Source organism: Pseudomonas sp. P4_B3, from assembly GCF_056402295.1.
Genome location: NZ_JBFUHR010000025.1, coordinates 1 through 54,759, shown reverse-complemented (window position 1 = coordinate 54,759; position 54,759 = coordinate 1). Strand labels below are relative to the sequence as shown.

Genomic DNA, 54,759 nt, shown 5'->3' with positions numbered 1-54,759 from the left:
TCGAGCGGATTCTTGGCGGCGCCTTGCGTCTGATCCGGCATTCGCAATCGCCGATTCATACGGTGATTCTCAGTCTTGAGGAATCGCCCGATCTGGATGGCACCAGCATCGAGGCGTTGCAGGAGTTTTTTGTGCGGGTGCGTCAGGAAGGCAAACAGCTGATTCTGGCGCGTCTGAAGGACGACGCACAAACGGCGTTGGCGGCGTTGCCGCAGGTGGAGGTTAGCGGGGTGCTGCTGAGTGGGTTTAGCGTGGATGGAGCGGTGCAGCAAGCCCTAAGGCTGAACAAATGACTGTGCTGGCCTCATCGCGGGCAAGCCCCCCAGTGATTTATGTCGTTCACAAAAACCTGTGGGAGCGGGCTTGCCCGCGAAGGCGGTATGTCGGTCACATCGATGTTGGATGTGCCGCCGTCTTCGTCGGAACGCCGCCCGGAGCAGGCTCGTTCCCACCAAAAGCAGGCTGGCCAATTGCGATACCGCGTACCGTCGGCGCCAGAACATGGCCGGTTTGATGCCGACCAACAGTTGATCGGGCCTGTGGGACAGGCGTACCGGGTTGAAATGATTGTGTGATTCGGGATGGTCGTCTGTCGGGCGTATGGCTATGCTCAGCGAGTTTGCCAATCGCCGATGATAACAACCACAGTGAAACCATGAGCCAATCAGACACGCGTGCGACTGTTCTAGCGCTGTATCCGGAAGACTCCCGCGAGGCAGCGGCGTTGCTCAAGCAGGCAGTGCCGCTGATGGTTCGTCACAACATTGCTCCCAACCCGGTGCACTACGCGCTCTGGTACACCTACAGCAAAGGCCAGGAGCCGGAACTCAATCGGCACCTGGACCGGGTGGTCAGCGACTTCGACTATTTCCCGCCGGAGTCGGCCGCCAAACTGTTTCGCGAGTACATCATCCGCGATGAACTGACGGACGCCCGTTCCGGGCAACAGGAAGCGATCAACCTGGTCGACGACATGGAGCGCGATGTTTCGCGTAGCGTGAAGGGCAATCAGAATTTCCAGGCCAACCTTGGCCAATACCTGAAAATGCTCGAAGAGCCCGCCAGCGAGCACTTGCCGAGCATCCTGGTCCAGCTGCAACAGAGCACCCGGCTGATGCAAGGGCAGCAGGAACACTTCCTCGCCCAGTTACAGTCGGCGCAGCATGAAATCAAAAGCCTGCGCGACAAACTGGAGCGCGCCCAACTGGCCGCGACCCTCGATGGCCTGACCGAATTGCTCAACCGCACCACCTTCAATCGCAAGCTCGAGCAGGCGATGAACAACGCGGCGACCGGCGTGGCCCTGGTGATGCTGGATATCGACCACTTCAAGCACTTCAACGACCAGTACGGCCATCCCTTGGGTGACCGCGTGCTTCAGCATGTCGCCCAGGTGTTGCGAGACTCGCTGCCGGCCGAGGCCATTGCCGCGCGTTACGGTGGTGAAGAATTCTGTGTCGTGCTCAAGGATTGCCCGGATCTGGCGGCCGCCGGTGCTTTTGCCGAGCGCCTGCGCCTGAAAATCCAGGCGCTGCGGGTCAAGGCCCGAGGTACTGACACGGTGCTGGACACCATCACCGCGTCGTTCGGCGTGGCTCATGCTCAACCCGGTGACACGCCGGAAACCCTGCTGACCCGTGCCGACGATGCGCTGTATCAGGCCAAGCGCAGCGGGCGTAATCAGGTACGTTAGCCGAGGATGAAGTAGACCTTGCGCACCGGGGTGAGGTTTTCCCAGGTGCCATTGAACCCGCTGGCTACGACGAAAGAATCACCGGGGCCGAACGTGCGCGCAACGCCCTCGGCATCGGTCAGACGCACCGTGCCTTGCAGAATGTGACACAGCTCATCGTAATCGCACTGACAGCGCTCCCGATGCGGTCCCGCCTCCCAGATGCCGGCCACGGCGTTTTTCCCGGGTGCCACAAAGTGCCGCCAACTTTTGCTGCGATAAGGCGCGTCGACCACGGCCGGGTCGTTGATTTCAGTTTCACGGGGGGCAAGGTCGCTGGCGAAGTCGAGGACATGCCGGGGCAGGGCTGTGGACATGGTGGTCTCCGGATCAGGAATCGAAGCCGATGCCAAAGGCATCGAAGGACTTGAGCAGCCAGTCGCGGTGACCGTCGCGGTCTTCGCGCGCTAGTGAGCGTTGGGCCAGTTTCACCCCGACGTAACGCAAGGGTTCGGGCGGAAAGCGGAATGGCGCCTTGGAGGTCATCAGCAGCTCGGTGCGTTCGGTGCGCTTGCCGGCCAGCAGGTCGAGCATGTTCAGTGCGGCAAAGCGGCTGGCGGACACCCCTTGCCCGGTGAAGCCCAAGGCATAGGCGACGCGGCCCTGGTGCTCGCAACCGGTGAACATCGTGGTGCGTGCGGAGGTGTCGATGATGCCGCCCCAGGCATGGCTGAAACGCACATCGCCCATGGCCGGGAAGGTCTGTTGGAATTGTTCGGCGAGGCGCTGGAAGCTTTGCGGGCGCTGGGTCAGTGCCTCGTCGCGGCGTCCGCCGAAATGGTAGATGGCATCAAAGCCGGCCCAGAGAATGCGGTTGTCAGCGGTCTTGCGCAGGTAGTGGAACCGGTTGCCGGCGTCGGCGATGCCGTAGCGGCCGGTCCAGCCGATGGCTTGCAGCTGCGCATCGCTCAAGGGTTCGCTGACCAGGCTGTAGTCGTAGACCGGGATTACGCTGGATGCCAGATGGCCGAGCAGTGGTGGGGCTATGTTGGTGGCGAGGGCGATTTGCCCGGCGCTGACTTCGCCGTCGGCAGTGCGCAGGCGCAGGCTGTCGTTGCGGGCATCCAGTTGCAGGACCGGGCTGTTTTCGAACAGTTGAGTCCCTTGTTCAAGGCAGACGCGGCGCAGTTCGGTGGCCATTTTCGCCGGGTTGAGCAGGGCGTAATTGGGCTCGAACAGGCCCGCCGCATACGCCGGGGAGTCGAGTTTCTGTGCCAGATCGCTACCTTCCAGCCACTGGCAGTCAATACCGAACTGCGCATAGTTGCGCTGCATCGAGCGCAACCCGTCGATCTGCCACGGTTGGCTGGCGACGTTGAGTTTGCCCTGGCGTTCGAACTCGACGTGCATGCCAAAGCGTTGCAGGTCGGCGGCCAGTTCATCAAGGTTCTGCCGGCCGAGGCGGATCAGTTGCTGTGCTTCATCCGGCCAGCGCTTGAGCGCGTTGGACACCCCATGGGAAATGCTCGGTGCGCAGAAACCGCCATTGCGCCCGCTGGCCTCGCCGCCGCAGCGTCGCGCCTCGATGATCGCGATGCTCAGCCCGGGGTTGCGCTGGCGCGCCAGTAACGCCGTCCACAATCCAGTAAATCCACCACCGACCACTGCCAGGTCGCATTGCACCGTGCCGGTGACGGAAGGTGCAGCGGGCGGTGGGGTGACAGTGTCCTGCCAAAAGGGATGGGGCAGGACATGGTCGAGGGAATCGAGACGCGGTGGGGCATTCATGCTGAAACTCCGGCGGTGTGTCGGGCAGCGACGATTGCGTTCGGTTGCCCGACGGGTTTTTGTTGTTTTGGCTAGAGATCAAGAATGGCGCGCGCGGCAATGTCGGTGCCGCGGGTCGCCTGCATGCGTTCGCTGAACGCTATGAGGCGTTGTTTCATCGGTTTATCCGCCAGCAGCTGTTCGAGGGCGGCGGGCAGGGCGGCCAGGGGATCGGCAAAGCGCGGCAGATAGCGGCCGACACCGACTTCCTCGGCGCGGGCGGCATTGTCGTGGCCGTCCCAGCAATACGGAATGATCAGCGACGGCAAGCCGAAATACAGCGCCTCGCAGAAGCTGTTGTTGCCGCCGTGGTGGATGAACACATCGCATTCCTTGAGCACCGCCGGCTGGGCAAACCAGCTGTCGAGGTACACGTTGTCCGGCACGGTGGTGTACATGTCGCGGTAGGCACCGACGTTGACCAGGAAACGGTACGGCAAGGTTTCGATAGTGTTGATCAGGCGCTTCATCATCCCGGTGTCGGCCGCGCCGAGGCTGCCGAAGCTGAGGTAGATCAGCGGCGCGTCGTTGTGCCGTGGAAAGTCCGGGACGATGTACGGCGCTTCCCGTCGTACGCAGCCGTCGAGGTAGACGTAGCGCTGCGGATCGAGCGGTTGCTGGCGTTCATAGCGCACTGGCGTCGGCGACAGCAGCAGGTTCAGCCATGGCGAGTCAGTGAGGAACTGCCCTGCAGGACACGGCGCCGTATTGTTGCTCAGGAGAAACTGCGAAAAGCGTTCATGGGCCGGTGCGACGGCTTTGAGGTAATGCTCGGAGTAACGCTCGCAGGCCTTCGTGTCACTGGCCAGGCATCCGGACAGGTACGGCGGGACGGCCACATCCGGCAGCTCGGTTTCAGCGCAGGACACCATCCGCACCCACGGGCAACCGGCGTTGGCAATGGCCGGGAACATCACCACGTTGTCGAGCACGATCACGTCGGGCTTGAGGCGGCCGAGCAACTGCTGCAAGGGTTTTTCCGCTTCGATGGCGGTGTCGATGATGGCTTCCCAGGCCGGCGCCACGTAGCTGTCGATCTGCGCCAGCGGGGTCTGGTCGAAGTAGGGAATGCTGCGCTCGATGAAGCGCTCCCAGTAGTGCTGGTGTTCCGCCGCCGACAACGGGCTCGCTTGCGGAATCGGGTATTCATCGAAACCGTATTCGGCGAACAACCCCTGGAAATGTTCATGGCAGATGAACACCGGCCTGGCGCCCAGTTCGCGCAGCGACTGGGCGATACCAATGCAGTTCAGGGCCGCGCCGAAACTGGCTTCCGGAAACAGGGCGATCAGTTTTTGTTTTTGCATGGCGAGGGACTGTCCATGGCGGGTCAGCCCCGCCGCTCCTGAAGGTGTTTTGGATGCTGTCTTATTTTCAAAAAAAAATCATCATGTTTTTACATGATGATTAGCGACGCCCGAACAGATGACTTTGCGGGATGCCACGGTTGGCGGTTTGCGGGCGTTGCGCGGCGCTCAGGCGCAGGTGCAGGCGCAGCAGGTCGGCGGCGATCTCCATCTGCCCGCGCTCGATCTGCGCGATGATCTGCAGGTGTTCGCGCAGCGCCTCCTGCAGGCGGTGCACGCTCACCGATGGCAGCAGGTTCGGCAGGCGCCGCAGACCCTGGTGCTGGAGCAGGGCGTCGCTGATGAAGCGGTTGCCGCAGCTTTGGGCCAGCAGTTCGTGGAAGCTGATGTCCAGTTCGCGAAACTGCTGGATATCGAAATCTTCCACCGGGCTTGAGAGCAGGCTTTGCGTGGCGCTACGCAACAGCGCCAGGCGTTGCGGGTCGGCATTGAAGCTCGGGCTGAGCAAGGCTTCGGGCTCGAGAATCAGGCGGAACTTCAGGCTTTCTTCCAGAGCGGCGAGGCTGTTCAGCGACGGACGAAACAGCCAGGACTGGCCGGGGCCGCGCTCGATGGCCTGGCTTTCGCTCAATTGCTGCAGGGCCTTTTGTGCCGCTGGCCGGCCGATGTCGTAGCGGCGCATCAGTTCGCTGATGCTGATGCTGTCGCCCAGGCGCCCGGCCATGCGGTCGCGCAGTACCGAGGCGGCCAGTTCTTCTTCCTCGGCTTGCGGCAGGGCGGCGTTGAAGGCCTGGCCCGACGGCAAGGCCAGCAATCGGTAGCCCTTGCCGGCTTCATGGCTGAGCAGGTTTTCTTCCAGCAGCACTTTCAGTGCGCCGCGAATCAGCGTGCGCGAGACCTGGAAGGTCCGGGCCAGGGCCTGTTCGGCCACCGGGTCGCCGGCCATCAGGCCGCTTTCCTGAGTGTGCTCCAGAATTCGCCGGGCGAGTTCCAGGTGATTGGTGCGGGGTTTTTTCTCGGCTGTTGTGCTCAAGCGTCTTGTCTCGGTTCGGTCGCTGGCGAATCAGGTGCTCATCTTATGCCATGCGCCGCTCAATGGTCAGGTTGTCCATACCCAATGCTGTGGTCATGCGCTTTCCTCCGTAGGAGCTGCCGCAGGCTGCGATCTTTTGACGTTGATTTTTGAAAGCAAGATCAAAAGATCGCAGCCTGCGGCAGCTCCTGCAGGGCTTTGGGTGAAGAATCGGAAAAAGGCGTTGACATCTTTTGATACTGGTCCTAATTTCTAAAAAAAAACACAAGTAATCGTTTCTCGTTTTGCCGTACTGCCTTCGAACACAACAATAAACAATCGTCGGGTGAGTATTTATGAGCAAGCTGAATGATCTTCTGTGCGTGGGGTTGGCCGTTTCCCTGGCGATCGCTTCACAGGCTGCAAGTGCGAAAGACATGGTGATTTCCATCTGGGACGGCTACATGGCTCCGGATGCGCTGGAGAAGTTCAAGGCTGCCAGCGGTGTGGACGTCGACAAGGCGCTGCACGCCACCAACGAAGAAATCATGGGCAAGCTGATGGCGTCCGGTGGTGAGGGGTATGACGTGGTGTTCGTCTCCTCGCCTTTCGCCGAAGTCCTGCACAAACAGGGGCTGCTGGCGGACATCGATCCGGTCAAGGTCCCCAACCTGAAAAACCTCTACCCCGAAGCCACTCACCTGGAATATGACCAGGGCAACCAGTTCTCCGTGCCTTACACATGGGGCACCACAGGCATCTGCTATCGCGCAGACAAGGTGACGCCGGCGCCGCAGAGCTGGAACGAGCTGCTCAATCCGAGCGATGCCCTCAAGGGCAAGGTGACGATGCTCGCCACCGACCGCTGGATGCTCGGTGCCGGTTTCCTCGCCAAGGGCTGGTCGGTCAACGACAGTGACCCCGCGCAAATCGCCGCTGTTCGCGATCAACTGATCGCCACCAAAAAACGCATTCTCTCCTTCGACGACACCACCTTCTATTCCAAGCTGGCCTCCGGCGAATCGCTGATGGCCCACGCCTGGGACGGCTGGTGCAACTACGGCACCCAGGCCAACGCGGCGATCAGGTTCGTGGTGCCCAAGGAAGGTTCCGACCTGTGGGTGGACACCATGGTGGTGCTCAAGAATTCCAGGCACCAGGACGAAGCCTTCAAGTTCATCAACTTCATGCTGGCCAAGGACAACCACGCCTGGGTCGCTGAAAACATCCTCTACAAAGTCCCCAACCAGGCGGCCATGGCCGGGTTGTCCGCTGACTTGCTCAAGCAATACCCCAACCTGACCATCGCCCCCGCCGAGCTGCTGAAAATGGAGCAATTGCGCGACCTGGGCGGCACCACGCAAAAGGCCTACACCCGCGCCGTCACCGAAATCATGGCGGCGCAGAACTAACGCCACGTCGACCCGAGGCATGCCCGGCACGCCTCGCCACGCTCGCAAGCCGCCTCTGCCCTGAGGCGGGAGGATATGGGTAATGAGTGCTTTGCATGCTGACAGGCGTCTGTCGGCCTGGCTTCTTGCGCCCGGCTTCGGCTGGCTGCTGATGTTCCTGGTGATTCCGTGCCTGCTGGTGCTGGTCTACAGCTTTGTCGAACGCGGCGCGTATGGCGGCATCGACTGGTTGTTCACCTGGGAAAACTACCAGCGCGCGTTCGATCCGCTGTACCTCGGCATCCTGCTCAAGTCGGCGAAGATCGCCGGGCTGGCCACGGTGTTTGCGGTGTTGATCGGCTACCCGGCGGCCTATGCGATTGCCCGCGCGCCACGGCGGCGTCAGGCGGTGTATCTGTTTCTGGTGATGCTGCCGTTCTGGAGCAATTACCTGATCCGTACTTACGCCTGGATCGTCCTGCTCAACCGCGAAGGCCTGATCAACCGCCTGCTGCAAGTGTTCGGTTACAGCGGCGAACCCATCAGCCTGCTGTACACCGAATCGTCCGTGGTGCTGGGGCTGGTCTACAACTACATCCCCTTTGTGATCCTGGCGATTTTCTCATCGCTGTCGCGGATCAACAACGAACTGTGGGACGCCTCGAAAGACCTCGGCGCCTCGGGCTGGATGACCTTTCGCCGGATCATCCTGCCGCTGAGCGTGCCGGGTATCGCGGCGGGCGCGGTGTTTGTCTTCGTGCTGAGCATCGGCAACTTCATCACTGCCGACCTGCTGGGCGGCAAGCAGGTGCAGATGGTCGGCAACCTGATCTATTCGCAATTCCTCACGGCGCGGGACTGGCCGTTTGGCGCGGCGCTGAGCTTCTTTCTGATCGCGATCATGTTGATCCTGTTGTTCATCCAGGCACTGGTGGCCCGTCGTGCAGAAGGGGCGCGTTCATGAGTCAGTCTCGTTCTGTCAGCGGCACCGTGCTGGGTTCGCACCTGGGTCTGGTGTACGCCTTCCTTTATATACCGATCCTGGTGTTGATCCTGCTGTCGTTCAACAAGTCCGGATTGCCCACCGCCTGGGGCGGCGTATCGCTGAAGTGGTACGCGGCACTGGCGCACAACACAGCAATTCTGTCGGCGGCGCTCAACACCCTGATCGTTGCGTTGTCGGCGACCTTCATTGCCTGCGTGCTTGGCACATTCCTGGCGCTGGGCATCGAGTTGCGCTGCAAGGACAACCACAAAGGCCAAGTGGTCGACACCTTGCTGATGGCGCCGATGATCATTCCCGACATCGTGCTGGCGATTGCGCTGTTGAGTTTTTTCAACCTGCTCAAGGTCGGCCTGGGGCTGCACTCGATCATCATCAGCCACGCGGTGTTCAACATCGCCTTCGTCTGCGCGGTGGTGCGCACGCGGCTCAAGCACTTCGACTATTCGATTCTCGAAGCCTCGATCGATCTCGGCGCGAGCTGGTTCACCACGTTCCGTCGAGTGCTGTTGCCGGTGATCTTTCCCGGCGTGCTGGCGGGCGGTTTGCTGTCGTTCACCCTGTCGGTGGACGAATTCATCATCGCCTTTTTCAACTCCGGTTCCGGCCAGGCGTCCACCACCTTGCCCATGCAGATCTACGCCATGATCCGCTTCGGCGTCACCCCGGAAATCAACGCTCTGGCGACGCTGGTGATGCTGGTCAGCATCACCGCGCTGCTGGCTTCGCAGCGTCTCAACAAGGCTCCTCGCACCCATGAATAATTCATCTGCAGTATTGATCCTGGATAAGGTCAGCAAGTCTTATGGCAACGGCCTGGCGGTCAACGAGGTGTCGCTGAGCATCCGCGAGAACGAGTTCTTCGCGCTGCTGGGGCCGTCCGGCTGCGGCAAGACTACGCTGCTGCGCATGCTCGCCGGTTTCGAGACCCCCAGCGGTGGCTGCATCTACCTGGACGGCAATGACATCTCGCCGCTGCCGGCCAACAAGCGTCCGCTGAACCTGATGTTCCAGTCCTACGCGCTGTTTCCCAACATGACCGTGCGCAAGAACATTGCCTACGGCCTGGAAATGGAGCGCCTGCCGGAAAGCGAAATCCGTCGTCGGGTCGATGAAGTGCTGGGCACCGCGCAGCTCGGCGAACTGGCCGAGCGCAAGCCCGATCAGCTTTCCGGCGGCCAGCGCCAGCGAGTGGCATTGGCCCGGGCACTGGTCAAGCGTCCTCGGGTGTTGCTGCTCGACGAGCCCTTGGGCGCCCTCGACAAGAAGCTGCGGGAAAAGATGCAGCTGGAACTCAAGCGCCTGCAACACGAGAGTGGCATCACGTTCATCATCGTCACCCACGACCAGGAAGAAGCGCTGGTGATGTCCGACCGCATGGCGGTGCTCGACGGCGGCAAGGTCTGCCAGTGCGGCAGCCCGGCCGAACTCTACGAAAACCCCAACAGCCGTTTTGTCGCCAACTTCATCGGCGTCAGTAACTTGCTCGAAGGCGTGCGCTCGGGCCAGCACTCGGTGCGGGTCAATGGCCAGGAGCTGAGCGTCGAAACCGACGCGCCGCTGGTGACCGGCCAATCCGTCGCCGTGGTGGTGCGCCCCGAACGCCTGCAAGTGCTGACGGAGCAGGGCGGCGATTGCGCCAATCAGGTCAGCGGCAAGATCGTCGAAGTCGCCTACCACGGCCTCGACACCAACCTGCACGTGCAGACCCCCCTCAGCGACAAACCGCTGATCGTGCGCGTGCCGTCTTCACAGTTCGAATTCGCCCATTTTGCAATCGACACGACCATCCGGCTGGGCTGGCAGGCCCGGCATGCCCGCGTATTGACGCGCTGAACAATAAAAAGACCAGGCAGGAGCAGCACTCGATGAAACAGAAAGTGATCGCATTCTTCCCCGAAGCCGCCTACGGCCCGGCGCTGAACTCAGTCGGTATCGCCCAGGCGTGTGAAGCCCTGGGTCATAAAGCGGTGTTCCTCACCGACCCGGGCATGAGCGGTGTGTACGCCGGTTATGGTTTTGAAGAGCACATGGTCAACATGTCGGCGCCGATGCCGGCCGAAGAGATGGCCCGCTACTGGGTGGACTTCATCAACGGCCACATACCGAATTTCCGCAAGTCTCCGCTGGGCCAGATCGACAACTACGTCAAGGAATGCTGGGCGGCCATCGTCGAAACCGCCAAGTGGGCGCAAAAGGACCTGCCGGCGGTGCTGGACAAGGTCAAGCCTGACCTGATCTGCGTCGACAACGTGATCCTGTTCCCGGCGATCAAGCAATACGGCAAGCCGTGGGTGCGGATCATTTCCTGCTCGGAAAACGAGATCGAAGACCCGGATATCCCGCCGCACCTGTCGGGCATGAGCATCGACGACAAGGCGGGCCATGCGCAATTCCGCCAGCGTTTCGAGGAAGTGGTCGGGCCGATTCACGAGGACTTCAACCAGTTTCTGCAGGCCCATGGCGAGCAGCCCTATCCGCTGGGCACCTTCTTTGAAGCCTCACCGTACATGAACCTGTTGTTGTACCCGGATGCGGTCAAGTTCGACCGCCGCCATCCGTTGCCGGCCGAGCGTTTCCATTACCTGCAAGGTTGCGTGCGCCACGACACGCCGTACGAGATTCCGCCGTTCCGCGCCCACAACGACAAGCCGCTGCTGTACGCCAGCTTCGGCAGCCTCGGTTCCGGCGATGTCGAGTTGCTCAAGCGCCTGATCGATGCGGTGGGCAAGCTGCCGTATCGGGCACTGTTCAACGTCGGCGAACACCTGGATGAGTACCCGGACCTGCCGGACAACGTGCAGATTTCCAACTGGTTCCCGCAGCCGTCGGTGATTGCCCAGGTCGATGCGGTGATCCACCACGGCGGCAACAACAGCTTCACCGAGTGCCTGTTCTTCGGCAAACCGGCGATCGTCATGTCCTACGTCTGGGACGGCCACGACAACGCCATGCGCGCCGAAGAAAGCGGCCACGGCTTCAAGCTCGACCGCTATGAGTGGAGCGAAGAGCAGCTCGCGGAAAAACTCCACGCGTGCCTCAACGACGGGGCGATGCGCCAACGCCTGCAGCGCACCAGCGCGCAAATGCAATCTCGCAAGGGGCCGCAAGACGCGGCCGCGATTCTCGACAAGGTGCTTAACCATGCCTGATTCATCCACCACGGCGGGTATCACGCCGTACCTCGAAGCCGTCAGCAGCCGCACCGACCTGGTGGACTGGGGCGTGCAGAGCGACGCCGTCGAAGGCGTCTCGCATTCCAGCGGCCGCTTGTTGTTCAAGGGCCCGAACAACAGCCCGGAAACCGGATTGTGGGTGTGTACTCCCGGACGCTGGCGGCTGTCGATTCCCCGGGACGAGTTGTGCCACTTCATCGCGGGTCACGCCACGTACCGCAACGACAACGGTGAAGTGATCGAAGTGCGCCCCAACACCCTGGTGCTGTTCCCGGCCGGCTGGACTGGCGAATGCCACGTCCGGGAAACCCTGCGCAACGTTTACATGCTCGCCTGAGCCAGCAATTGCTGGCGAATGCGGTGCGCCGGGCGACATCTGTGTCGACTGTTCGTGGGTCTTCGCCGGCAAGCCGGCTCCTACAGGTTGGATACTGACTATTTATTGGAGAAAAAGAATGACAACCCCGTTTCTGTACGACCCGCTGAGCATCACTGACGTCAAGGATTGGGGCGTGATCCCGACCATGCTTGAAGGTGAATCCCGTGTCTCCGGCGTGGTGCTGCACAAAGGCCCCGAAGGCCAGTCCGAATGCGGCATCTGGATCTGCACCCCGGGCAAGTGGTTTTGCCATGTGACCAGCGACGAGTTCTGCCACTTTCTCGAAGGTCGCTGCACTTACGTCCACGAGTCCGGCGAAGTGGTCGAGATCAAGCCGGACACCGCCGCTTTCTTCGGCAAGGACTGGAAGGGTGTGTGCACCGTCCACGAGACCATCAAAAAGGTCTACATGATCCGGTGATTGCCATGACAGATGCACTGGCGTCATTGCCAACCCGTGAGGACCAGCGCGCCGCCTTTCTGGCTCGCGCCGGTTACGCCGGGACCTTGCTGGTCGCCTTGCCGGCGGATGCTTCGCCCCGGCGTTATTTCCGTCTGGACGGTGCCGGCCTGTTGCTGATGGATTCGCCGCCCGACAGTGAGCCCATCGGCCCGTTCGTGCGGATCGCCCGGCAGTTGCAGGGGCTGGGCCTGTCCGCGCCGGCCTTGCTGCAAGTGGACGAGGCGACGGGGCTGGCGTTGATCGAGGATTTCGGTCACGACACCTACACCCGCCTGCTGCTGGCCGGGCATTCGGAGTCGGCGTTGTATCACTTGGCGGTCGATACGCTGGTGGCGTTGCATCGCGCAACGCCAGCCACGGAACTGGCGCCATACGACGAGCATCGACTGGCGGACGAGTACGCGCTGTTTATCGACTGGTATGTGCCGTTGTTGATTGGCAAAGAGGCGGCACAGGCCTTGCGCGATGAGTATCTGGCGCTGTTCGCCGAGGCCTGCCGCGACGTTGCACAGTGTCGCGAAGCCTTGGTGCTGCGCGACTTTCACGTCGACAACCTGATGCTGCTGCAAGGCCGTGAAGGTGTCGCGGCCTGTGGCTTGCTGGATTTTCAGGACGCCTTGGTCGGGGCGGCGGCCTATGACCTGATGTCACTGCTCGAAGACGCCCGGCGCGATGTGCCCGAGGCGTTGCGCGAGGCACTGATCACCCATTACCTGTTGCAGCGCCCGGAGCTGGATGCGCTGCGTTTTCTCGAAGACTACCGGCGTCTGGCCGCCCAGCGTCACGCCAAGGTGCTGGGAATTTTCGTGCGCCTGGCCGGCCGTGACGGCAAGCACGGTTACCTGGCGCACTTGCCGCGCACCCTGGGTTTGTTTGTCCGCGCCCTGGGCGCCGAGGCCTTTGCGCCGCTGCGCCAGTGGCTCGACCGGCAGGTGCCGGGCTGGCGTGAAGAACTGCCCGCCGAGACCCTGGCGACGTTGCGCGAAACCCCTTATCGATTGGTTCAAGGATCATCCCATGGCCACGTTCAACACTGACACTGCATTGCGTTTCATCAACCCCGAGTTCCTGCCGCTGACCGCAGGTCGTGTGCGCGAGGTGCTCGACCCGGCGACCCTGCAACCGGTCGGGCAAGTCGGCGTGTGTGGCGAAGCCGATGTGCAAGCCGCCACCGATGCCGCCACGGCCGCGCAGCGCCAATGGCGCCTGGTCGACGCGAAAAGCCGCGCCGCGCGCCTGCATCAACTGGCCAACGCCATCGAACAGAACGTGGCCTGCAACCGTGAAGTCGCGCGCCTGATGACCCTGGAAATGGGCAAGCCGTTTCCCGAAGCCATGGGCGAGTTGGCCAACTGCGCGCCGATCTTTCGCTACTACGCGGAAATGGCCCGGGACGATGCCGGCAAGGTCGCCGGCACCACGCAGATCGGTTCCTTCCAGCATGTGCGTTATGAACCCTATGGCGTCAGCGTGCACATCATGCCGTTCAACTTTCCGATCCTGCTGATGTGCTGGACGGTCGCCGCGTCTTTGGCGGCGGGCAATGCCTGCATCATCAAGCCGGCGGAAGCCACGACCCTGTGCACCCTCAAGTTCATGGAGCATTTCACCGCGTTGTTGCCGGGGTTGGTGTCTTGCTTGCCGGGCGATGCAGCGACCGCACAGTTGCTGGTGCAGTCGGCGCAGACCCACGCGGTGGCGTTCACCGGCAGTGTGACGGCAGGCAAAGCGGTCGCCGTGGCCTGCGCCGAACGGATGAAGCCTTGCGTGATCGAGGCCGGTGGCAGCGATCCGCTGATCATCTCCAGGCATGCGCCGCTGGAAGTGGCAGCGGCGGGGGCGGTGACGGCGGCGTTCCACTTGAGCGGGCAAATCTGCACCTCGGCGGAACGCTTCTACGTCGTCGATGAAATCCATGACGAGTTTGTCGCGCAGTTCGCCGAGCGTACCCGTGCCTTGCGTATTGGCCATGGCCTGGAACGCTCGGAGATCGGGCCGATGGTCAGCGAGGCGGCGCGCAATAAAGTCATGCGCCTGGTCGATGACGCCGTGGCCAAGGGCGCGAAAGTGGTCTGTGGCGGACGGATTCCGCCGCAGCACGCGGTGGGCTGGTTCTATGAGCCGACCATTCTCACCGGGGTGACCGGCGACATGGCGATTCTGCAGGAAGAGTGCTTTGGCCCGGTGGCGGCGATCTGCCGGGTCAGCGATTTCGACGAGGCGGTGCGGTTGGCCAACGACTCGCCGTTCGGCCTTGGCGCCTCGCTGTTTTCCACGGACCTGGCCGAAGCCATGGAGGCTGCCGAGCGTCTGGAAGCGGGGATGGTCTGGGTCAACAATCCGCTGATCGACAACGATGCGCTGCCGTTCGGTGGCTGGAAGATGTCGGGTCTGGGGCGTGAACTCGGGCGTCAGGGGCTGGAAGCGTTCCGCCGCTCGAAAATGGTCATCATCGACCACCAGCCGAAGATTCAGGACTGGTGGTATCCGTACGCCGACGACGTGTTCTATCGCGATCCGGCCTGAACCCGGGATGCACACAGGAGGATGGTGATGAGTGACCAGCCCGCAGGAGCTGGACATCAATTTCTGCAACGGCGGCGAATGGATCGCCCCGGTTCAGTGCGGTGTTTTCGACACGCTCGATCCGAGTGACGAGTCGGTGCTGGCGCGGGTTGCCTCGGCAACTGCAGAGGACATCGATCTGGCCGTGGCGGCCGCGCGCAGGGCGTTTGACGAGGGTGACTGGCCACGTTGGCCGAACACCCGCAGGTCGACAAGATCGCCTTCACCGGCAGCGCACACTCAAGCGACGTAGCGAGTTTTCAAAGCTTACGTTGCTTCTTGGGCTTGGGTTAGCGACATACCAATCAGGGTGCAGAACAGCGCATCCCAGTGACACGCCAATCAACTCATAGCCAGTACTCCCAAAGTCGCGCCATCTGCTCCTTGGCTCTCACACCGAGCGAGCGGTGCTGCCACTTTTCCAGCTTGATTTCGCTCGACCTGGCCAGATCAGCCAGGAATGCCGCCTGCATTTTTTTTCCAAACCCGGTGCCCAGCACAACAACGTTGACTTCATCGTTGTGCAGGAAGCTACGCCAGTCGAGGTTGGTGGAGCCGACACTCGACCACACGCCATCGATTACTGCTGTTTTGACGTGGAGTAGCGCGTCGTTGCGTTCGTAAAGCTTGACGTTGGCTTTCAGCAGCTCGCTGTAGTAGGCGCGTCCAGCATTGAAAACCAGCCACGAATCGGTGCTGCTGGGCAGCACCAGCTTGACGTCGACTCCACGTGCTGCAGCCTCCTTGAGTGCCGCCAGTAACTGCGGGTCGGGAACAAAGTAGGCGTTAGTCAGCCATATCTCAGACTGCGCGCTACGCAGCGCCGAAATCAGCGTGGCATAGATCAGGCTGAACGGCTCATTTGGTGAGCTTCCGATGGCCCGCACCACCTCGGTGCCTTTGCGCTCAGGTGGCGGAAAGTAGTGGCGAGCCGCGAGCGGTTCGCCTTTCTGGGTAGTCCAGGTTCCTATGAACAGCTTCTGGAGTTCCGCGACCACAGGCCCCTCGATGCGCAAGTCGGTATCGCGCCAGGGCAAATCACCATTTGGGCGAATCTTCGAGTGAGAGTTGAACGAGCCCCCCGAATAGACGCTGCTGATGTTGATCCCGCCGAGAAAGGCAATACGGCCGTCCACTATCAGCAGCTTTCGGTGGTCGCGCTGGTTCACGTCCCAGCCCGCTTTGGCCGTCATCGGATTGACTGGGTTGTACTCCAGCACCTTGACGCCCGCTTCGGTCAATTGAGAGAAAAACGCTGATGGTGTTCCAAGGGTTCCGACGCTGTCACGGATCAGATTGACCTGTACGCCTTTCTGTTGCCGAGCGATCAGCGCGGTGGCGAAGCGCTGGCCGACTTCATCATCGTCGAGGATGTAGGTCTCCATGTTGATGTGGTCGCGCGCTGCTTCAACGGCTTTGATCATCGACTGGTAGGTGGTGGGGCCGTCCTGCAGCAAGTCGACCTTGTTTCCTTCCGTTAACGGGCTGCCGACGATGGACTCTTCGATTGCGAGGTGCACGTCGAAGATGTCGGTCTCTGCGCCGGTGGACTTGAGTCGCTCGAGAATGGCCTTGCTGCGCTCGGCTGACAGAGGTCCGTGTATCCCGTCGAGCTGCACTGGCACAGAGGGCGCGCGAGCCATATCGGGCACTATCCTCGGCAATGTACTGCAGGAAACCACAAATGCCAGGAGCACAGCCACGCACAGAACCAGAGGAATACATGCACCCTTACATGTGGCTAGTAGATTCATTAGACCCCCTCTTTGTGAGGCCGGTGATAGCGAGTCGCGACGCCAACACTTGTTTTGACTACGGCGTTAGGGCCGGGTTCGTCGCCAGAGAGTGCTTTTGACAGATTGTGTTGAAAAACTCGGTCTTGTTTTTCATGGCAGAAAAGTACGCGTCCGAGATTGAAATTCTGGATCTTCGCAAAGGAACCAGCCCGTAAGGACGCTGACGATCAACATGCATATACCACTGACAAGACTTAAAATGCCGAAGGCCCTACCCTTGAGTTCCGTGGGAGCCTTATCGACTACCTGCGAGACAAGAATGCACTGGCTAAATCCGATATGAAGCCCCCACAAGGCAAGCAACGCGTTTTTTCACCGGGTGCTTCACATTATGTAAGTAAAAAAGCCCAACGCCATCCTGACTGTTATTGGGCTTGAGACAAAATCAATGAAGTTGCCGTTGCCTCTGTAGTTCCCTCTTCAACCAGGTGCTTGCCGGCTCTACGCCTTCTGAACATCGCACCTCATAGGCGCGGCCATTCATACTGCTTTTAGTGGCAGCAAGATCGATGAAGTCTTCTGCGCTGTTCACCATGTTCTTGCCTTCGAGATAGTTCAGCTTCTTCTCCAGATGCGCCCGAGCGCGGGGACCTGGGTATTCGCTCCCGTTGCGCACAAACTGACACTCACTGTGTTCGACAAAGTCCAGCAAGCCCTTTATCTCTTGAGAGGCTTGAGGTGTGGCTTGAACCTGCCCATTAGTGACGATTGCGATAAGGCTAATACCCGCTGCCATCATCAATTGGCTGATGGGCCGCGCCGTGCCCCCCATCCACATCCGCATGATTGATTCTCGTCCTGAAAGTGAAATGAATGGAGCTATCTCCAACAGATACCATCGAGCACAACCACTAACACGCCTCTAGCCGCTTGATGCAGGGAAAATGGGATGACTGGAAAAGCAGCGGTCCAATGCCAGTCATGAACGCGATCAGTTCGGTCCGCTGAACCGGCAACTGACCCAATTCAAGGATTGAGCCAGTTGCCGTCGCTACCCGATCAGTGGAACGGAAAGATGTAGTTCATCCACGCGGCCATGCGCAGAAGGATCTTGCGCATCATCGCGATGTGATGGAAATGCTGGCTGTACAGCGCCGCCTGGCCGTAGGCGCCGCCGGGCATCTGGTCGGCGTACTGGGCATAGTCGGGATCGGTGATTTCAATGACCACCGGGACCCGGCCGGCCGGTGGTGAACCGGTGAAGCCGAGCAGCGTGCCCGAAGGTTGGACCTGGCCTTCGGCGATGACCGAAACCACGGTTTTGACCTTGCCTTCGAAAACCTTTCCGGGAATGCCGTCGAAAGCGACTTCGGCCTCGTCGCCCTCGGTCAGGCGCAACAGGCTGTTCTGGCGCATCCACGCCGCGAAGTAATGCCCTTCGGCGGGAATGAAGACCATCGACGGGCGCAGTGGCAACTTGGTGGCCATCATGCCCGGACGCAACGAAACGTGAGTGACGAAGCCTTTGCTCGGCGCACGGACCGTGGTGTTGTCGAGTTCGTACTGCGCGCTGTCCAGTTGTGCCTTCAGGTCATCACTGCGAGCGACCACCGCATCCAATTCCCGTTGGGTGCCGAAATTACGCTTGATCAGCTCGGTGATCCGGGCGCGATCAGCCTGGGCGGCAACCAGTTGTGCCTTGAGGGATTTCAGCCGGTATTCGAAAGGCGCGGGATCGATGCGAAACAGCACATCGCCTTTTTCCAGGGGCTGGTTGGTCTTCACCGGCACGTCGATCACCTGGCCGCTGACCACGGGTATTACCGGAACCGATACGAAATAGGAACGCGCCACCTCGGAGTAGGGGTGGTTGTAGTTCATCGTGAAAATCAGCGCGCCGATGATCACGATCCCGCCCAGCACCGCCGTGGGCACCGTCCATTTGTTCAGGGGAATGCGGAAGATCTTGAAGATGGCTACGCAGAGAGCGGCATACGTCAGAATGAGTAAGAGATCCATGGCTCAAATGCCCTCGCCGAGATTGTCCGTTGGCAGCCTGCTCTGTGTCGTGCCCGTCGCCGCTTCGAGGCGCTCGATCCGCCCTTGCAGTTCGGCGACCTGTTGTTCGAGGTGAACCACATGGCTTTTGGGTGAGTGTCCGTCACTGAAACCCCAGCCCCGGTCCTCTCGATAGGCCATCGCCCAGATCCACAGGAATGGCCAGAGCGCATGCAGGGTGAACAGGCTGACCCAGCCGGTGGCGTGGATCGCATCCTGGTGAGGGTGGTTGCGGTGGACGGCAATTTCATAGGGGATGTCGTGGAGCAGGATGACCCCGTAGAACAAGATGAGCCCGACAAAGATCAGCAGGCCCAGCGCGAAGTAATCAAGCATGAATCACTCCTCTTGAAACAGGTGACGTGTGCGCATGAGTGTAGCCGTTCAATCTACACTTGACGGGGACGCGGATATCCAGCTTGAGCACCCGCTGCCTGGGCGAAGCGTTGACCGATATCGTGCAGGTACCCCCGGGCGAGGTGAATTCATGCAAACCCAAGGTCAATTCGAAAGGGCGCCTGTACTTGACCCTGTCGAGCGCATTACCGAGGTGATCTTCGGCCTGCTGATGGCCATGACGTTCACCGGCACCATCAGCGTGGCCACGGCAGACCAGGCAGCCGAGCGCTCGATGATGATTGCCGCACTCGGTTGCAATCTCGCCTGGGGACTGGCCGATGCAGTCATGTACCTGTTGCGCGCACTGGTCGAGCGCACGCGCAGGATCAAGCTGTACCTCGCCCTGCGCAATGGCACGGACGCCGCGGCCGGTCAGGCACTCATTGCGCAAGTGTTGCCATTGCAATTGGCGGTGGCGGCCGGCAGCGAGGGCCTGGAGTTGTTGCGCCGTCGACTGCTCGAGCAGCCCCCCTTGCCGACCAGGGCGGGCCTGGGCTGGAACGACTTCAAGGGTGCGCTCGGTGTTTTCCTGTTGGTCGTGTGCTCGACATTTCCACTGGTGGTGCCGTTCATACTGCTCGATCAGACGGCACTCGCCATCCGCCTGTCCAACCTGATCGGCCTCGTGGTGCTGTTCATCGCCGGCTGGATGCTCGCCAGATACGCTGGCGCCACGCAATGGCAGGGTGGGGTGATCATGGCTGCCACGGGGGGCGTGCTGATCCTTGCAATCATTGCGTTGGGTGGCTGACAACTGGGCATAATTCAACACACTAAAGACTCATTCTCATTTACTATTGCCCTTCCATTTACGTCGGGCAGCCTGGTATGGATGTTCTTGCCGCAATCCATTTTCATTTATTCCAGTGGGTGATCGAGCCGGTCACCCGGCAGTTCCTGGGCATTTTCGACGTCAACGGTCGACTCGGTCTATCCTTTCTCTGCATGTCTTACGGCGCCGCTTATTGCCTGTTCCGCTGGCGCAAATCCCGGGGCTTGACCGACGCACGCTCGTTCGGCCAGTTCATCGGCGGCCGTCGGGTTTACCTGCACCGCTCGGCGCTGCTCGACTACCGCTATTACTTCGTACTCGCCATCCTCAAGGTTGCCCTGGTGTTGCCCATCGTCGGCCTGGTCGATCCGTATGTCTTGCGTTCAGCGGACTACATCGCGTTCTTCACCCACCTGTGGGGCGCGCGCACGCAAGTGGAGGAACACCTGGCGCTGACCCTGCTTTATGGGCTGGGCGTATTTCTGGTCAAGGATTTCAGCCATTACTGGGGCCACCGCGCTTTTCATTCGCGGTACCTGTGGGCGTTCCACAAAGTCCATCATTCGGCGCCCGTGCTGGTGCCGGCGACGGCCAGCCGCGTGCACTTTCTGGAAGAAGTGGTCGAAAAGCTCACGGACATCATCTGCGTCGGCGCCTTTGCCGGTGTCTTCTGGTACGCCTGCGGCGGGGAGATCAGCCGCTATACGCTGTTTGGCGTGACCTACATGGTTTTTATCTTCAATAGCCTGGCGGCCAACCTGCGCCACAGCCATGTCTGGTTTTCCTTCGGGCCGGTGTTTGAGCGGGTGCTGAGCAGCCCGGCGCAACACCAGATTCATCACAGCGATGCACCGAGACACTTCAACAAGAACTTCGGCATCAATTTGTCATTGTGGGACTGGATGTTCGGCACGCTGTACGTCACCCGGTCCACACCCGAGGCCATTCAATACGGCACCGGTGAGCAGGATCACGAGCGTTACCTGACGCTGCACGGTTTGATCGTCACGCCGTTTGTGGACATCGCGCGCAAACTTTTCTATGGGAAACGCGCGAAAGCACGGCCTGAAAACGGATCTGATCCGTATTTTTCAGCGCAATCTGCCTCTGTAACGGATACAGCCACCAGCCCACAATAAATTTCCGGTACGGCAGCGCTCGGCGCCTCCTGTACCGCCAATTCATAGTGTGGGAGGCCGCATGGCCAAGATGACGATTTTTCTCGGCGGTTTTCTGCTGTTGACCATCCTGATCGGTATGCTCGCGACGATTCCTCCGGCGTGATTACACCCGCTGTTGGTCGTCGACGGCCAGGCGCAGTTCGCGGTAGGCCGTCACCAGTTGCTCGAGGTTGAACCCGCGATTTCTGCCGCTGGGGTTGGGCAGGATCCAGACCGAGGCATTGCCGAAGGTTTTTGCTTGAAGGCCCCAGGCAATGTCGCGCTGACCGGACAGCGCGGCATACGCCGCCTTGCCCAGAAACGCCACGAAACGCGGCGCATGGCGTGCGATTTTCTGTTCGAAGGCCGCGGCCGCGGCGGTGAACTCGTCCACGGACAACTGATCCGCGCTGGCCGTCGGCCGTTCGACCACCGCGGTCAATCCGCATCGATAGCTCAAGATCGTTCGATCGTTTTCCGGCCGCACAAGCTCCGGGGTAAACCCGGCGAGATGCAGCGTGCGCCAGAAACGATTACCGCGCCCCGCAAAATGGTGACCTTGGCTGGCGGCAGTCATTCCGGGATTGATGCCGCAGAAGATCACGGCCAACTGCCCGGCAAGAATGTCTTCGAGTTTTTCACCCACCGCAGATGACTCTGATCGCATTGCGTGCCAGCTCCGTCAGCTCGGCTCGGGATTTACCGGCCCTGGCTCGTATCGAAATACTGTGCAGCAGAGACGAGGCGAGCACGGCAAGGGCCGCGGGGTTGACATCGCCTTTCAACTCGCCGGCATTTTTCGCCGCTTGCAGGCGAACTTCCAGGTCGGCATCCAGCCGGCTCAAGCGGTCGGACAGCACTTCACGAATTTCCGGGTCTTCGACGGCTTCGGTGGTTGCCGTGCCGATGGCGAAGCAACCGCGCGGCTGGCCGTCTCCCGAGAAGTAAATCGATAACTGCCCCTCGTAGAAACGCTGCAAGGCCTCGGCCAACGGCAGCTCCAGGTCCGTCAGCGCCTCGCGCATGGACGCCGCGGCAAACTCCCAATATTGCTCCAGCGCTTTGATATAGAGCGCGTGCTTGTCGCCGAATGCCGCATAGAGGCTGGGGCGATTCATGCCGGCGGCGGTGGCGATGCTATCGAGCGACGCGCCGGAATAGCCGGTGTTCCAGAACACACCGAGCGCCTGTTGCAACGCTGTCTGCGGGTCGTAGGCGCGAGGGCGGCCGCGGGCTTTGCCCTCTGTCGATTTATTTTGTGCCATGTCGTACAAAATCCTTGTAGGAGGGTGGGTCGAGGGATATTCTTACACCATCGCACAAAATTAAGGAATCAGAAATTCCTTGTTCCAGGGTTTGTGGTAGCCGAGCGCGAACTGAGTGTTGCGGCGACGAAACCGACGCGGTGGGAGCGATCCTCCTGACCGCGCACGGGCTTGTTTGTTTACAGCATTTATTGACCTGCGGGCCGCTGGCGCTTGTTGCCGATGCCGGCCCGATTACCCGGCTAAAGGTGAACTCGATCATGACCAAATCGTTCGATATCCCGGCTTCGCAGACCTTCGAGCACCCAGGCCCAATCCCGGCTGACTCGCGTATCAACAAACCACTGAAACAGAGGTTGCGCCCCTGGCTGATGGTGGGTGTTCCTATCCTGTTCGCGGCGCTGGGCTATGCCCACTACGTGTCGGGGCAGGCGTATGTTTCGACCGACAACGCTTACGCCCGAGTGGCGAAGGCATCGATCAATGCGCGGATCTCTGGACAAGTGGTGGAGATCGCCGTCGAGGACAATCAGCAGGTCCGCAAGGGCCAGGTGTTGTTCCGGATCGACCCGAAACCGTTCCAGATCGCCGTCGACCGCGCGCAAGCACAACTGGGCGTGGCGCGGCTGCGTATTGACGGGCTCAAGGCCAGCTATCGCCAGCAACAAGCTGAACTGCAATCGGCGAAAGAGTCGGCTGACTTCGACCAAAAGGATTTTGCCCGCAAGAAGGCCTTGGTTGCGACTGAGTTCGTTTCGAAGTCGATTTACGAACGTGCCGACACCGACGTGAAGGTGGCGCGGCAACGGATCGCGTCCATCGAACAACAGATCGCCAGCACCGTGGTTGCCTTGAACGGCAATCCGGACATCGATGCCGACAGTCACCCGACGGTGCGCGAGGCCCGGGCGCAGCTCGACGAGGCGCAGTTGTACCTCTCGTACACCACGGTGTATGCGCCGCAGGATGGCATCGTGGCCAAGGTTGACGACCTGCAGGTGGGCAACCATGTGAACAACGGCGCGCCGGCCTTTGCCTTGTTGTCCGGTCACGAGATCTGGATCGAGGCCAACTTCCGCGAGACCGACGTGACCCACATGCGCCCGGGGCAGGAAGCCACCATCCGCATCGATACCTACCCGGATCGCGTGTTCAAGGCCCACGTCACCAGCATGAGCCCGGGGGCCGGGTCGGATTTTGCGCTGCTGCCGCCGGAGAATGCGACCGGCAACTGGGTCAAGGTGACGCAGCGGGTACCGGTACGGCTTGAGCTCGACGAGGTGGACCCGGCACTGCCGCTGTTCTCCGGGACCAGCGCCACGGTGCGGATCAATACCCAGTTTCAAAGCCCCTGGTGGCACCCGCTCAAGGCATTGCTGACCGCAGGTAACTTCTGATGAACACCCAATCGGTGGTAAACCCCGGAGGGGAGGGTGGGCGCTCGCTCAGGTTCGCCGCCTTGCTGGCGACCTACATGCAGTCGGCGAACCTGCCGCTGCCGAACGCGGCACTCAGGTTGATTCAGGGCAGCCTGTCGATGAGCGACGATCAGGCGGGCTGGATTTTCACTTCGTACCTGGCCGCGAGTGCGATCAGCATGCCGCTCGCGCAATGGCTGGCCGGACGCTTTGGTTTGAAGCTCGTGTATCAGGCGGCGCTGGCGATGTTCGTCCTTGGCTTGTTGCTCGCCACGGTGGCGGCGACGCCGCTGGAGTTCGTGGGGGCGCGCATCATTCAAGGCATCGCCAGTGGCGTACTGGCGCCGCTGTCGATGGCGATTGCCATGGAAACCTTGCCGCAGGACAAGCGTGCAACGTTTGGCGCGAAGTGGACGGCGATTGTGCTGTTCGGCATCGTCAGCGGCCCGAGTATCGGCGGCTGGATCGCCGAACATTTTGGCTGGCGGCCGATGTTCTACCTCAGCGTGCCACTGTCGGCGTTTATCTTCCTGGTGGCGGCGCTGTTGCTGACCGAGAAGAAGGCCGAGAAAGCTCCTGCGTTCGATTTCTTCGGTTTCGGCACCTTCACCCTCGGCCTGATCAGCCTGCAAATGTTGCTCGACCGGGGTGAGCGCCTGGACTGGTTCGCTTCGCCCGAGATCTGGCTTGAAGCCGTGGCGTCTGCGTTGGGGGCCTATCTGTTCTTGGTGCATGTGCTGACCTCGAATGTGCATTTCCTCAACAAACGCCTGCTCAAGGACCGCAACTTCGTGTTGTCGACGGTGATCTTTTTCGCCCTCGGTTTCGTGCTGTTGTCGACCATGGCCCTGACCTCACCGATGCTGGACGAGATTCTCGGCTATCCGCCGGACACTACCGGCGCCTTGACGATTCCCCGTGGCATGGGCCTGGTTGGCGCCTTTGTGCTGATGGGGCGGCTGCCCGAGCGCTTTGACCGTCGTCCCTTCGTGGCGGCAGGCGTGGCGGTGGTGGTTTATGCCAACTGGCTGATGCTCGGCTATTCGCCGCTGATGGACGAGTGGCCCGTGGCCGTCGCCGGTGCGATCCAGGGCGTGGGCCTGGGCATCCTGATGCCGGCGGTGACCAAGGTCGCGTTCAGCACGCTCGACCCGACGCTGCGCCCCGAAGGCACAGGCCTGTTCAACCTGGCCCGTGTCTACGGCAGCACCCTGGGCGTGGCGATCGTGCAGTTGTTCTTCTTCAACAACACCCAGGCGATGCACATGGCGCTGGCCAGCAACCTGACGCCGTACCGCGCTGCTGCGCATTCGCTGGCCTCGGCGCCGTTGCAGGTGCTGGATGGGCTCAACGAAATGATCACCGGCCAGGCCGCGTTCATCGCCGTGATCGACCAGTTCAAGATCCTGATGGTGGTGATGCTGGTGGTGAGCCCGCTGGTGTTGTTGCTTCGCAAGCCCGTTGCGGCCAATTAGTGTTCGTGGAGAGTGCCAAATGAATTCTTATGCGCTGGTCATCAACCGCTATCTGCTGCAAACGAAATTCGCGGCGTTGTCGCTGCTTGCATTCCTGACGGCCTGCACCGTTGGTCCCGACTATCAAGCACCGGCGGCGAGTGCATCGCAGCACTATGACCCACAGGCCGAGCAGCGTCTGGCCCAGGGTGGCAACCCTCGCATCAACCTCGGCAAGAAGGTCAATGGCGATTGGTGGTCTGTCTTTGGCTCGCCGAAACTCGACCACGTGGTTCGTCGTGCCATCGACGGCAACCTGGATCTGGTGGCCGCCGATGCCACGATCCGGCAAGCAGCGTCTTCTGTGGCGGCGGCGCAGGGTGCGCTGTATCCGCAGGTCGATTTCGCTGGCGTGGCCGGTCGTCAACGGCTGCACAACACCAAGGAACCCTCCATCGCCAATTTCTACGCGATAGGACCGCGGGTGGGGTTCGACCTTGATGTGTTCGGCGGCAACAAGCGGCTGGTTGAACAACAGCAGGCGTTTACCGACCTGCAAAGGCACCGCTACGAAGCGGCGTACCTGACCCTGACCGGCAACGTCGCCAGCCAGGCGTTGCTGGTGGCTTCCGCCAACGCGCAGATACAAGCCGTGGAAAAGCTGTTGGCCAATGACGCAAGGAACCTTGAGCTGGTGCGCATGGCCCACCTCAATGGCAGCACCACGCAGATCGATGTATCGCTGGCCGAGACCCGTCTCGCCCAGGACCGCACGCTGTTGCCGCCTCTTGCTCAGCAACGCGATGCCGCACGCCATGCGCTGTCAATCCTGACGGGGAAGGGGCCGGCGGACTGGATCGCTCCCGACTTCGACTTGAGCGAGTTTGCCCTGCCGTCGAACATGCCGGTGAGCCTGCCTTCGGAAATGGCCCACGACCGGCCGGATGTGCTGCAAGCCGAGGCGCAACTGCACATGGCCAGCGCAGCGGTGGGCGTGGCGACGGCGAATCTCTATCCCCACGTCACGCTGTCCGCGTCCCTGGCGCAGGCGGCTTCCGGCAATGGCGGCGCGGCACTCTGGGGTTTCGCTGCCGGGTTGGCCGGACCGCTTTTCGATGGCGGCACGCTCAAGGCTGAACAACAAGCTGCCGTCGACGGCTACAAAGCGACACTCGCCGGTTACCAACAGACGGTCATTACCTCGTTCGGCCAGGTCGCCGACACCTTGCAGGCGATCAACCATGACGCCGAGGAACATCTGGCCCAGACCGACGCATTGCGCGCGGCCGAAACCAGTTTGCAGTTGAACCAGCAGGCCTTCGCGCAAGGCGAGAACAGCATTCTCCAGGTCCTGGAAGCGGAGCGTGCCTATGAGCAGGCACTGCTGGGACAGATCCGCGTGAAAACCGCGCAGTACCTCGACACCGTGCAACTGTTCGTTGCGCTGGGCGGCAACTCGGTCGGTGCCTTCGAGCAACGCGTTGCGTCGGGCGACGGGCAGAAACCTTCGTATCAATAATGGCTGCGGCCTGGAGTAATGACATGACTTATGAAGCCTTTCACGACGGACTGCGCGATACCGGATTCCTGCTCAACCATGGGGCGGTCGAGATGCCGGCGGTTGGGTTCGGTACGTTGTTGCGCGATCTCGCCACCACGACTGAAGCGGTGAAGGAGGCGCTGGCCGCCGGTTTCCGCCATTTCGATTGCGCCGAGCGTTATCGCAACGAAGCGCAGGTTGGCGTTGCATTGAAGGAAGTGCAGGAGGCCGGCAAAGTCCGGCGCGAGGAGCTGTTCATCACCACCAAACTGTGGAACACCAACCATCGTCCCGAGCGCGTAGAACCCGCGTTCGAAGCCAGTTGCCGACGCCTGCAAGTGGACTACATCGACTGCTACCTGATCCACACGCCGTTTGCCTTTCAACCCGGCGACAACCAGGACCCGAGGGATGAGCAGGGCAATGTCATCTACGACGACGGCGTGACGTTGATCGAGACGTGGCGGGCGCTTGAGCGGCTGGTGGATGAGGGGCGGGTGAGGTCCATCGGGGTGTCCGATATCACGCTGCAGGCGCTGAAGGCGCTGGTTGCCGACGCCCGGATAAAACCCGCCGTGGTGCAGGTCGAGTCTCACCCTTATTTGCCGGAGTGGGAGTTGCTGGAGTTCTGCAAGGCGCACGGGATTATCCTGCTGGCGTTTGCGCCATTGGGGCATGGCATGGAACCGAATGTGCTGCAGGACCCGGTGCTTGCCGGCATCGCCCGGCGTGTGCAGAAAACCCCGGCCCAGGTGGCGCTGGCCTGGTCGGTACAACGTGGGGTAGCGTTCCTGACCACCTCGGCAACGCCGAGCCATATCCGGGAAAATATCGATATCTCGACCTTGCCGCTCAGGGCCATGGTTGAAATCCAGCAAGACATCACAACCCGTATACGCTTCAACTCGGTGGTTGAAACCGGCGTCCCCGGGTTCATTCCGCGCAAGCAGTAGTTACTGACGCCAGGGCGGTCCGTCACGGGGCCGTCCTGCTTGCCTATCCCTTGAGGTGAAAACGATGGATGTTTTCCAGACCCTGCGCTGTTTCGCGGCGGTAGCCCAAAGCGGCAGCTTCACGGCAGCGGCCGCGATGCTGGACACCACCACGACCAACGTTTCAAAAGCCGTTTCCAGCCTGGAGGCCCGGCTGCAAACGCGGCTGATCAACCGCACCACCCGGCGCCTGGCACTGACCGAAGCCGGTGTGCGCTATTTGCAGCGCTGCGAGCGGATTCTGCAGGACATGCGCGAGGCCGACGAAGAGGCGGGTACGGCGCAGGTCATGCCCGCAGGCCGGCTGAAAATCCATGCCATGTCGGCCATCGGCAACCATTACGTGATCGGCGCCATTGCCCGCTACAGAGAAACCTATCCTTCGGTTCTGTTTGACCTGACCGTGACCAATCGGCTGCCGGATTTGCTGGAGGAAGGCTATGACATGTCGATTGTGCTGGCGCGGGACCTGCCCGATTCCGGGTTTGTCGCCCAGCGGCTGGGTATCACCTACAGCATTCTCTGCGCCTCGCCGGCTTACCTGAAAAAACGCGGGACGCCCGAATCGCCGGGTGATCTGGAAGGCCATGATTGCCTGCGAATCGTCAACACGGTCATGCCAGCCGAGAACTGGGTGTTTGAAGGCCCGCTTGGGATAGAAACGTTCAGCACGCCGGTGTCGCCCTTTCACGTCAACACAGCCGACGCCATGACTTTCGCGATCAAGAACGGGATGGGGATTGGTATTCAACCGATTGCTTCGGCCGTCGAGGGCCTGCGGGCGGGGACTTTGGTGCGGGTACTGCCAGGGTATCGGCTTGAAGAGCTGAACCTGTTTGCGATCTACCCGTCACGCAAGTTCGTGGATGCAAAAATAAAAACCTGGGTGGAATTTCTGAAGCATTCCATTCCGGGTTTGCTCGCGGCTGATGAAAAAATTGTCGGTGCATCTGTATAGCGTTGTGGTTGGCGCTGTATGCATGGAGTGTCGACCCTCCATCGTCCATAAAGTGCTCAACCGTTCGAGCAACCGCTGCCCATTACTTGGTACTCAATGGTGCGGCGTTGACCCCGGGAATCTTCATAGGTCATGCGCGCCGGGACCGGTCCGCATTCATCGGCGACTTCCGATACTTCGATGACGCGCTTGATATCGAGCCTGGTGCCGTATGTGTAGGTTTCAACCGGCGGTTGGCTGGTGGCGGCAGTTGAGTGGCTGTCCTCTGCAAAGGCCTGGGCACCGGCGGCGCCAAGGGCAACAAAGAGTGCGATGTTCAACAGTTTCATGATCTTCACCTCGTGGTTGAAGCGTTGTCCTGCAAGGGTGTTTAACCTTGTGAGCGGGTTGCATCTGACTGGGTTTGCTCACTTGGGTAGAGCCGATATTAGGCGTTTGGCGGGGGCGCAAAAATCGGTCGGCGGGATAAACACTGTTGCCGGATTGCTCATGAATCGAGGGGGCTTTGGCGGGGAGCCGGTCTCAAGACCTCTCCCCCAGGCAAATCAGGAACTCTGCCGATCAATATCGCGTCGCAGAACGACAGCGGTGGTGATGTCTTCAACGGATTCGTGACTGGCTACTGCATCTCTGACCCGGTTCAGATCATCAATGGTTCGCGATTCGACCTCAATGACCAGGTCGAGCTGGTCACTGACCGAGGAGACTCGTCGTACCTGCGAGTTTTGCGCAAGCAGGTCCAGCAAGCTGATTGCGGGTGTGCGTTTCAGGCATGAGGGGGCACCGCAAGAGATCCTGCAAAACCCTGTCCAGGAACGAACCCGGTCGTTCTTGAAAAAGCATCTGCACGATAGATAAGTTGCGCTTTCGCTTCTGAACGCCCGGGGCAGGCGCGATCAAACGTCGAAGTTACGACGCGGGCAATGGACTGAATCGCTTCTGGAGCTGCTGATCTTCATCGGCGTTACGGTTTGAGATCGCGGATGGTACGGAGTACGCGCCGGGGTTGCGCCAGCTATTGATTGCTCCTTGTCCGTCTTCCCATCGAAAATCACGGGCCCTTAACGACACAAGGTCAGTTGGGCAGACACATACGCTGAAGCTAGCGCGACCTGTCATTTTCCTTTCGCCTATAGCTACATTAGTCAGATTAGGCGACCCAGCGCATCACCTTCTCAAGGTGGCCAGTGTGCGCATCCAGTTGTTCATTGAGAACTACAAAGCCCTGGTTCTCATAGAAATGGATACTGGGCGCATTCGCCGAATACACAGTCAGCTGTAGAGTTGACTTGGATGCCATGACGTCCGCGAGAAGCTGCGTACCTATGCCGTCCCCCTGACGCTCAGGCGATACGAATAGCGCCGCAAGTGTGTCTCCATACACAGAGCAGAATCCTACTACCGTCCCGTCTGCCTCAAACACTCGGGACATGGCGCCGGGTAGGTAGACCTCACGCATGGCAGCAAGCTGGCTACGCCAGAATTCGGGGGCTATGAAGTGATGCGCCTGGATTGACGCTCGTAGCCAAATGTCCAATACGGGCTCCAGGTCAACGTTTCGAAAGTCGCGGATCATGAGACCTCAACGATTGAGTCAGGAAGAAAACATTGTGCCAAATGCGTGCTCCGCGCAACGGTCCTCCGTTTGCAGATCTACCTGGCACTGATTCTGATCGATCAGCCATACATGGGGCTGGAACTGTGACCGCCAACGCCAGCACCGGTTTGCTCTGGACGCTGACAGTCTATTTGGGCCGCTGGCATGAGTATCGCCCCGTACGGCCTGCCGATTCCGTTGATGGTCATGGTCGCACTGATCGTTTTTTTGCTCAGCACGCCACTATCGACTGATTAAGCCTGGGCCAGGCGTCCTACGCGTAACCAGCCAACGACCACTGCGCCAATCAGCAAAAAGCCCAGGTAGCCAAAGAGTGGATAGACCTGGCCCACCAGGTTGACAAACCCGACCAGGCTACCGACGAAAGCCAGTGCGCCAGCGGCCGCTGAGCCGACGCGGAATTTGCGAGTGCCTGCCGGCAGTAGCCGGGCCGAAAAGGAATACAAGGTACCGACGGCCGTGTTGACGATCATCAGGAAAATGATCACCGCCATCAGCAGACCGAGGACTGGCGAAACCTCCGTGGCGATGGACAGCATGGGCATTGGCAAATCCGCCACGCTGTCCAGGCGTGACAGCAATCCCAGGCTCATCACCAGCATCAGCAGCCCCAGCAACGCGCCACCGAAGATGCCACCCCAGATGGCTTGCTTCTCGGATTTCGCAGCGCCGCCCATGATCGCCAGAAACGGCACCCCGGCCACGATGTTGTAAGACACGTACAATAACGCTCCCAGCAGCCAATGGCTTGCGCCAGCGTCTTGCTGGCTGGCCAGTTGATTGAGTTCACCGAAACTCAAACCCCGGGTGGCGACGCCATACAGGGCCACCGCTACCGCCGTCAGGATCAACAGCGGAGTGACGGCGCCAATCATGCCAATCACTTTCTGTACATCCAGGCACACGATGGCGACCACGATCAGGGTCACCGCCACGCTGCCGAACATGGCGGGAATGCCGAACTGTTGTTCCAGCAAGGCGCCGCCGCCGGCCAACATGACCACGGTCACCGCAAACATGAAGAAGGTGATCATCAGGTCGACAAAGGTGCCCAGGTAGCGTCCGCACAGTGCATGGACTACGTCCTTGTGGGACTTTGCCTGCAGTCGGCTACCCATGCCCGCCAATGCCATCCCGAGAAAGGTGAAGAGCGCGGCGCTGACCACCGCCCCGAGCAGTCCCCATACGCCGAAATCCACGAACATCATCTGCAGTTCCCGACCGGAAGCGAATCCTGCACCGACAATCACACCGACAAATGCACCGGCTATTTTCAGACTTTCTTTCATGACGATTTCCCTCAAATTGTTTTTGTTATGGCTTATGGGGACGACCACTGTTCATGGCCGTCCCGGGGCATCGCACTGGCAAACGGCAGGGGTGGATCAGCGGGCGCCGACCCAGGCCTGGACTTCGATTTCCACGTCGACCCCCAGCGCCAACTGGGCGCCGCCGACCGTGGAACGCACCGGGAAACCATTCTCGAAGTGGCGCTTGTACACCTCGTTGAAACCGGCGAAATGTTGCATGTCCGTCAGCCACACTGTGGCCTTCACCACCTGATCAAAACCCACCCCGCATTCGGCCAGGGTCTCGCCGATGCGGGCCATGGCGGCCTCGGTTTGCTCGCGGATATCACCGAGCACCACCTCGCCCGCAGGGGTCATCGGTACTTGCCCTGAGAGGAACAAAAAATCGCCGACCCGAATGGCTTTGGAGAACGGATAGGGCAGGTGGCTGGGGTAACGCTGGAGATTGTCAGACATGGTATGGAACCTCATCGGGATGAATGATTAACGCAGGCGGCCAGGTGCCAGGCGTTGTGGCTCGACGCCCTGGCGGCGCAGTGTTTCGGGTAGGGGTTGATCGAGCAATTGGGCACAGGCCAATTGCGATACGCCGGCCGCGGACTGAATGCCATAACCGCCCTGTGCCGCCAGCCAGAAGAAGCCTTCGCAGTGATCGTCCCAGCCGACCACCAGATCACCGTCAGCGACGAACGAGCGCAGGCCGGCCCAGCTGTGGCGTGGGCGGCGGATGGTCAAGGAGGTGGCGGCTTCGATGTGGTAGATCCCGGTGGCGATGTCCAGCTCTTCGGGCATCACGTCCTGTGGCGGGACGGGATCGGCGTTGGCCGGCGAGCCCAGCAGTTGGCCGGCGTCCGGTTTGAAGTAAAAACTTTCGTCGATGCCGATTACCGCAGGCCAGCGTGAGAAGTCCATGCCCTCAGGGCCGTCGAAGGTAAAGGCGGTGCGTCGGCAGGGCTGCATCCCAATGGGCTTCACACCGCACTGCTGCGCCACCTGGTCGGCCCAGGCACCCGCGGCGTTCACCAGATTGCGTGCGCGCAACTGGCGGCCGTCGGCCAGTGTCAGGTGCCAGTGTCGACCTTCGCGGGTGGCGACGCTCAGTTGGGCGTCGCACTGCAGCACGCCACCGGCTCGGCGCATGGCCCGCAAAAAACCTTGGTGCAGCGCGTGGACGTCCAGGTCACGGGCGTCGGTTTCGAGCATCGCCCCGACAATCGCCTCTGGGCGCAGGCACGGCACTAACGCGAGGGCGTGCTCGGTATCAATCAATGAAACATTGCCAGCCTGTGCCCGGCCGACTTCGAAGGTTTGTTTCAGCAGGGATTGCTGCCCCTCGCCTGCGACATACAGACAGCCGCGAGGTTCCAGCAGCGCATGCTCGGTGAAGTCAGTTGGCGGTTGCTCATAGAAGTCCCGGCTGGCTCGGGTCAATGCCTGGATCTGCGGTGTGCCATAGCTTTCCATGAACATCGCGGCGGAGCGTCCGGTGGCGTGATAACCCGGCTGGCTCTCACGCTCGAGCACCACAACGCTGGCTTGCCCGGCCAAGCGATAGGCGAGGGAGGCCCCCGCAATACCACCGCCGATGATGGCGAAATCGAAACATACGCTGTCGTGCATACCGAAGTACCTCCTGTCTCTGGGGATGGGAAAGAAATGTTCTTCCCTTTATTTTTATAATTCTCAGATAAGAGAAATGTAAGATATGAGAATTCCCCGGTCAACCCATTACCTTGAGGTATTATTCCAGCCCCTGCCTTGGCTCAGTTCCGGGCACCGTTTTTTGTACGATAGAGAGTCTGCATGAGTTCCGATCGAGTCTCGTGTCCCACGGACCATCCCTTGATAGATCGCGCCCAGGTCGGTGCCCGCCTGCGTGTCATCCGCAAAAACCAGAAGTTGACGCTTAAGCAGCTGTCCGAGCGTTCAGGCGTGGCGCTGTCGACCTTGTCGAAAATGGAGCTGGCGCAAGTGTCGGTGAGTTACGAAAAACTAGCGGCCGCAGCTCGGGCCCTGAGTGTGGACATTGCCCAGCTTTTCAGTCCGGCCAAGGCGGGCGTCAGTGCTGTACAGCCCACGGTGGTCAGCACCGCCATCGACAGTGCGGCGGGTTACAGCACGGGCAATTACGAATATCACCCGATGGCGGGGGATTTCCCCGGACGCAGCATGACGCCCATGTACGCGCGGATCTGTGCGCGCGAACTGAATCAGTTCGAAGACTACATCCGTCACCCCGGACAAGAGTTCGCCGTCGTCCTTTCAGGTCGTGTGCGCATTCAATTCGAAACGGGTGAATCAATCAGCATCGGCTGTCGCGAAACAGCCTATTTCAACAGCTCGATTGGTCATATTTATCTGGCTGAAGGCGAGGATGGCGCCGATGCTGAAGTGATGGTGGTGATGTCGGAATACTGACGCTGAGGGGGCTGTCAGATCCAGGTCGTACTCACATTCCAGCTCGAGATAGGGCCTGCCATATTCCAAGGATGCCAGGAACTCCATTGCGCTCGTGCGGTGTGCTCAAGACCGAACGGGCGCAGGATGTGGCGCCGAAAGCCTGCCCCGTTTAAAGACACCAGCCGCTGCGACCTTGAGTAACCGATGAAATCTCGGGCATTCTGCGTGGCTAGGGGCTGGACATGCGGCCGCATGCCGCAATCCCCGACTCATCGCCTGTAGTTGCTTGACGGTCGCATCAATCTCATCCGCCTTGGCCAAAAGCACGTCTCTATCAACAACTGCCTTACCATTCGGGGAAAGCATGGCATGTATCTCGTCCAGCGAGAGACCGCCAGCCTGTCCGAGTGCGATAACAGCCAACTGCTCAACCACGGCAGACGCAAACTGGCGGCGAGCCCCGCGCGGGCTGACTGACGCGATCAAGCCTTTCTTCTCGTAGAAACGCAATGTGTGGGCAGGAATTCCCGTGCGTTTGACGACCTCAGTGATATCCATTTTCAGCCCATTGACTTGAAGTTGACTTCAACTTCTATCATGCATCGGCAAGATTAATTGGTCCATGAACAAGAGGTAGGTATGGCATCGCTGGAAGTGGTTGCACAGGTTTTTCTGTTGGGGGTTGGCGCTACCGTCGTCATGGATTTGTGGATGTTCCTCATGAAGGCCTTTGGCGTTCCAACGCTGAATTTCGCTTTCGTCGGGCGCTGGGTAGGTCATGTATGCCAAGGCAAATTCGCTCATGCCAGCATTGGACAAGCGATGCCGGTGCGAGGTGAAGTGGTCCTGGGCTGGGTGGCGCACTACGCCACGGGTGTTGCTTTCGCGGTGTTACTGGCGTGCATTCAAGGAGTCGCCTGGCTGCAGGAACCAACTTTCCTGCCAGCAATCGCTTTGGGCGTGGCAACAGTGGCAGTCCCGCTTTTTGTTATACAGCCCGCCATGGGGGCAGGATTTGTATCCTCCAAGACGCCGACGCCGGCCAAGAACTGCATGCGCAGTTCAATAAATCATGCCGTCTTTGGTGTTGGCCTCTACCTGTCCGCGGTGGTGATTGCCTTGGCTTCGAAGTGAGCAGGGTTTGAGTCTTGCTTGTCATGCAACCGACTGGCAGTAAATCCGCCAACACTTGAGTAAGTGACAGTATGTACATTCCTACCCAATGGTCCCAAACATTCAGTGGGGCGCCTATTGAACGACAAACTATCGGAGAGTCAGGAGCCGAGGTTTCTCGCATCCGCTGCATCAATGGGGAACACCTGTTCGTGAAGTCCGAGCCCATTGGCGCACACAGTGAGCTGCCGCAAGAGATTGAGCGTCTTCGTTGGATGAACCGGCTTGACCTGCCTGGGCCAACAGTTCTTGATGCTACGACAGAAAATAATCGCCATTGGTTACTCATGAGTGCCGTCCCTGGACATGATCTGGCCAGTGCCAACGATTTGTCTCCACCCCAAGTCATCAGCATCCTGGCGGCGGCACTACGTACTCTGCACCAGATGCCAATTGATACATGTCCCTTTGATCACCCCTTGGAGCAGCGCATAGCCGCCGCCAGGAGTCGAGTGAGTGCCGGGCTCGTTGACGAGGCAGACTTTGACGATGAGCGGCTGGGTCGGACCGCTGAGGGTGTTTTCGCAGAGATGCTGTCGACGCTCCCTGAAACCTATGATCTTGCGGTCACCCACGGCGATGCCTGCCTACCGAATTTCATGGTCGAAGGAAGCAGCTTTACCGGCTACATCGACTGCGGCCGGCTAGGCATCAGTGACATCTATCAAGATCTTGCACTGGCTGTCCGAAGCATAGAGCGCAACCTTGGACAGGCATGGGTAGCGCCATTTTTTCGCGCCTATGGTGTAGAGCCAGATCAGCAACGTATAGCGTTTTACTGTTTGCTAGACGAGTTCTACTGATGAGCTGACTTCTCCTTGTCGGATGCTGAGCCCGATCAAGGCATCATAGAGCTCTTGCTGCCCAGCTGGCAGAAAAGGGAGCAGCGTCGCGCGGCGTTTGTCGACATCGAACCAGGACTCGACCAGCCATCCCACAAGATAGAGCGCCGCAAGGCATCCGCCAGCGGTTGCAACGTTCCCCTGCCGTACCAGCGGCTGGTCCATGGGCTCCAGTCCCAGACCAAGCCTGCGTCGGTGGACAAACTGGCGGATGTCTTCATCGACGGTCAGTGACGCCGCTGGCGCTCACTGGTATTCATCATGCCGGCGCCACCAGGGCCCCGTTTCATTGCGCCCCTTGGGCGCGCGGTCGAGCCATTGGTACATGCCCCACAATCCGTCCAGGCCCCGGGCGTAGGTGGAGTAGGTGTGATAGATCTCGCCGTCTTCCAACACGAACGTACTCAACCCCGGCCGGTCGCGGGTGTAGGTCGGCGCATCGGTGCCACAGGTCGCGGCGAACTGTTTCACCGGTTCCGGTATTTCACTGGCGTCCATGGCATGGCCGCCGCGCTGATAGTTGTACTCGACCAGCCCTTCACGCTGCTGCGCTTCGGTGAAGTAAACGTTGAAGTCGGCGGTGAAATCGCTGTCGGCGGCCGAGGCCCAGGGAAAGGTCCAGCCCATCCGACGTTTGTAGGCCCGCAGTTTCGCCAACGGCGCGCGGGATATCGCCATCAGGGTCACGTCGTGGTTCGCCAGGTGGATGACGACGGGGTCGAAACTGTCGGCGATGGCTGAGCAGGACGGGCAACCGGCCGTGTAGTCGGGCCCGAACATGAAGTGGTAGACCAGCAGCTGCGAGCGCCCTTGAAAGAGCTCGGCCAGGGTTGCGCTGCCGTTGTCGGTATCGAAGCGATACGCCTTGTCGACACGAACCCATGGCAATGCCTGGCGTTGCCTGGCGACTTCATCGCTGCGTCGGGTCAGGGCCTTTTCCGCTTCGAGCAGTTGCAAGCGTGCTGCCAGCCATTGTTCCCGGGTCGCGGTATTGTGCGTGTTCATCGTTGTACGCTCCTGGTGAAAGGTCGTGATTTAGACTAAACCCGGGTATCGAATGAGGGGAGTGACAAGCGTGGCGGGATTTCGATGGACTCGATGATCATGGCAGCTGCCCATGCGCTGGCCGCAGGGAACCCGTTGGGCGCGCTGGACCGCGTGGCCTTGCGCGACGATGCGCCGGCGCTGGCCCTGCGCGGTATCGCCATGGCGCAACTGGGCGATCTGGTGCGGGCCAGGGCGCTGGTCAAGCGTGCGCAACGGGCCTTTGCGCCCAGGGAAGTGCTGGCCCGTGCCCGATGTGTGGTGGCCGAGGCCGAAATCGCTCTGGCTTCGCGGGAACTCGGCTGGCCGGTCAAGGCGCTCGAAACGGCGCGGGTCACCCTTGAACACCACGGTGACCGGGTCAATGCCGCCCATGCGCGGTATCTGCAAATCCGCCGGTTGCTGCTGATCGGTCAGCTCGACGAGGCGCAGCAGTTATTGGCCGAACTCGACCCCGACCCATTGCCGCCAGCCTTGCGGGCAACCCATGAACTGGTGCTGGCGGGGATCGCCATTCGCCGCCTGCAATCGCACGCGGCGCGGGAGGCGTTGAACAGGGCCGGGCAAGCTGCCAGTCAAGCGGGGATTGCCGCGCTGACGGCTGAGGTCGAACACGCTGCGCGCCTGCTCGATGCCCCGGCGGCGCGCCTGATTGCGCGGGGTGAAGTACGGCCGCTGTTGCTCGATGACGTTGAAGCGTTGTTCTGTTCAACGTCACTGGTGGTGGATGCCTGCCGGTACGTTGTGCACGGCTGTGGCATGTCGGTGTCGCTCGCTACAAGGCCGATCCTGTTCGTACTCGCCCGCACATTGGCCGAGGCGTGGCCCGCCGACGTTACGCGGGAAACGCTGATCGCCCGGGCGTTCCGCTTGAAACTCTCGGATGAATCCCATCGCGCACGGCTTCGCGTGGAAATCGGCAGGCTGCGTCAAGCACTCAAGCCCTTGGCCGGCATCACCGCGACGGCTCGCGGTTTTGCCCTGCAATCACCGGTGTGTACACAGGTGGTGACACTGGCGCCGCCGGTCGAGGAAAAATTTGCCGCGGTATTTGCCTGCCTCGCCGATGGCGAGTCGTGGTCGAGCTCCGCCCTGGCATTGGCGCTGGGTACCAGCCAGCGCACGGTACAGCGGACACTCGAGACACTGGCGGAGGAGGGCAAGGTGCAATGGTTTGGCCGTGGCCGCGCGCGGCGCTGGATGACGCCGCCCGTGCCGGGATTCACGACGACCTTGTTACTCCCGGCGCCGCTGCCCGGTGGCTAGGATGAACGCCACCAACCCCAATGAGGAATGCCGGAATGAAACACGCAACTGCTGAAATCATTCGTGAATATGGCCCGTTTGCCGATGTCGACCATGTGTGCGGCGTCACTTGGGACGGCGAAAAGGTCTGGTTCGCATGCAACAATAAAATCAACGCCCTGGACCCGGAAAGTGGCAAGGTGCTGGGCTCGATCGATGTCGCTGCCCATGCCGGCACCGCGTTTGATGGAGTACACCTGTTCCAGATCGCCGAAGACCGCATCCACAAGATAGACCCCCGCACCGGTCGTATCCTCTCGACCATTCCTGCCCCCGGCGCAGGCACCGATTCGGGGCTGACCTGGGCCGAAGGGACGTTGTGGGTGGGCCAGTATCGCGAACGCAAGATCCACCAGATCGACCCCGAGACCGGCAAGATCCTGCGCACCATCGAATCCAACCGTTTCGTCACCGGCGTGACCTGGGTGGACGGCGCGCTGTGGCACGGCACGTGGGAAGGCGATGAAAGCGAGCTGCGCCGGATCGATCCGCAATCGGGCGAAGTGCTGCAAAGCCTGACAATGCCCGAAGGCGTGGGCGTGTCGGGGCTTGAGTCCGATGGTGGCGAGCGGTTGTTCTGCGGTGGCGGCGATAGCGGCAAGGTGAGGGTGGTGCGCCGGCCTGCCTGAGGCACCGATGTTGGATGTGCCGGCCCCTTCGCTGTGTAGGAGCGAGCTTGCTCGCGAAGGGGCCGTTAGCTTCAACATCAATGCTGACTGATACTCCGCTTTCGTCGGAACGCCGCCCGGAGCAAGCTCGCTCCTACACAGCGAAGGCGGCGTGTCAGGCGCCATCAATGTTGGATGCGCAGCCCCTTTCGAACCGCGCTGCGGGCTTAGTTTTTTTCCGTCCAGCCATGTTTTCTGCTGGTCGAAATCGGTCTAAAAGCCTGGTTGGCAATCGTGTCTGTTTTGCTATCCTCAACCTTGTAGGTGAAGACGCAGACTGATGCGCAAAAGGATAGCAAGGAGACGTGGGGCGCGTTCCGAAGGGTACACGGTTAGAAAGATCCCCGCGCTGGGATCCAGCCCTTATGCCGTGTGAAGCAGAAGAGTTCCATTACAGTTTCACGGCTCTTTTGTGGGAGGCCTGATAAACCTTGTAAGCCGGAGACCAGCGCCGGCCACCTACTTATTACATTCACCCACGAAGCCCGCCCAGTGCGGGCTTTTTAATGCCCGCAAGGTGGGTCCGGTCAGCGGCTCAGGGCGCGCCAAACAGCATCGTCCAGTAAACACCGTTGTCGCTGCGCGCGTTGGCGGCGTACGCGGCACCGACCTGGGTGAACATCGGGTTCATCAGGTTGGCGCAGTGCCCGGGGCTGGCGAGCCAGCCGGCCATGGCCTTGCTGGGTGAACCTTGCCCGGCGGCGATGTTTTCACCGATCTGCCGGCCACGGTAGCCGGCGGCCTTTGCACGGTCATAGGGCATGTCACCGTCGGGATCTTGATGCGCGAAATAATTGCCGTAGGCCATGTCCTTGCTGTGGCCTTGTGCTGCGGAGCCCAGGGCAGCACTCCAGGACAGCGGCCGTGCGGCGGCAAAACGCTGGCGACCGCAAAGTCGCGGCTTGGCCCGGGCCGCGTTGACCTGCGCCAGCAACGCCTGTGCGGCGCTGCGTGGATCGCTGGTTTGCCCGTCGAGTACCGGCTTGGCGAGTACCACTTGCCACTCGCTCCCGGCGCGGCTGACACCGATGTCGGCGTATTGGTTGTCGAGCAGCGCGGCGCAGTGCTCGTCCTGGAACATATCGAAGGCTTCTTCGGCATCCCGTGCACCCACCACGCGGATGGACCGCACCATGGTTGCCTGATAGCCGGAAGCCTTTAACCGGTCCCGCAACCCACCACCATAGCCAACGGGCAGGGCCAGGTTCGACTTGAGCTTCAGGGGTGATAAGCGTTGCGTCGGCCGCCGGTCGCAGCGTTGCGGATGGGCGCGATAGTCGTTGATGGCGTCTACCAGTTGCCGTTGCCCATCGGCGTGGGCGGGGCTTGCAAAAACCGGAAGCAGGGAAAACAGGCACAGCGAAGAAAAGCGCAAGGCAACGACAGTTTGGCGCATGGGACGGGCAACTCGGATGAGATGACGACGATAGGAGTGGGGGGAAAGCGCTGGGTATGACTGGTGACTCGACATAAGGTTCACGGCGGACAAACAGCTGCCTGTCGTCCAGCCGAGGCGTCCGACGAAGGGTAAGGCGTGGTGCTCCGTTTAAACGGGATCCTGGTCCTCGCTCGGTCGCAGCCTGAAACGACAGACATGCCCGCCGCGCACCATGCATTCGCTGTGTTCGACTTCACCGCCGCCCAGTGCGCCGATCAAGGCCAGGTCCAGTTCGCAGACCACCGGGTGGGCGGCGGCCAGGCGATGGAACACGCAGTTATGCGCGACGATTTCCGGGGTGCCTCCTGAGCGAAAAAACACCTCGGCTTCGTAGCCCGTCTGGTTCATGTGCTGCACGATCCTGGCTTCATCCACGACCTGTTGTTCCAGGTCCGAAGCCAGTTTTCGGCCCATGCTGCGCATCAGCGAGGCCAGGGCTTCAGGACCGATGATGCCCGCCACTTCATCAATCAATATGCTGGCCAGTAGCTGATAGTGGCGAGGGAACTGCTCCCGCGCGTGGTCGGTGAGCCGATACAGCTGCTCCGGACGCCGGCCCGTCGGACGGGTGTCGCCGCGCAGCACCAGAGCGTCACGCTCCAGCGCCGCCAGGTGTTGGCGGATCGCCGTGCGCGTGACGGCCAGGTGTTCAGCCAACTCGTCAATGCTCATGCCGCCCGCATGGTGCAGCAGTGCATTGAGCAGGTCCTGCTGTGTTCGGCCCAGTCCTTCCAGCATGGGATGCCCTCGCGCGATATCAGAACTTGTCAGGGAATTGCTTGACCAGCGCGGCGGTCAGCGCGTCGGCCAGGGCCAGGATGTGCGTGCGCATCATCGCCCAGGTACGGGCTTCGCCGGCGTAATCGTGGGCGGCAAACTCATCGATCTGGGCGACGTGGTGACCGCCATGGGCCGACAACATCGTCACCAGTGTCGCCTCAGGCAGATTGGGGTTCGCCGTAGCCAGAAACGCCGCAATCGCCTTGGCATTGCTGGTCAACTCGGTGACGGCAGCCTGCTTGCCCTTGGCGTCTTTGGCGACGGTGGCATCGCTGTAGTGTTTCACCGCGCCCCAGTGACCGGCAAGCAGCTTGAGCAGTTGATCCGCCGCCGGTTGGCCGTAGAGCGGGGCGATGCTGTTGGCGATTTTGGTCGCGTTGTCGACGACTTGGTCCGCCGCGACTTTGGCTTGCTTTTTGTCGGCGGATTGATTGGCCAGCGCGTAGTTTCTGATCCAGAAAATGTGTTCGACCCAAAGGTCACGCTCGGCCAGGCGCGTGGTCAGCGCGGGGCTGTCGGCAGCGGCAGGTGAGGCGGCGGGCGTCTGACTCCAGACCGGTTGCGCACAGAAAGCCAGCAGGAGCAAAGCCAGGGTTTTGATATTCATGACGGCACCCTCTGAGAGTGGGAACGTTCGACAATATCAATATAGGCATAAAAATATGTTTTTATTGAGTGCTGGTGAATTCTCGGATGAACGGCCACCGGCAGCGGCGCAGTTGAGGGGGCTCTAAGGGGGAAGTGGCGAGGGAGCAAGCTCCCTCGCCACAGGTCACAGGTATGTTCTACCTTGCTTGCTACAACCCATCCCCCAGCCTCTTGAGGTACTCAGGGCTGTCGCTGATCGAGTTATGTCCTGTCCCCGGTATCACCTGCAATGACGCCACACCGCGGGTGAAATGACTTAACAGACGCTCGGTACTTGAGCGCGGAATCACTTCATCATGCTCGGCGGCAATCAGACGAGTCGGCACCGTGATGCGGGCGGCGTAGCGCCAGGACTGGTATTTATCCTTCAACAACCAGCGCACCGGAAACCAGCGAAATTGACGGGCAGCCAGCCCTTCGAGGCTGTTATAGGGCGTGATCAACACCAGTCGCGCGGCCGGGCGTTCGCTGGCCAGGYGCACGGCAACCCCGGAACCCAGGCTGCGTCCGACCACCGCCACATGCGGATGGCTGACATACACCTGGTCGAACAAGGTGATGGCATCGCGGGCAATGGCCTCTTCGGAAGGTGAGCCGGAACTGCCGCCGTAGCCACGGTAATGCAGCAGATACAGCGCGTAGTCAGGGAAGGCTTGGGAGAACCCGGGCAGGTTGCGCGAGACGTCTTCGGCATTGCCGCCGAAATAGATCAGCGCGTTGGGACCCTCGTGCGGTCGGATGGAGACCAGCACCTGTGCGTCGGCGACGGGCAGGGTGAGCAGCGTCGAGGCGGTCCCGATGGCGCGCGGTTGCGGGTAGTAAATCAGCGCCCGCTGGAACACGAACAGCGCCGCGCACAGCGCCAGGTACAACGCAGCGACGATGACGACGAGTAACAACAGGGTGCGCAACATTCGACTAACGTTAGTGGGCGGCATTGACTGCTCGGGGTTTGAAAGTGGCTGGCGCAAGGCTTTCTGAGTGTAGTCAATCGACCCTTGGCGCGGGTTTTCCGGGTTGTCGGCGCAACAGCCCGGACCCCGGCGACTGGTGAGAAGCGTTTTATGAGCCATCCTGAGGGTTACACCCGTAGAGAAGTACTCACGCTGGCTGCCGGTGCTTCGGCGGTCTTCACGTTCGGTCCGGCGGGTGCACAACCCGAGCCGTCGACGGGAACAGGAGGCAAGACCATGCAGACCCGCGCCATTCCTTCCAGCAACGAGTCCTTGCCGATCGTAGGGTTGGGCACTTATCGCGGATTCGATGTCGAGCCTGCGCAACCGGCCTACAAAGACTTGCCCGCGGTGCTCGATGCGTTGTTCGACAAGGGTGGCAAGCTGATCGACAGCTCGCCGATGTACGGTCGCGCCGAACAGACCATCGGCGAACTGCTGTCGATCCATGAGCCGTGCTCACCGGCGTTCCTGGCCACCAAGGTGTGGACCCGGGGCCGCGAAGAAGGCATCGCGCAGATGGAACAATCCTTCGCCCTGTTGCAAACCGACCGGATCGATCTGATGCAGATCCACAACCTGCTGGACTGGCAGACGCACTTGCCGACCCTGCGCCACTGGAAGGAACAAGGGCGTATTCGTTACATCGGCATCACCCATTACACCGCATCAGCCTATGAAGAAGTGGAAGCGGTACTCAAGGCCGAGCCACTGGACTTTTTGCAGATCAACTACGCCCTGGATGATCGCGCAGTCGAGAAACGCCTGCTGCCGTTGTGCCGTGAGCGTGGGGTAGCGGTGATCTGCAACCGGCCGTTCGGCGGTGGCGGCTTGCTGGCCAGGCTGAGGGATAAGCCGCTGCCAGGCTGGGCGGCGCAAGTCGGGGTCAAGAGCTGGCCGCAACTGGCGCTGAAGTTCCTGCTGTCGCATTCGGCGGTGACCTGCGTGATTCCGGGCACCGGCAATCCGCGCTACATGGCGGAAAATGCCCGGGCCGGTTTCGGCCCGATGCTGACCGATGCCCAGCGCCAGCAGCTGATTGCGCTGGTGGGCTAGCGACTCACCCAACGCAGGCCGGCGAGTCCCGGAACCTCTCCTATACTGTTTCGCGTCCATGCCGTTGAAAGCGCATTCGCTGCCCTGACGGCGTCCCTGTCCATCACTGCAAGGAGATCGAACATGGCTATCCGTATTGGCGACGAAGCACCGGACTTCACCGCCGACACCACCGAAGGCACCCTCAACTTTCACCAATGGATCGGCGATGGGTGGGCCATCCTGTTTTCCCATCCCAAGGATTTCACCCCGGTGTGCACCACCGAACTGGGTTACCTGGCCAAACTCAAGCCCGAGTTCGACAAGCGCAACACCAAGGTCGTCGGGCTAAGCGTCGACCCGGTCAGTGACCATAACCGTTGGGTCGGTGACATCGCCGAGACTCAGGGCACGGCGATCAACTATCCGCTGATCGGCGACGAAAACCTGGTGGTGGCCAAGCTCTACGACATGATCCATCCCAATGCCAGCGGCGGCGCGCGCACGGCAGTGGACAACGCCACGGTGCGTTCGGTGTTCATCGTCGGCCCGGACAAGAAGGTCAAGGCCATGCTGATCTACCCGATGAGCGCCGGGCGCAACTTCGATGAAGTGCTGCGCCTGCTCGATTCCCTGCAACTGAATGCCAAACACACCGTTGCCACGCCAGTGAACTGGCGGCCGGGTGACGATGTGATCATCCCGACCTTGGTGTCTGACGAAGACGCGAAGAAGAAATACCCGGATGGCTTCAAGACCTTGAAGCCGTATCTGCGGACCGTGGCTCAGCCGAAGTAGTCACCAGCAGTGAGATCGCCATCGCCAGCAGGCTCGCTCCCACAGGGAACTTCAGTGAACACAAAATTTGTGTTCGACAGAACCCCAATGTAGGAGCGAGCCTGCTCGCGATGGGGCCGGTCCTGCTGGCCCAGGACTTTAATCAAACCAGATACTTGCGAAACCACCCCAACGTCCGCTCCCACGCCAGCTTCGCCGCCGCCTCGTCATAACGCGGCGTCGAATCATTGTGAAAGCCATGATTGCAGCCCGGATAAATATAGGCCTCATAGGTCTTGCCCCCGGCCTTCAACGCTTTCTCATAGGCCGGCCAGCCTTCGTTGATCCGCGTATCCAGTTCGCCGTAGTGCAGCATCACCGGTGCCTTGATCCGTGGCACTTCCTCGGTCGTTGGCTGACGGCCATAAAACGACACGGCGGCACCCAGTTCCGGATAGGCCACGGCAGCGGCATTGGTCACGCCACCGCCGTAGCAGAACCCGGTGATACCGACTTTTCCAGTGGCGGCGGGGTGTTTCATCATCCACTCGACGGCGGCGAAAAAGTCGTTCATCAGCTTTTCCGGGTCGACCGTGGCCTGAAGTTCGCGGCCCTTGTCGTCATTGCCGGGATAACCGCCGACCGAACTCAGGCCGTCCGGGGCGAGGGCGATGAAACCGGCCTTGGCCAGACGTCGGGCCACGTCTTCGATGTACGGGTTGAGCCCGCGGTTTTCGTGCACGACCACCACCGCCGGCACCTTGCCGGTGGCCTTGGCCGGACGCACCAGGTAACCGCGAACCTGGCCGTGGCCCTTGGGCGAGGGGTAGGTGATGTATTCGGCAAGAATGTCCGGATCGGTGAACTCGACCTGCTCGGCCAGTGCGTAGTTGGGGCTCAACGCGGCGAGCAGGGCACCAGCCGTCAAACCGCCGAAAGTAAACAGCGCCGCACGGTCGAGAAACTCCCGGCGGTTGATCTTGCCGTGGGCGTAGTAGTCGTAGAGTTCCAGCAGTTCAGGGGCGAAGTCTTTGGCAGTTAGACGGTTCATTGCTGCAACTCCTCTCGGCTGGTTCAACATGACCCCTGTAGGAGCGGGCTTGCCCGCGAAAGCGGTGTGTCTGGCACAAAAGTATCGGATGTGCCGCCGTCTTCGCGGGCAAGCCCGCTCCTACAGGGATCTGGGGTCATGCCACAATCTCATTTCAGGCACTGCGCCCCGGCCTTGGCCACTTGCGCATCCTGCCCGGGCTTGACCCCCGATACCCCGACAGCACCAATCACCTGCCCATCGAAAACGATCGGCACGCCACCCTCAAGCGAGGTCAGCAACGGTGCTGACAGGAAAGCGTAGCGCCCGGCGTTGACCATGTCCTCATAGCTTTTCGTTTCACGCCGCCCGAGGGCTGAGGTCCGGGCCTTTTCGGTGGCGATATACGCGCTGCTCGGCGCACAGCCGTCGAGGCGCTCGAGGGCCAGCGGGTGGCCGCCGTCATCGACTACCACGATGGTCACGGCCCATTGATTGGCCTGTGCTTCGGCGCGGGCGGCTTTGATGATCTGCTGGACTTCGGTCTGGCTCAGCACGGCTTTGCGGTTCATGGACATCTCCAGGGTTTAGTAAAGGCAGGGCGTCTTCGACCAGTTCGATCCAGTGCCGCACCGGGGTTCGGCCCGCGCCGTCGAGGTGCGTCTGGCAGCCGATGTTGGCCGTGACAATCACCTCGGGATGGCCGCTTTCCAGGGCGTTGAGTTTGTTGTCGCGCAGTTGTCGCGACAGTTCGGGCTGAGTCAGCGAATAGGTGCCCGCCGAGCCGCAGCACAGGTGCCCGTCGGGGACTGACGTCAGGTTGAAACCGAGTTCGGTCAGCAGTGCTTCCACGGCACCGCCGAGTTTCTGTCCATGCTGCAAGGTGCAGGGGCAATGGAAGGCCACGCGTTGGGAGGCGTGGATGCCAAGTTTTCCCAGCGGCTCGTCGCGCAACACTTCCACCAGATCCCGGGCCAGCACGCTGACCTTTTTTGCCTTGTCGGCATAGGCCGGGTCGCTGGCGAGCAGATGGCCGTAATCCTTGATAAAGGCGCCGCAACCGCTGGCAGTCTGCACAATCGCTTCGGCGCCTTTTTCGATGCCCGGCCACCACGCGTCGATGTTGCGCCGGGCGCGATCGAGGCCGGCGGCCTGGGCGTCCAGATGGTAATCCACGGCGCCGCAGCAACCGGCCTCGCGGGTCGCGATGACGCTGATCCCCAACCGGTCCAGCACCCGCGCCGCCGCGGCATTGGTGTTGGGTGACAGGCTGGGCTGCACGCAACCTTCGAGCATCAGCACCTGACGCTCACGCAGGGTCATGGGCCGCGGCTTGGCCGGGTAGACAGTTCGCGGCAACTTGCTTTGCAGGGTGCCGGGCAGCAACGCGCGGAACACCTGACCGCTATTGACCAGGCTTTTAAACAAGTCCGGATGCGGCACGGTCTGCCGCAACCCCTCGCGCAACAGGCGCTGACCGAGCGGGCGCGGCACCGCCGCATCGACCACCGCTCGACCGATGTCCAGCAGGTTGTGGTAGTCGACGCCCGACGGGCAGGTGGTTTCGCAGTTGCGGCACGACAGGCAGCGATCCAGGTGCTGCTGGGTCTTTTGCGTGACGTCGTTGCCTTCCAGCACTTGCTTGATCAGGTAGATACGGCCCCGCGGCCCGTCCAGTTCATCGCCGAGCAATTGATAGGTCGGGCACGTGGCATTGCAGAAGCCGCAGTGCACGCAGGTGCGCAGGATGCTTTCGGCTTCTGCGGCGCGGGGCAGATGGCTGGCGCTTTCACTCAAGGTCGTCTGCATGGTTCAAAGCTCCGCGTACAGGCGTCCGGGGTTGAAGATGCCCCGTGGATCGAGTTGTTGTTTCAGGTTGCGGTGATAACGCATCAGCGCTGGCGGCAGCGGATGGAACGGGGTGTCGGTCAGGCCGTGGCTGAAGCAAGTGGCATGGCCGCCGACCTCGTCGACCACCTGGCGGATGAACGCCGCGTCGGCATCGGATTTCAGCCAGCGCTGGGCGCCCCCCCAGTCGATCAACTGGCGACCCGGCAGCGACAGGCAAGGCGTGTTGTGCGGCAGGGACAGGCGCCAAAGCGGCTGGTCTTCATCGAAGAAACCCAAGCGCTGTTCGTTGAGATCGTCCCACCAGGAAGAGTCCAACTGCTCACCACCGAGGCGCTCATGGGCCGCCGCCACCGAACCTTCACCGCCCTCAAACCGAAGGTGCAGGCGTTCGCCGTCGTGGCAGGCGGCGCTGATCGGCAGCGGCTGCTGGCCCCATTCCGCCAGGCGCAGCAACGCCCGTTCGGCGTCGATTTCCAGGCTGATGCTCAAGGCTTGCCGGGGTTTTGGCAGCACTTTGAGGGAAACTTCGGTGATCAGCCCGAGGCAGCCATAACTGCCGGCCATCAGGCGTGACAGGTCGTAGCCGGCGACGTTTTTCATCACTTCGCCACCGAAGCGCAACAGCTTGCCTTGCCCTGTGATCACCCGCGTGCCAAGAATGAAGTCCCGCACCGAACCGACCCACGGGCGTCGTGGCCCGGACAGCCCGCAGGCGATCATGCCGCCGACGGTGGCGCCGTCGCCAAAGGCCGGCGGTTCGCAGGGCAGCATCTGTTGCGCGGCGTCCAGCACCTGCGTCAGTTGCGACAACGGCGTGCCGCAACGGGCGGTGATCACCAGTTCAGTCGGGTCGTAACTGACGATGCCCCGGTGCGAGCGGGTGTCGAGAATTTCCCCGGCCGTGGTGCGGCCGAGAAAGGCTTTGCTATTGGAACCCTGGATGCGCAACGGCGTGGCGTTTTCCAGCGCCTGATTGACCTGTTCCAGCAGTGACTGGCTGTCATCGAAATCTTCAGGGCTGCGCATCAGAAACGCTCCAGCTCAGGGAAGGGCAATTGACCGCCATGTATGTGCATGGCACCGAATTCGGCGCAGCGGTGCAGGGTCGGAATATTCTTGCCGGGGTTGAGCAGGCCGCTGGGGTCGAAGGCGGCCTTGATGGCATGGAACAGGGTCAGTTCATCGCTGTTGAACTGCGCGCACATCTGGTTGATTTTCTCGCGGCCCACACCGTGTTCACCGGTGATGCTGCCGCCGACTTTCACGCACAACTCCAGAATCCTGCCGCCCAGGGCTTCGGCTCGATCGAGTTCACCGGGTTGATTGGCGTCGAACAGAATCAACGGATGCATGTTGCCGTCGCCGGCATGGAACACGTTGGCCACCCGCAGGCCGTATTCGTTCGAGAGTTCGGCGATGGCGTGCAGTACGCCGGGCAGTTCTCGACGGGGGATGGTGCCGTCCATGCAGTAGTAGTCCGGGGAGAGGCGGCCCACCGCCGGGAAGGCATTCTTGCGCCCGGCCCAGAAACGCACGCGCTCGGCTTCGTCTTTCGCCTGCCGCAACTCGATGGCGCCGGCCTGTTGCAGCACCTGGCGCACCCGCTCGCAGTCATCGCAGACATCGGCTTCAACGCCATCGAGTTCGCACAGCAGAATGGCCTGGGCGTCCACCGGATAACCGGCGTGGATGAAGTCCTCGGCGGCGCGGATGGCCAGGTTGTCCATCATTTCCAGGCCACCGGGGATGATGCCGGCGGCGATGATGTCGCCGACTGCGCGCCCGGCTTTTTCCACGGAATCGAACGCAGCCAGCAGCACTTTGGCGGTCTGCGGTTTGGGCAGCAGTTTGACCGTGACTTCGGTGATCACCCCGAGCAGGCCTTCGGAGCCAGTGAACAGCGCCAGCAGGTCGAAACCGGGAGAGTCGAGGGCATTGGAGCCCAGGCTCAAATGCTCGCCATCGACGGTAAGGATGTCGACCTTGAGCACGTTGTGCACCGTCAGGCCGTACTTCAGGCAATGCACGCCACCGGCATTTTCCGCGACGTTACCGCCGATGGAGCAAGCGATCTGCGAGGACGGATCCGGCGCGTAATACAGGCCGAACGGTGCCGCCGCCTGGGAAATCGCCAGATTGCGCACACCGGGCTGAACCCGTGCGGTACGGGCGGCGGGGTCGATGCTCAGGATGTTGTTGAAGCGCACCATCACCAGCAGCACGCCTTTCTCCAGGGGCAGCGCCCCGCCGGACAAACCGGTGCCCGCGCCACGGGCCACCACGGGGACGTGCAGCTCATGGCAGACGCGCAGCACCCCTTGCACTTCGTCGATATATCGGGGCAACACCACCAGCATCGGCGTGGTGCGATAGGCCGACAGTCCGTCGCATTCGTAGGGCCTGAGTTCCTCCTGCTGATGCAGGATTTCCAGATTCGGCAACCGGGTTTTCAGGGCGTGCAACAGCGCCTGTCTGTCGACGTCGGGCAAGGCGCCGTCAACGCGCTCATCGTAGAGAATGTTCATGGGATCACGATTCTCGCTGGAGGCCACCGACCTTCATCATTGGCCTGATACAGCCGACTGTCCATGGGGTATTTGTCAGCCTGAAGGAGGATTTCATTCAATAAATCCGCGCGGAAAATGCCAACGCCCGGGCGATGGAGCCCGGGCGTTGCAAGCGTGGTGAGCAGGGTGCGCAGACTCAATGTCCGCCCACCACCATATGGCTGAACGGCGCGACGTAGGCCTGCAACGACACCAGCCCGCCAACCAGGATCGCCAGCACAATCGAGTGGAAGAACACGTAGCGCAGGATTTCTCCTTCATGGCCGTACCAGCGGGTGGCCGTGGAGGCAACCACGATCGACTGGGCGTCGACCATCTTGCCCATGACCCCGCCGGAACTGTTGGCGGCGGCCATCAACACCGGGCTGATGCCCAACTGCTCGGACGTCACCCGTTGCAAGCCGCCGAACAGTACGTTGGACGCCGTGTCCGAACCGGTCAACGCCACGCCGAGCCAGCCGAGCAAGGTACCGAACATCGGATAGAAGATGCCCGTCGCGGCGAAGGCCAGGCCCATGGTCGCATCCAGGCCCGAGTAGCGCGTGAGGAAGCCCAGGGCGAGCATCGCCGCAATGGTGATCAGCGAGTAACGCACCACCCACAGGGTGCGCAGGTACTGGCGAATCAGTTGCGGGATCGAGTAACCCATCAGCAGACCGCCGACAATCGCCGCCAGCAGAATGCCGCTGCCGGTGGCGGTGAACCAGGTGAACTTGTAGACCGCCTCTTCGGTTTTCGGCGCAGGCACCACGGGCGGGACTTTTTCGACCTGCAAGTGCAGGGTGGTGAAGGTCACGACCGGAGCGAACACCGGGTTGGCCTCGCGCAGCGGTTTGCCCTGAGGATCGAGCTTGGCGGCACTGGTTTGCGGGTCAATCGCCGGACGGGTGTCGAAGGTGTTTTTGAAGCCTTGCGTACCCCAGATGAACACGAAGATCGTCAGGATGATCCACGGCATCCACGGCATCCACGCGCGCATCACCGCCGGCTTCGCCTCGTTGGCGAAGGTTGCAGTGGGTACGGGTTTCTCGTCGTGCTCGGCGTCGATCTTCGAATTGTCGACCCGGCCGGACAGGGCGGCGGACGTGTGCACGGTGGCCGGTTTCCACACCCTGAGGAAGCCGGTCAGGCAGGCCATGGAAATCAGTGCGGCGATCACGTCCACCAGCATCGGCCCGTGATAGTTGGACACCAGGAACTGCGGCACGGCAAAACTGACCCCGGCCACCAGGATCGCCGGCCAGATTTCCAGCATCTTGCGCCAGCCGGCAAAGGCCCAGATCAGCCAGAACGGCACCAGCACCGAGAAGAATGGCAACTGCCGGCCGACCATCATCGACAGTTCCATTTCGTCCAGTCCGGTAACCTTGGCCAGGGTGATGATCGGCGTGCCGAGGGCGCCGAACGCCACGGGGGCAGTGTTGGCGATCAGCGCCAGCCCCGAAGCGGCAAGCGGCGAAAAGCCCAGCCCGATCAGAATCGCCCCGGTCACCGCCACCGGCGTACCGAAACCGGCCGCGCCTTCGAAAAACGCACCGAAGCAGAAAGCGATCAGGAGCAATTGCAGGCGTCGGTCATCGGTGATGCGCGCCAGGGAGTCTTGCAACACTTTGAACGAACCGTTCTCGGTGGTCAGGCGGTGCAGGAAGATGATATTCAACACGATCCAGCCAATCGGCAGCAGACCGTTGGCTGCACCGAACAGCGCCGCGGAACCTGCCATGTTCGCCGGCATGCCGAAGGCGAAGATCGCGATAAGCAGGGCCGAGGTCAGGGCGAGCAACGCCGCCAGGTGCGCCTTGACATGGAAAAACGCGAGGGACGCCAGCATCACCACCACTGGCACAGCCGCCATGAGCGTTGAAAGCACCGGGTTACCGAACGGATCGTAGACTTGCTGCCAGACCATGTTCCACCTCTGCTTTTTATTGTTGGACGTGCAGACCCCTTGTGGGGGAGGTGGTTTTCAGTATAGGTGGCATTGCGCCGCTGTCAGGGCAGGCCCTCCGGTCCAGCGGGTCGGCGCAGTTCCGGGGGCTGAGCTAGCATGGCCAGTAGGGTTTGAATTCAGTCAGGGGAGCAATGCAGTCATGACCGAGCGCCATATGGAACACAAGGAAACGCTATCGAACGGATGCAACATCAAGGTCAAGGCCGAGATATTGAAGGACGGTTCGTTGGGCATGTTCATCGGTGTCTATCGGCCGGACGGCTCGGCCATCGATGAAAACCACGACCCACGGCCGCACATGCTGGACATGGAAGCGGCGATGGATTGGGGGATCGATATTGCCAAGGGGATTGGCAATAGCCAGCGAACGTTGTGAGCCCAGGCGACCGGCGGTCGCTGTCAGAACCCGAACGAACGGGTCGAGCCTTTTACCAGCTCGATATCCAGCAGATGCTCGACCAGCACGTCATTCAAAAAACGGAACTGATCATTGAGCCCGACCACTTCGTTGCTGAAGTGATGATCGGCTGCCGGGATCAGCAATGCCTCGAACTTCTCGTCGAACAGCAGAGTCAACTCTTTACGCGACTCGAATTTCTGCGCGTAGAAATTGTTGCCGAACACCGGAAAACGCACGGCGAGGGTAACGGTGTGAATCATGATGTTTGCTCCTCACTCAGGACGTACCAGGAAAATACGCCCAAAGTGAACGCCGTCAGGGCCAGGCAGGTCAGCAGATGGATCAGCATGATGTTCCCCTCCGATTCGGGGTTTCGTGTTGGCTTGAGATCGATCCTACGCTGACGGCCATCAAGCGGAAGGCAATCGCGGCGATGGTGATTATCGATGCAAGTGATGGCGGTTTTTTCGCTGTTGATGCGGGCCCTTTCGCGGGCTCCGGGACATCGCCACCTATACTTAAACCGAAAGTTTTGCGTGTCGGGCATTTCGCCCGGTGCCAACTTCAGGAAGCCGCCATCTTGAACCTGCGTTCGCTGATCATTGCCGTGCTGGTGGTGTTGGCGGGGTGTGCCACATCTGTGCGCGCGCCGGTGGAAGTGGCACCGGTCATCGTTCCTGCCAGCACCTGGCAACAAGTGGACCGGGAGATCGTCATCGCGTCGCAGGCGGCCACCGAGCAGAGCAAAATCTACGCCCGCGGCGCCATGGATTACTGGCGCACACGGGTCTATGAAATGACCGAACAGAATTTCATTCCGTGGTTCAGCAGTTACTGGACCCAGGAATGGCTGTCGATGAAGGTCAGCTGGTACACCATCAGCGCCAAGGGTGAGCAGGACGCCGTGGAAAAACGCCTGGCGGCGTACCTGCTCGAAGCCTATCAGGATAAGGTCCTGGCCCCGGTGGCCGTGGAAATCGATCCCGATGCGATTCTCGGCCTGGCAGCGGCGTTCTATGTCGACATCCTCAAGGAAGAGCTGCAGAAAATCTCCAACCGCCACGGCGTGCCGATGGCCCAGCTCAACGGGCGCATCCAGAAAGTCCCGGCCATCGCCCTTGGGCCTCCGCCGACGAGGGACGCCTCGTTGTACCAGGTCGTGCACACCGAACCGCTGAACTCCTTGCCGGCCTTCGCCGCGCTGATCGACAAAGTCCATAAGGCCGGTGGCGACAAGGGGGTGGGCTCGACCGATACCGCGATGGCGCCGGTGGCCAGGCGCGCCAGCCGGCGGATGGAAGCCGAGATGGCCCCGCGCGGGGCCGCCAGCGCCGTGGCCGCAGCGACCGGGAAACTGGCCGGTGGCTTGATCACGCTAGGGGTGGCTGGCATTCGCGCATTCATCCAGGCCTTTGACCGGCCCGATAGCGAGGCGCTGATTCGCCGTAGCCTGGGCAATACCTTCGACAAGGCCTGGACCAAACTGGTGCAGAGCCCGACCAGCGGCGTCATGGCCGCCACGCTTTACATGGCGGCGCAGATCGAAGGCAGCCTGGCGGAACGCACTGCACCGCCGGTCGGTTTGAGCACAGGCACTGTCGATCGGACGCCAGCGCAATCGACTACCCAGCAGCACACCCCATGACCCCAGGAGAAAAACGCATGTCTTACGTCGATGGTTTTATCGCTGCCGTACCCACCGCCAACCGTGAGCAATACATCAAACACGCCGAAATCGCCGCCTCGATCTTCAAGGAAAACGGTGCCTTGAGCGTGGTCGAATGCTGGGGCGAAGACGTGCCGCAAGGCAAGGTCACCTCGTTCCCGATGGCGGTGAAACTCAAAGACGGCGAAACCGTGGCTTTTGGCTGGATCATCTGGCCGGACAAGGCCACCCGTAATGCCGGGATGGACAAGATGATGCAGGACCCGCGCATGCAGCCAAACGTCAATCCGATGCCGTTTGACGGTCAGCGCTTGGTGTATGGCGGGTTTGAAGTGCTCCTCAAAGTCTGACGCCGGCCATGGGATCACTCCGGCGTCGGGGTGATCCTGCAACTCTTGCGCTGCTGGATTTCTTCGTCCGTCGGCCGCTCGCGGATGAACTCGAAGCGCGGCTCGCCTTCGCTGTAATGCACCAGCCAGCCCCATTCCAGCTTGAGTTCATCCTGGCCGGGCTCGGGCGGTCTGGCCCACCATGGTTCCTTGCTGATGATCTGTCGCATGGCCCCCTCCGGTTTTTCGGGATGCTAGGGGGCGTTCTCAATTAGTTTTCCCGTCGCGTTGTTGCCTTAAAGCGGGCCAGGCAAGGCGCAGGCCGCTGGGAATGGTTGTTCCCTTTCCAAGGCCTGCAACGCAGCCTGGCCCGCTTTAAGGCACAACCCGAAGGGCCGGGCCTGCTGTTGTGCAGGGCTGCGTTGCT

The 54,759-nt window shown here is 61.1% G+C and carries 57 protein-coding genes and 4 pseudogenes (1 of these 61 only partly in view); 30 read left to right on the top strand and 31 right to left on the bottom strand.

What is annotated here, in order from left to right; all coding sequences use genetic code 11:
• Positions 1-293: the end of a SulP family inorganic anion transporter gene (locus AC1DWG_RS25590; RefSeq protein WP_477762304.1), read on the top strand. Its footprint begins 1,360 nt before the window's first position; only the last 293 of its 1,653 coding nucleotides appear in the window; its start codon lies beyond the left edge, outside the window; the stop codon is at positions 291-293.
• A gap of 362 nt (positions 294-655) precedes the next feature.
• The gene (locus AC1DWG_RS25585; protein ID WP_477753279.1) at positions 656-1,693 is read left to right on the top strand and encodes a GGDEF domain-containing protein; all 1,038 of its coding nucleotides are present in this window, start codon (positions 656-658) and stop codon (positions 1,691-1,693) included.
• Here AC1DWG_RS25585 and AC1DWG_RS25580 read toward each other — a convergent pair.
• From AC1DWG_RS25580 to AC1DWG_RS25565, 4 genes are all read right to left on the bottom strand, one after another.
• Entirely contained in the window at positions 1,690-2,049 is a 360-nt protein-coding gene (locus AC1DWG_RS25580) for a cupin domain-containing protein (protein WP_223550377.1), read from the bottom strand. The genes AC1DWG_RS25585 and AC1DWG_RS25580 overlap by 4 nt on opposite strands.
• A 13-nt stretch (positions 2,050-2,062) precedes the next feature.
• The gene (locus AC1DWG_RS25575) at positions 2,063-3,460 is read right to left on the bottom strand and encodes an NAD(P)/FAD-dependent oxidoreductase (protein WP_477788499.1); all 1,398 of its coding nucleotides are present in this window, start codon (positions 3,458-3,460) and stop codon (positions 2,063-2,065) included.
• A gap of 71 nt (positions 3,461-3,531) precedes the next feature.
• Entirely contained in the window at positions 3,532-4,806 is a 1,275-nt protein-coding gene (locus tag AC1DWG_RS25570; RefSeq protein WP_477788498.1) for a nucleotide disphospho-sugar-binding domain-containing protein, read from the bottom strand.
• 100 nt (positions 4,807-4,906) lie between these two features.
• Entirely contained in the window at positions 4,907-5,839 is a 933-nt protein-coding gene (locus tag AC1DWG_RS25565; RefSeq protein ID WP_477788497.1) for a GntR family transcriptional regulator, read from the bottom strand.
• 335 nt (positions 5,840-6,174) lie between these two features.
• On the opposite strand from AC1DWG_RS25565, the gene AC1DWG_RS25560 reads away from it, so the two are divergent.
• From AC1DWG_RS25560 to AC1DWG_RS25515, 10 genes are all read left to right on the top strand, one after another.
• The gene (locus AC1DWG_RS25560) at positions 6,175-7,230 is read left to right on the top strand and encodes a polyamine ABC transporter substrate-binding protein (protein WP_477788496.1); all 1,056 of its coding nucleotides are present in this window, start codon (positions 6,175-6,177) and stop codon (positions 7,228-7,230) included.
• Between the two features lie 82 nt (positions 7,231-7,312).
• Positions 7,313-8,173: an ABC transporter permease gene (locus tag AC1DWG_RS25555; RefSeq protein ID WP_007987087.1), complete on the top strand. Its 861-nt coding sequence runs from the start codon at positions 7,313-7,315 to the stop codon at positions 8,171-8,173.
• A complete protein-coding gene (locus tag AC1DWG_RS25550) occupies positions 8,170-8,976 on the top strand; it encodes an ABC transporter permease (RefSeq protein WP_477788495.1) in 807 nt (268 codons plus the stop codon). The genes AC1DWG_RS25555 and AC1DWG_RS25550 overlap by 4 nt, the downstream gene beginning before the upstream one ends.
• The gene (locus tag AC1DWG_RS25545) at positions 8,969-10,048 is read left to right on the top strand and encodes an ABC transporter ATP-binding protein (RefSeq protein WP_477762297.1); all 1,080 of its coding nucleotides are present in this window, start codon (positions 8,969-8,971) and stop codon (positions 10,046-10,048) included. The genes AC1DWG_RS25550 and AC1DWG_RS25545 overlap by 8 nt, the downstream gene beginning before the upstream one ends.
• A gap of 32 nt (positions 10,049-10,080) precedes the next feature.
• The gene (locus tag AC1DWG_RS25540; RefSeq protein WP_477788494.1) at positions 10,081-11,364 is read left to right on the top strand and encodes a nucleotide disphospho-sugar-binding domain-containing protein; all 1,284 of its coding nucleotides are present in this window, start codon (positions 10,081-10,083) and stop codon (positions 11,362-11,364) included.
• Complete coding sequence (locus AC1DWG_RS25535) at positions 11,357-11,725, top strand: cupin domain-containing protein (RefSeq protein WP_008049636.1); 369 nt, start codon at positions 11,357-11,359, stop codon at positions 11,723-11,725. Before AC1DWG_RS25540 ends, AC1DWG_RS25535 begins: the two co-directional genes overlap by 8 nt.
• A 118-nt stretch (positions 11,726-11,843) precedes the next feature.
• The gene (locus tag AC1DWG_RS25530) at positions 11,844-12,188 is read left to right on the top strand and encodes a cupin domain-containing protein (protein ID WP_477762294.1); all 345 of its coding nucleotides are present in this window, start codon (positions 11,844-11,846) and stop codon (positions 12,186-12,188) included.
• Between the two features lie 5 nt (positions 12,189-12,193).
• Positions 12,194-13,267, top strand: a complete 1,074-nt coding sequence (locus AC1DWG_RS25525; protein ID WP_477788493.1) for an aminoglycoside phosphotransferase family protein — start codon at positions 12,194-12,196, stop codon at positions 13,265-13,267.
• On the top strand, positions 13,248-14,756 hold the full coding sequence (locus tag AC1DWG_RS25520; protein ID WP_477762292.1) for an aldehyde dehydrogenase family protein: 1,509 nt from the start codon (positions 13,248-13,250) through the stop codon (positions 14,754-14,756). The genes AC1DWG_RS25525 and AC1DWG_RS25520 overlap by 20 nt, the downstream gene beginning before the upstream one ends.
• A 31-nt stretch (positions 14,757-14,787) precedes the next feature.
• Positions 14,788-15,048, top strand: coding sequence for an aldehyde dehydrogenase family protein (locus tag AC1DWG_RS25515; RefSeq protein WP_477762291.1), 261 nt, complete (start codon positions 14,788-14,790; stop codon positions 15,046-15,048).
• A gap of 94 nt (positions 15,049-15,142) precedes the next feature.
• Here AC1DWG_RS25515 and cls read toward each other — a convergent pair whose 3' ends face one another.
• The 4 genes from cls to AC1DWG_RS25495 all read right to left on the bottom strand — a co-directional run bounded on the left by cls (position 15,143) and on the right by AC1DWG_RS25495 (position 18,925).
• Positions 15,143-16,438: a cardiolipin synthase gene (gene cls, locus AC1DWG_RS25510; RefSeq protein ID WP_477788492.1), complete on the bottom strand. Its 1,296-nt coding sequence runs from the start codon at positions 16,436-16,438 to the stop codon at positions 15,143-15,145.
• 538 nt (positions 16,439-16,976) lie between these two features.
• Positions 16,977-17,375: a YfeK family protein gene (locus AC1DWG_RS25505; protein ID WP_477762289.1), complete on the bottom strand. Its 399-nt coding sequence runs from the start codon at positions 17,373-17,375 to the stop codon at positions 16,977-16,979.
• A 215-nt stretch (positions 17,376-17,590) separates the two neighbouring features.
• Complete coding sequence (locus AC1DWG_RS25500; protein ID WP_477759950.1) at positions 17,591-18,550, bottom strand: HlyD family secretion protein; 960 nt, start codon at positions 18,548-18,550, stop codon at positions 17,591-17,593.
• Positions 18,551-18,553: 3 nt separating this feature from the next.
• Positions 18,554-18,925 (bottom strand): DUF3302 domain-containing protein, encoded by a 372-nt coding sequence (locus tag AC1DWG_RS25495; RefSeq protein ID WP_477762288.1) that lies wholly within the window; start codon positions 18,923-18,925, stop codon positions 18,554-18,556.
• Between the two features lie 151 nt (positions 18,926-19,076).
• Here AC1DWG_RS25495 and AC1DWG_RS25490 point away from each other — a divergent pair, with 151 nt between their 5' ends.
• Positions 19,077-19,739: a hypothetical protein gene (locus AC1DWG_RS25490; protein WP_477753294.1), complete on the top strand. Its 663-nt coding sequence runs from the start codon at positions 19,077-19,079 to the stop codon at positions 19,737-19,739.
• Positions 19,740-19,816: 77 nt separating this feature from the next.
• Complete coding sequence (locus AC1DWG_RS25485) at positions 19,817-20,899, top strand: sterol desaturase family protein (RefSeq protein ID WP_477762287.1); 1,083 nt, start codon at positions 19,817-19,819, stop codon at positions 20,897-20,899.
• Between the two features lie 145 nt (positions 20,900-21,044).
• On the opposite strand, the gene mug is transcribed toward AC1DWG_RS25485, so the two are convergent.
• Positions 21,045-21,566, bottom strand: a complete 522-nt coding sequence (gene mug, locus AC1DWG_RS25480) for a G/U mismatch-specific DNA glycosylase (RefSeq protein WP_477762346.1) — start codon at positions 21,564-21,566, stop codon at positions 21,045-21,047.
• Positions 21,559-22,185, bottom strand: a complete 627-nt coding sequence (locus AC1DWG_RS25475; RefSeq protein WP_477762286.1) for a TetR/AcrR family transcriptional regulator — start codon at positions 22,183-22,185, stop codon at positions 21,559-21,561. Before AC1DWG_RS25475 ends, mug begins: the two co-directional genes overlap by 8 nt.
• A gap of 260 nt (positions 22,186-22,445) precedes the next feature.
• Here AC1DWG_RS25475 and AC1DWG_RS25470 point away from each other — a divergent pair, with 260 nt between their 5' ends.
• The 5 genes from AC1DWG_RS25470 to AC1DWG_RS25450 all read left to right on the top strand — a co-directional run bounded on the left by AC1DWG_RS25470 (position 22,446) and on the right by AC1DWG_RS25450 (position 28,547).
• A complete protein-coding gene (locus AC1DWG_RS25470) occupies positions 22,446-23,582 on the top strand; it encodes an HlyD family secretion protein (RefSeq protein ID WP_477762285.1) in 1,137 nt (378 codons plus the stop codon).
• Positions 23,582-25,078 (top strand): DHA2 family efflux MFS transporter permease subunit, encoded by a 1,497-nt coding sequence (locus AC1DWG_RS25465; RefSeq protein ID WP_477788491.1) that lies wholly within the window; start codon positions 23,582-23,584, stop codon positions 25,076-25,078. Before AC1DWG_RS25470 ends, AC1DWG_RS25465 begins: the two co-directional genes overlap by 1 nt.
• A 19-nt stretch (positions 25,079-25,097) precedes the next feature.
• Positions 25,098-26,576 (top strand): efflux transporter outer membrane subunit, encoded by a 1,479-nt coding sequence (locus AC1DWG_RS25460; protein ID WP_477788490.1) that lies wholly within the window; start codon positions 25,098-25,100, stop codon positions 26,574-26,576.
• A gap of 23 nt (positions 26,577-26,599) precedes the next feature.
• Positions 26,600-27,550 carry an aldo/keto reductase gene (locus AC1DWG_RS25455; protein ID WP_477762282.1) on the top strand — a complete coding sequence of 317 codons (951 nt, stop codon included), beginning with the start codon at positions 26,600-26,602 and terminating at the stop codon, positions 27,548-27,550.
• Positions 27,551-27,614: 64 nt separating this feature from the next.
• Complete coding sequence (locus tag AC1DWG_RS25450) at positions 27,615-28,547, top strand: LysR family transcriptional regulator (protein ID WP_477753302.1); 933 nt, start codon at positions 27,615-27,617, stop codon at positions 28,545-28,547.
• Positions 28,548-28,603: 56 nt separating this feature from the next.
• Here the strand turns inward: AC1DWG_RS25450 and AC1DWG_RS25445 are convergent, their stop codons facing one another.
• Both AC1DWG_RS25445 and AC1DWG_RS25440 read right to left on the bottom strand, forming a co-directional pair.
• Complete coding sequence (locus AC1DWG_RS25445; RefSeq protein ID WP_477762280.1) at positions 28,604-28,876, bottom strand: DUF2790 domain-containing protein; 273 nt, start codon at positions 28,874-28,876, stop codon at positions 28,604-28,606.
• Positions 28,877-29,092: 216 nt separating this feature from the next.
• Positions 29,093-29,317: pseudogene (locus AC1DWG_RS25440) on the bottom strand (Lrp/AsnC ligand binding domain-containing protein); the annotation flags it as partial.
• 4 nt (positions 29,318-29,321) lie between these two features.
• On the opposite strand from AC1DWG_RS25440, the pseudogene AC1DWG_RS25435 reads away from it, so the two are divergent.
• Positions 29,322-29,405: pseudogene (locus tag AC1DWG_RS25435) on the top strand (polar amino acid ABC transporter ATP-binding protein); the annotation flags it as partial.
• Positions 29,406-29,697: 292 nt separating this feature from the next.
• Here AC1DWG_RS25435 and AC1DWG_RS25430 read toward each other — a convergent pair.
• The 4 genes from AC1DWG_RS25430 to AC1DWG_RS25415 all read right to left on the bottom strand — a co-directional run bounded on the left by AC1DWG_RS25430 (position 29,698) and on the right by AC1DWG_RS25415 (position 33,095).
• Positions 29,698-30,123, bottom strand: a complete 426-nt coding sequence (locus tag AC1DWG_RS25430; RefSeq protein WP_477762279.1) for an N-acetyltransferase — start codon at positions 30,121-30,123, stop codon at positions 29,698-29,700.
• Positions 30,124-30,398: 275 nt separating this feature from the next.
• A complete protein-coding gene (locus AC1DWG_RS25425; RefSeq protein WP_477788489.1) occupies positions 30,399-31,454 on the bottom strand; it encodes a YkvI family membrane protein in 1,056 nt (351 codons plus the stop codon).
• Between the two features lie 96 nt (positions 31,455-31,550).
• Positions 31,551-31,931, bottom strand: coding sequence for a RidA family protein (locus AC1DWG_RS25420; protein WP_477762278.1), 381 nt, complete (start codon positions 31,929-31,931; stop codon positions 31,551-31,553).
• Between the two features lie 27 nt (positions 31,932-31,958).
• The gene (locus AC1DWG_RS25415; RefSeq protein WP_477762277.1) at positions 31,959-33,095 is read right to left on the bottom strand and encodes an NAD(P)/FAD-dependent oxidoreductase; all 1,137 of its coding nucleotides are present in this window, start codon (positions 33,093-33,095) and stop codon (positions 31,959-31,961) included.
• 183 nt (positions 33,096-33,278) lie between these two features.
• On the opposite strand from AC1DWG_RS25415, the gene AC1DWG_RS25410 reads away from it, so the two are divergent.
• Entirely contained in the window at positions 33,279-33,893 is a 615-nt protein-coding gene (locus AC1DWG_RS25410; protein WP_477762276.1) for a helix-turn-helix domain-containing protein, read from the top strand.
• Positions 33,894-33,998: 105 nt separating this feature from the next.
• On the opposite strand, the gene AC1DWG_RS25405 is transcribed toward AC1DWG_RS25410, so the two are convergent.
• Positions 33,999-34,433, bottom strand: a complete 435-nt coding sequence (locus tag AC1DWG_RS25405) for a helix-turn-helix domain-containing protein (RefSeq protein WP_477762275.1) — start codon at positions 34,431-34,433, stop codon at positions 33,999-34,001.
• A gap of 81 nt (positions 34,434-34,514) precedes the next feature.
• Between AC1DWG_RS25405 and AC1DWG_RS25400 the strand changes: the two genes are divergently transcribed.
• Both AC1DWG_RS25400 and AC1DWG_RS25395 read left to right on the top strand, forming a co-directional pair.
• Positions 34,515-35,009, top strand: a complete 495-nt coding sequence (locus AC1DWG_RS25400) for a DUF2938 domain-containing protein (RefSeq protein WP_477788488.1) — start codon at positions 34,515-34,517, stop codon at positions 35,007-35,009.
• Positions 35,010-35,080: 71 nt separating this feature from the next.
• A complete protein-coding gene (locus tag AC1DWG_RS25395; protein ID WP_477762273.1) occupies positions 35,081-35,851 on the top strand; it encodes an APH(3')-II family aminoglycoside O-phosphotransferase in 771 nt (256 codons plus the stop codon).
• On the opposite strand, the pseudogene AC1DWG_RS25390 reads toward AC1DWG_RS25395, so the two are convergent.
• Positions 35,834-36,070, bottom strand: a pseudogene (locus AC1DWG_RS25390) (DJ-1/PfpI family protein); the annotation flags it as partial. The gene AC1DWG_RS25395 and the pseudogene AC1DWG_RS25390 overlap by 18 nt on opposite strands.
• Before the next feature lie 66 nt (positions 36,071-36,136).
• The gene (locus tag AC1DWG_RS25385; RefSeq protein WP_477762272.1) at positions 36,137-36,895 is read right to left on the bottom strand and encodes a DUF899 domain-containing protein; all 759 of its coding nucleotides are present in this window, start codon (positions 36,893-36,895) and stop codon (positions 36,137-36,139) included.
• Between the two features lie 293 nt (positions 36,896-37,188).
• Here AC1DWG_RS25385 and AC1DWG_RS25380 point away from each other — a divergent pair, with 293 nt between their 5' ends.
• Positions 37,189-37,278, top strand: a complete 90-nt coding sequence (locus AC1DWG_RS25380; RefSeq protein ID WP_477762270.1) for a hypothetical protein — start codon at positions 37,189-37,191, stop codon at positions 37,276-37,278.
• Between the two features lie 957 nt (positions 37,279-38,235).
• Complete coding sequence (locus tag AC1DWG_RS25375) at positions 38,236-38,868, top strand: Vgb family protein (protein ID WP_477762269.1); 633 nt, start codon at positions 38,236-38,238, stop codon at positions 38,866-38,868.
• Positions 38,869-39,442: 574 nt separating this feature from the next.
• Here AC1DWG_RS25375 and AC1DWG_RS25370 read toward each other — a convergent pair.
• The 4 genes from AC1DWG_RS25370 to AC1DWG_RS25355 form a co-directional block, all read right to left on the bottom strand.
• Positions 39,443-40,303, bottom strand: coding sequence for a CAP domain-containing protein (locus tag AC1DWG_RS25370; RefSeq protein ID WP_477755653.1), 861 nt, complete (start codon positions 40,301-40,303; stop codon positions 39,443-39,445).
• 150 nt (positions 40,304-40,453) lie between these two features.
• Positions 40,454-41,083, bottom strand: coding sequence for a helix-turn-helix transcriptional regulator (locus AC1DWG_RS25365; RefSeq protein WP_477755654.1), 630 nt, complete (start codon positions 41,081-41,083; stop codon positions 40,454-40,456).
• A gap of 19 nt (positions 41,084-41,102) precedes the next feature.
• Positions 41,103-41,732, bottom strand: a complete 630-nt coding sequence (locus AC1DWG_RS25360) for a hypothetical protein (RefSeq protein WP_477759953.1) — start codon at positions 41,730-41,732, stop codon at positions 41,103-41,105.
• Positions 41,733-41,922: 190 nt separating this feature from the next.
• A complete protein-coding gene (locus tag AC1DWG_RS25355; protein ID WP_477788487.1) occupies positions 41,923-42,711 on the bottom strand; it encodes an alpha/beta hydrolase in 789 nt (262 codons plus the stop codon).
• Between the two features lie 126 nt (positions 42,712-42,837).
• On the opposite strand from AC1DWG_RS25355, the gene AC1DWG_RS25350 reads away from it, so the two are divergent.
• Positions 42,838-43,782, top strand: coding sequence for an aldo/keto reductase (locus AC1DWG_RS25350; RefSeq protein ID WP_477762266.1), 945 nt, complete (start codon positions 42,838-42,840; stop codon positions 43,780-43,782).
• A gap of 123 nt (positions 43,783-43,905) precedes the next feature.
• Positions 43,906-44,559, top strand: coding sequence for a peroxiredoxin (locus AC1DWG_RS25345; RefSeq protein ID WP_477788486.1), 654 nt, complete (start codon positions 43,906-43,908; stop codon positions 44,557-44,559).
• A 142-nt stretch (positions 44,560-44,701) separates the two neighbouring features.
• On the opposite strand, the gene yghX is transcribed toward AC1DWG_RS25345, so the two are convergent.
• From yghX to AC1DWG_RS25315, 6 genes and pseudogenes are all read right to left on the bottom strand, one after another.
• The gene (gene yghX, locus AC1DWG_RS25340) at positions 44,702-45,589 is read right to left on the bottom strand and encodes a YghX family hydrolase (RefSeq protein WP_477788485.1); all 888 of its coding nucleotides are present in this window, start codon (positions 45,587-45,589) and stop codon (positions 44,702-44,704) included.
• 149 nt (positions 45,590-45,738) lie between these two features.
• Complete coding sequence (locus tag AC1DWG_RS25335) at positions 45,739-46,140, bottom strand: heme-binding protein (RefSeq protein WP_477762263.1); 402 nt, start codon at positions 46,138-46,140, stop codon at positions 45,739-45,741.
• Between the two features lie 22 nt (positions 46,141-46,162).
• Positions 46,163-47,377, bottom strand: a pseudogene (gene glcF / locus AC1DWG_RS25330) (glycolate oxidase subunit GlcF); the annotation flags it as partial.
• Positions 47,378-47,380: 3 nt separating this feature from the next.
• Positions 47,381-48,445 carry a glycolate oxidase subunit GlcE gene (gene glcE, locus AC1DWG_RS25325; RefSeq protein WP_477788484.1) on the bottom strand — a complete coding sequence of 355 codons (1,065 nt, stop codon included), beginning with the start codon at positions 48,443-48,445 and terminating at the stop codon, positions 47,381-47,383.
• Positions 48,445-49,944 (bottom strand): glycolate oxidase subunit GlcD, encoded by a 1,500-nt coding sequence (gene glcD, locus AC1DWG_RS25320; protein ID WP_477762261.1) that lies wholly within the window; start codon positions 49,942-49,944, stop codon positions 48,445-48,447. Before glcD ends, glcE begins: the two co-directional genes overlap by 1 nt.
• A gap of 178 nt (positions 49,945-50,122) precedes the next feature.
• Positions 50,123-51,895 (bottom strand): L-lactate permease, encoded by a 1,773-nt coding sequence (locus AC1DWG_RS25315; protein WP_477788483.1) that lies wholly within the window; start codon positions 51,893-51,895, stop codon positions 50,123-50,125.
• Positions 51,896-52,076: 181 nt separating this feature from the next.
• On the opposite strand from AC1DWG_RS25315, the gene AC1DWG_RS25310 reads away from it, so the two are divergent.
• Complete coding sequence (locus AC1DWG_RS25310) at positions 52,077-52,313, top strand: hypothetical protein (RefSeq protein WP_090456183.1); 237 nt, start codon at positions 52,077-52,079, stop codon at positions 52,311-52,313.
• A 23-nt stretch (positions 52,314-52,336) separates the two neighbouring features.
• Here the strand turns inward: AC1DWG_RS25310 and AC1DWG_RS25305 are convergent, their stop codons facing one another.
• Positions 52,337-52,597: a hypothetical protein gene (locus tag AC1DWG_RS25305; RefSeq protein ID WP_477788482.1), complete on the bottom strand. Its 261-nt coding sequence runs from the start codon at positions 52,595-52,597 to the stop codon at positions 52,337-52,339.
• Between the two features lie 320 nt (positions 52,598-52,917).
• On the opposite strand from AC1DWG_RS25305, the gene AC1DWG_RS25300 reads away from it, so the two are divergent.
• Entirely contained in the window at positions 52,918-53,982 is a 1,065-nt protein-coding gene (locus AC1DWG_RS25300) for a hypothetical protein (RefSeq protein WP_477788481.1), read from the top strand.
• Positions 53,983-53,999: 17 nt separating this feature from the next.
• A complete protein-coding gene (locus AC1DWG_RS25295) occupies positions 54,000-54,353 on the top strand; it encodes a DUF1428 domain-containing protein (protein ID WP_477755866.1) in 354 nt (117 codons plus the stop codon).
• Between the two features lie 14 nt (positions 54,354-54,367).
• Here the strand turns inward: AC1DWG_RS25295 and AC1DWG_RS25290 are convergent, their stop codons facing one another.
• Positions 54,368-54,562: a hypothetical protein gene (locus tag AC1DWG_RS25290; RefSeq protein WP_477788480.1), complete on the bottom strand. Its 195-nt coding sequence runs from the start codon at positions 54,560-54,562 to the stop codon at positions 54,368-54,370.
• Positions 54,563-54,759: the final 197 nt, after the last annotated feature.

Coding starts and splice junctions, on each gene's coding strand:
- AC1DWG_RS25475 (WP_477762286.1), bottom strand. CDS start 22,185: ATGGCACAAAATAAATCGACAGAGGGCAAAGCCCGCGGCCGCCCTCGC.
- AC1DWG_RS25375 (WP_477762269.1), top strand. CDS start 38,236: ATGAAACACGCAACTGCTGAAATCATTCGTGAATATGGCCCGTTTGCC.
- AC1DWG_RS25365 (WP_477755654.1), bottom strand. CDS start 41,083: ATGCTGGAAGGACTGGGCCGAACACAGCAGGACCTGCTCAATGCACTG.
- AC1DWG_RS25400 (WP_477788488.1), top strand. CDS start 34,515: ATGGCATCGCTGGAAGTGGTTGCACAGGTTTTTCTGTTGGGGGTTGGC.
- AC1DWG_RS25520 (WP_477762292.1), top strand. CDS start 13,248: ATGGCCACGTTCAACACTGACACTGCATTGCGTTTCATCAACCCCGAG.
- AC1DWG_RS25290 (WP_477788480.1), bottom strand. CDS start 54,562: ATGCGACAGATCATCAGCAAGGAACCATGGTGGGCCAGACCGCCCGAG.
- AC1DWG_RS25580 (WP_223550377.1), bottom strand. CDS start 2,049: ATGTCCACAGCCCTGCCCCGGCATGTCCTCGACTTCGCCAGCGACCTT.
- AC1DWG_RS25525 (WP_477788493.1), top strand. CDS start 12,194: ATGACAGATGCACTGGCGTCATTGCCAACCCGTGAGGACCAGCGCGCC.
- AC1DWG_RS25295 (WP_477755866.1), top strand. CDS start 54,000: ATGTCTTACGTCGATGGTTTTATCGCTGCCGTACCCACCGCCAACCGT.
- AC1DWG_RS25490 (WP_477753294.1), top strand. CDS start 19,077: ATGCAAACCCAAGGTCAATTCGAAAGGGCGCCTGTACTTGACCCTGTC.
- AC1DWG_RS25555 (WP_007987087.1), top strand. CDS start 7,313: ATGAGTGCTTTGCATGCTGACAGGCGTCTGTCGGCCTGGCTTCTTGCG.
- cls (WP_477788492.1), bottom strand. CDS start 16,438: ATGGCTCGCGCGCCCTCTGTGCCAGTGCAGCTCGACGGGATACACGGA.
- AC1DWG_RS25350 (WP_477762266.1), top strand. CDS start 42,838: ATGAGCCATCCTGAGGGTTACACCCGTAGAGAAGTACTCACGCTGGCT.
- AC1DWG_RS25415 (WP_477762277.1), bottom strand. CDS start 33,095: ATGCACGACAGCGTATGTTTCGATTTCGCCATCATCGGCGGTGGTATT.
- AC1DWG_RS25310 (WP_090456183.1), top strand. CDS start 52,077: ATGACCGAGCGCCATATGGAACACAAGGAAACGCTATCGAACGGATGC.
- AC1DWG_RS25395 (WP_477762273.1), top strand. CDS start 35,081: ATGTACATTCCTACCCAATGGTCCCAAACATTCAGTGGGGCGCCTATT.
- AC1DWG_RS25335 (WP_477762263.1), bottom strand. CDS start 46,140: ATGAACCGCAAAGCCGTGCTGAGCCAGACCGAAGTCCAGCAGATCATC.
- AC1DWG_RS25305 (WP_477788482.1), bottom strand. CDS start 52,597: ATGATTCACACCGTTACCCTCGCCGTGCGTTTTCCGGTGTTCGGCAAC.
- AC1DWG_RS25500 (WP_477759950.1), bottom strand. CDS start 18,550: ATGGATCTCTTACTCATTCTGACGTATGCCGCTCTCTGCGTAGCCATC.
- AC1DWG_RS25425 (WP_477788489.1), bottom strand. CDS start 31,454: ATGAAAGAAAGTCTGAAAATAGCCGGTGCATTTGTCGGTGTGATTGTC.
- AC1DWG_RS25450 (WP_477753302.1), top strand. CDS start 27,615: ATGGATGTTTTCCAGACCCTGCGCTGTTTCGCGGCGGTAGCCCAAAGC.
- AC1DWG_RS25370 (WP_477755653.1), bottom strand. CDS start 40,303: ATGCGCCAAACTGTCGTTGCCTTGCGCTTTTCTTCGCTGTGCCTGTTT.
- AC1DWG_RS25570 (WP_477788498.1), bottom strand. CDS start 4,806: ATGCAAAAACAAAAACTGATCGCCCTGTTTCCGGAAGCCAGTTTCGGC.
- AC1DWG_RS25535 (WP_008049636.1), top strand. CDS start 11,357: ATGCCTGATTCATCCACCACGGCGGGTATCACGCCGTACCTCGAAGCC.
- glcE (WP_477788484.1), bottom strand. CDS start 48,445: ATGCGCAGCCCTGAAGATTTCGATGACAGCCAGTCACTGCTGGAACAG.
- AC1DWG_RS25485 (WP_477762287.1), top strand. CDS start 19,817: ATGGATGTTCTTGCCGCAATCCATTTTCATTTATTCCAGTGGGTGATC.
- AC1DWG_RS25540 (WP_477788494.1), top strand. CDS start 10,081: ATGAAACAGAAAGTGATCGCATTCTTCCCCGAAGCCGCCTACGGCCCG.
- AC1DWG_RS25430 (WP_477762279.1), bottom strand. CDS start 30,123: ATGATCCGCGACTTTCGAAACGTTGACCTGGAGCCCGTATTGGACATT.
- AC1DWG_RS25470 (WP_477762285.1), top strand. CDS start 22,446: ATGACCAAATCGTTCGATATCCCGGCTTCGCAGACCTTCGAGCACCCA.
- AC1DWG_RS25315 (WP_477788483.1), bottom strand. CDS start 51,895: ATGGTCTGGCAGCAAGTCTACGATCCGTTCGGTAACCCGGTGCTTTCA.
- AC1DWG_RS25530 (WP_477762294.1), top strand. CDS start 11,844: ATGACAACCCCGTTTCTGTACGACCCGCTGAGCATCACTGACGTCAAG.
- AC1DWG_RS25575 (WP_477788499.1), bottom strand. CDS start 3,460: ATGAATGCCCCACCGCGTCTCGATTCCCTCGACCATGTCCTGCCCCAT.
- AC1DWG_RS25380 (WP_477762270.1), top strand. CDS start 37,189: ATGTGTGGTGGCCGAGGCCGAAATCGCTCTGGCTTCGCGGGAACTCGG.
- AC1DWG_RS25385 (WP_477762272.1), bottom strand. CDS start 36,895: ATGAACACGCACAATACCGCGACCCGGGAACAATGGCTGGCAGCACGC.
- AC1DWG_RS25545 (WP_477762297.1), top strand. CDS start 8,969: ATGAATAATTCATCTGCAGTATTGATCCTGGATAAGGTCAGCAAGTCT.
- glcD (WP_477762261.1), bottom strand. CDS start 49,944: ATGAACATTCTCTACGATGAGCGCGTTGACGGCGCCTTGCCCGACGTC.
- AC1DWG_RS25455 (WP_477762282.1), top strand. CDS start 26,600: ATGACTTATGAAGCCTTTCACGACGGACTGCGCGATACCGGATTCCTG.
- AC1DWG_RS25405 (WP_477762275.1), bottom strand. CDS start 34,433: ATGGATATCACTGAGGTCGTCAAACGCACGGGAATTCCTGCCCACACA.
- AC1DWG_RS25495 (WP_477762288.1), bottom strand. CDS start 18,925: ATGCTTGATTACTTCGCGCTGGGCCTGCTGATCTTTGTCGGGCTCATC.
- AC1DWG_RS25550 (WP_477788495.1), top strand. CDS start 8,170: ATGAGTCAGTCTCGTTCTGTCAGCGGCACCGTGCTGGGTTCGCACCTG.
- AC1DWG_RS25505 (WP_477762289.1), bottom strand. CDS start 17,375: ATGCGGATGTGGATGGGGGGCACGGCGCGGCCCATCAGCCAATTGATG.
- AC1DWG_RS25445 (WP_477762280.1), bottom strand. CDS start 28,876: ATGAAACTGTTGAACATCGCACTCTTTGTTGCCCTTGGCGCCGCCGGT.
- AC1DWG_RS25410 (WP_477762276.1), top strand. CDS start 33,279: ATGAGTTCCGATCGAGTCTCGTGTCCCACGGACCATCCCTTGATAGAT.
- AC1DWG_RS25360 (WP_477759953.1), bottom strand. CDS start 41,732: ATGAATATCAAAACCCTGGCTTTGCTCCTGCTGGCTTTCTGTGCGCAA.
- yghX (WP_477788485.1), bottom strand. CDS start 45,589: ATGAACCGTCTAACTGCCAAAGACTTCGCCCCTGAACTGCTGGAACTC.
- AC1DWG_RS25585 (WP_477753279.1), top strand. CDS start 656: ATGAGCCAATCAGACACGCGTGCGACTGTTCTAGCGCTGTATCCGGAA.
- AC1DWG_RS25345 (WP_477788486.1), top strand. CDS start 43,906: ATGGCTATCCGTATTGGCGACGAAGCACCGGACTTCACCGCCGACACC.
- AC1DWG_RS25560 (WP_477788496.1), top strand. CDS start 6,175: ATGAGCAAGCTGAATGATCTTCTGTGCGTGGGGTTGGCCGTTTCCCTG.
- AC1DWG_RS25460 (WP_477788490.1), top strand. CDS start 25,098: ATGAATTCTTATGCGCTGGTCATCAACCGCTATCTGCTGCAAACGAAA.
- AC1DWG_RS25465 (WP_477788491.1), top strand. CDS start 23,582: ATGAACACCCAATCGGTGGTAAACCCCGGAGGGGAGGGTGGGCGCTCG.
- AC1DWG_RS25420 (WP_477762278.1), bottom strand. CDS start 31,931: ATGTCTGACAATCTCCAGCGTTACCCCAGCCACCTGCCCTATCCGTTC.